At 58.3% G+C, this 57671-nt stretch carries 51 protein-coding genes; 35 read left to right on the forward strand and 16 right to left on the reverse strand.

Annotation, left to right across the window (positions count from 1 at the left end):
* The first annotated feature begins 493 nt into the window (after positions 1-493).
* Positions 494-922, forward strand: coding sequence for a metalloregulator ArsR/SmtB family transcription factor (locus tag F8N36_RS10440; RefSeq protein ID WP_291332753.1), 429 nt, complete (start codon positions 494-496; stop codon positions 920-922).
* A 16-nt stretch (positions 923-938) separates the two neighbouring features.
* Positions 939-3002 carry a heavy metal translocating P-type ATPase gene (locus F8N36_RS10445; protein ID WP_291332754.1) on the forward strand — a complete coding sequence of 688 codons (2064 nt, stop codon included), beginning with the start codon at positions 939-941 and terminating at the stop codon, positions 3000-3002.
* 85 nt (positions 3003-3087) lie between these two features.
* On the opposite strand, the gene F8N36_RS10450 is transcribed toward F8N36_RS10445, so the two are convergent.
* The 4 genes from F8N36_RS10450 to moaA all read right to left on the reverse strand — a co-directional run bounded on the left by F8N36_RS10450 (position 3088) and on the right by moaA (position 6352).
* Entirely contained in the window at positions 3088-3465 is a 378-nt protein-coding gene (locus F8N36_RS10450) for an ACT domain-containing protein (protein WP_291332755.1), read from the reverse strand.
* 69 nt (positions 3466-3534) lie between these two features.
* On the reverse strand, positions 3535-4536 hold the full coding sequence (ruvB, locus tag F8N36_RS10455) for a Holliday junction branch migration DNA helicase RuvB (protein WP_291332756.1): 1002 nt from the start codon (positions 4534-4536) through the stop codon (positions 3535-3537).
* Positions 4536-5147, reverse strand: a complete 612-nt coding sequence (ruvA, locus tag F8N36_RS10460) for a Holliday junction branch migration protein RuvA (RefSeq protein ID WP_291332757.1) — start codon at positions 5145-5147, stop codon at positions 4536-4538. The genes ruvB and ruvA overlap by 1 nt, the downstream gene beginning before the upstream one ends.
* A 125-nt stretch (positions 5148-5272) precedes the next feature.
* The gene (gene moaA / locus F8N36_RS10465) at positions 5273-6352 is read right to left on the reverse strand and encodes a GTP 3',8-cyclase MoaA (protein ID WP_291332758.1); all 1080 of its coding nucleotides are present in this window, start codon (positions 6350-6352) and stop codon (positions 5273-5275) included.
* Between moaA and F8N36_RS10470 the strand changes: the two genes are divergently transcribed.
* Complete coding sequence (locus F8N36_RS10470) at positions 6351-6629, forward strand: DUF5334 domain-containing protein (protein WP_291332759.1); 279 nt, start codon at positions 6351-6353, stop codon at positions 6627-6629. The two genes, moaA and F8N36_RS10470, sit on opposite strands and share 2 nt — an antisense overlap.
* Before the next feature lie 104 nt (positions 6630-6733).
* Here the strand turns inward: F8N36_RS10470 and F8N36_RS10475 are convergent, their stop codons facing one another.
* Complete coding sequence (locus F8N36_RS10475; RefSeq protein ID WP_291333073.1) at positions 6734-7336, reverse strand: hypothetical protein; 603 nt, start codon at positions 7334-7336, stop codon at positions 6734-6736.
* Positions 7337-7692: 356 nt separating this feature from the next.
* Between F8N36_RS10475 and F8N36_RS10480 the strand changes: the two genes are divergently transcribed.
* From F8N36_RS10480 to F8N36_RS10500, 5 genes are all read left to right on the forward strand, one after another.
* A complete protein-coding gene (locus F8N36_RS10480; RefSeq protein ID WP_291332760.1) occupies positions 7693-8067 on the forward strand; it encodes a hypothetical protein in 375 nt (124 codons plus the stop codon).
* Positions 8068-8075: 8 nt separating this feature from the next.
* The gene (gene miaB / locus F8N36_RS10485; protein ID WP_291332761.1) at positions 8076-9431 is read left to right on the forward strand and encodes a tRNA (N6-isopentenyl adenosine(37)-C2)-methylthiotransferase MiaB; all 1356 of its coding nucleotides are present in this window, start codon (positions 8076-8078) and stop codon (positions 9429-9431) included.
* Entirely contained in the window at positions 9425-10039 is a 615-nt protein-coding gene (locus F8N36_RS10490) for a bifunctional nuclease family protein (protein WP_291332762.1), read from the forward strand. Before miaB ends, F8N36_RS10490 begins: the two co-directional genes overlap by 7 nt.
* A gap of 285 nt (positions 10040-10324) precedes the next feature.
* On the forward strand, positions 10325-10723 hold the full coding sequence (locus F8N36_RS10495; RefSeq protein WP_291332763.1) for a hypothetical protein: 399 nt from the start codon (positions 10325-10327) through the stop codon (positions 10721-10723).
* Between the two features lie 281 nt (positions 10724-11004).
* Entirely contained in the window at positions 11005-12564 is a 1560-nt protein-coding gene (locus tag F8N36_RS10500) for a histidine kinase (protein WP_291332764.1), read from the forward strand.
* A gap of 143 nt (positions 12565-12707) precedes the next feature.
* On the opposite strand, the gene F8N36_RS10505 is transcribed toward F8N36_RS10500, so the two are convergent.
* Together F8N36_RS10505 and F8N36_RS10510 are read right to left on the reverse strand one after the other, a co-directional pair.
* Positions 12708-14114 (reverse strand): MATE family efflux transporter, encoded by a 1407-nt coding sequence (locus tag F8N36_RS10505; RefSeq protein WP_291332765.1) that lies wholly within the window; start codon positions 14112-14114, stop codon positions 12708-12710.
* 150 nt (positions 14115-14264) lie between these two features.
* On the reverse strand, positions 14265-15110 hold the full coding sequence (locus F8N36_RS10510; RefSeq protein WP_291332766.1) for a 1,4-dihydroxy-6-naphthoate synthase: 846 nt from the start codon (positions 15108-15110) through the stop codon (positions 14265-14267).
* An 84-nt stretch (positions 15111-15194) separates the two neighbouring features.
* Between F8N36_RS10510 and mqnE the strand changes: the two genes are divergently transcribed.
* The 7 genes from mqnE to F8N36_RS10545 all read left to right on the forward strand — a co-directional run bounded on the left by mqnE (position 15195) and on the right by F8N36_RS10545 (position 23215).
* Positions 15195-16334, forward strand: coding sequence for an aminofutalosine synthase MqnE (mqnE, locus tag F8N36_RS10515; protein WP_291332767.1), 1140 nt, complete (start codon positions 15195-15197; stop codon positions 16332-16334).
* A gap of 74 nt (positions 16335-16408) precedes the next feature.
* Positions 16409-17461 (forward strand): cyclic dehypoxanthinyl futalosine synthase, encoded by a 1053-nt coding sequence (mqnC, locus tag F8N36_RS10520; RefSeq protein WP_291333074.1) that lies wholly within the window; start codon positions 16409-16411, stop codon positions 17459-17461.
* Positions 17462-17611: 150 nt separating this feature from the next.
* Positions 17612-18427: a menaquinone biosynthesis protein gene (locus tag F8N36_RS10525; protein ID WP_291333075.1), complete on the forward strand. Its 816-nt coding sequence runs from the start codon at positions 17612-17614 to the stop codon at positions 18425-18427.
* 309 nt (positions 18428-18736) lie between these two features.
* Positions 18737-20284: a DASS family sodium-coupled anion symporter gene (locus F8N36_RS10530; RefSeq protein ID WP_291332768.1), complete on the forward strand. Its 1548-nt coding sequence runs from the start codon at positions 18737-18739 to the stop codon at positions 20282-20284.
* A gap of 30 nt (positions 20285-20314) precedes the next feature.
* Positions 20315-22087 carry an adenylyl-sulfate reductase subunit alpha gene (locus F8N36_RS10535; RefSeq protein WP_291332769.1) on the forward strand — a complete coding sequence of 591 codons (1773 nt, stop codon included), beginning with the start codon at positions 20315-20317 and terminating at the stop codon, positions 22085-22087.
* Positions 22088-22102: 15 nt separating this feature from the next.
* Complete coding sequence (locus F8N36_RS10540; protein ID WP_291332770.1) at positions 22103-22432, forward strand: ferredoxin family protein; 330 nt, start codon at positions 22103-22105, stop codon at positions 22430-22432.
* Positions 22433-22519: 87 nt separating this feature from the next.
* Positions 22520-23215, forward strand: coding sequence for a Crp/Fnr family transcriptional regulator (locus tag F8N36_RS10545; protein WP_291332771.1), 696 nt, complete (start codon positions 22520-22522; stop codon positions 23213-23215).
* Positions 23216-23517: 302 nt separating this feature from the next.
* Here F8N36_RS10545 and F8N36_RS10550 read toward each other — a convergent pair whose 3' ends face one another.
* Both F8N36_RS10550 and F8N36_RS10555 read right to left on the reverse strand, forming a co-directional pair.
* A complete protein-coding gene (locus F8N36_RS10550) occupies positions 23518-24357 on the reverse strand; it encodes a hypothetical protein (protein WP_291332772.1) in 840 nt (279 codons plus the stop codon).
* Between the two features lie 3 nt (positions 24358-24360).
* A complete protein-coding gene (locus F8N36_RS10555) occupies positions 24361-25152 on the reverse strand; it encodes a sirohydrochlorin cobaltochelatase (protein WP_291332773.1) in 792 nt (263 codons plus the stop codon).
* Between the two features lie 195 nt (positions 25153-25347).
* Between F8N36_RS10555 and rfbD the strand changes: the two genes are divergently transcribed.
* The 7 genes from rfbD to F8N36_RS10590 all read left to right on the forward strand — a co-directional run bounded on the left by rfbD (position 25348) and on the right by F8N36_RS10590 (position 34632).
* Positions 25348-26235 (forward strand): dTDP-4-dehydrorhamnose reductase, encoded by an 888-nt coding sequence (gene rfbD / locus F8N36_RS10560; protein WP_291332774.1) that lies wholly within the window; start codon positions 25348-25350, stop codon positions 26233-26235.
* The gene (locus tag F8N36_RS10565; RefSeq protein ID WP_291332775.1) at positions 26235-27392 is read left to right on the forward strand and encodes a DUF3179 domain-containing protein; all 1158 of its coding nucleotides are present in this window, start codon (positions 26235-26237) and stop codon (positions 27390-27392) included. Before rfbD ends, F8N36_RS10565 begins: the two co-directional genes overlap by 1 nt.
* A gap of 48 nt (positions 27393-27440) precedes the next feature.
* Positions 27441-28247, forward strand: coding sequence for an HD domain-containing protein (locus tag F8N36_RS10570; RefSeq protein WP_291332776.1), 807 nt, complete (start codon positions 27441-27443; stop codon positions 28245-28247).
* 8 nt (positions 28248-28255) lie between these two features.
* Positions 28256-28738 carry a hypothetical protein gene (locus tag F8N36_RS10575; RefSeq protein WP_291332777.1) on the forward strand — a complete coding sequence of 161 codons (483 nt, stop codon included), beginning with the start codon at positions 28256-28258 and terminating at the stop codon, positions 28736-28738.
* 192 nt (positions 28739-28930) lie between these two features.
* Complete coding sequence (gene dnaE, locus F8N36_RS10580) at positions 28931-32419, forward strand: DNA polymerase III subunit alpha (RefSeq protein WP_291332778.1); 3489 nt, start codon at positions 28931-28933, stop codon at positions 32417-32419.
* 6 nt (positions 32420-32425) lie between these two features.
* A complete protein-coding gene (locus F8N36_RS10585) occupies positions 32426-33601 on the forward strand; it encodes a metallophosphoesterase (RefSeq protein WP_291332779.1) in 1176 nt (391 codons plus the stop codon).
* Between the two features lie 80 nt (positions 33602-33681).
* Positions 33682-34632: a radical SAM protein gene (locus tag F8N36_RS10590; RefSeq protein ID WP_291332780.1), complete on the forward strand. Its 951-nt coding sequence runs from the start codon at positions 33682-33684 to the stop codon at positions 34630-34632.
* A 3-nt stretch (positions 34633-34635) separates the two neighbouring features.
* Here F8N36_RS10590 and F8N36_RS10595 read toward each other — a convergent pair whose 3' ends face one another.
* The gene (locus tag F8N36_RS10595) at positions 34636-35682 is read right to left on the reverse strand and encodes a DUF1848 domain-containing protein (RefSeq protein ID WP_291332781.1); all 1047 of its coding nucleotides are present in this window, start codon (positions 35680-35682) and stop codon (positions 34636-34638) included.
* 175 nt (positions 35683-35857) lie between these two features.
* Here F8N36_RS10595 and F8N36_RS10600 point away from each other — a divergent pair, with 175 nt between their 5' ends.
* From F8N36_RS10600 to F8N36_RS10645, 10 genes are all read left to right on the forward strand, one after another.
* A complete protein-coding gene (locus F8N36_RS10600; RefSeq protein WP_291332782.1) occupies positions 35858-36007 on the forward strand; it encodes a hypothetical protein in 150 nt (49 codons plus the stop codon).
* The gene (queD, locus tag F8N36_RS10605; protein ID WP_291332783.1) at positions 36004-36417 is read left to right on the forward strand and encodes a 6-carboxytetrahydropterin synthase QueD; all 414 of its coding nucleotides are present in this window, start codon (positions 36004-36006) and stop codon (positions 36415-36417) included. Before F8N36_RS10600 ends, queD begins: the two co-directional genes overlap by 4 nt.
* Positions 36418-36472: 55 nt before the next feature.
* Positions 36473-37342 (forward strand): WcbI family polysaccharide biosynthesis putative acetyltransferase, encoded by an 870-nt coding sequence (locus F8N36_RS10610; RefSeq protein ID WP_291332784.1) that lies wholly within the window; start codon positions 36473-36475, stop codon positions 37340-37342.
* A 132-nt stretch (positions 37343-37474) separates the two neighbouring features.
* Positions 37475-38098, forward strand: a complete 624-nt coding sequence (locus F8N36_RS10615) for a flavodoxin family protein (protein ID WP_291332785.1) — start codon at positions 37475-37477, stop codon at positions 38096-38098.
* Positions 38099-38853: 755 nt separating this feature from the next.
* Positions 38854-39699 carry a fumarate hydratase gene (locus F8N36_RS10620; protein WP_291332786.1) on the forward strand — a complete coding sequence of 282 codons (846 nt, stop codon included), beginning with the start codon at positions 38854-38856 and terminating at the stop codon, positions 39697-39699.
* Positions 39700-39708: 9 nt separating this feature from the next.
* On the forward strand, positions 39709-40272 hold the full coding sequence (locus F8N36_RS10625) for a Fe-S-containing hydro-lyase (protein WP_291332787.1): 564 nt from the start codon (positions 39709-39711) through the stop codon (positions 40270-40272).
* A gap of 95 nt (positions 40273-40367) precedes the next feature.
* On the forward strand, positions 40368-40997 hold the full coding sequence (locus F8N36_RS10630; protein ID WP_291332788.1) for a succinate dehydrogenase/fumarate reductase transmembrane subunit: 630 nt from the start codon (positions 40368-40370) through the stop codon (positions 40995-40997).
* A gap of 9 nt (positions 40998-41006) precedes the next feature.
* The gene (locus F8N36_RS10635; protein WP_291332789.1) at positions 41007-42863 is read left to right on the forward strand and encodes a fumarate reductase flavoprotein subunit; all 1857 of its coding nucleotides are present in this window, start codon (positions 41007-41009) and stop codon (positions 42861-42863) included.
* Positions 42864-42873: 10 nt separating this feature from the next.
* A complete protein-coding gene (locus F8N36_RS10640) occupies positions 42874-43656 on the forward strand; it encodes a fumarate reductase iron-sulfur subunit (protein ID WP_291332790.1) in 783 nt (260 codons plus the stop codon).
* 449 nt (positions 43657-44105) lie between these two features.
* Positions 44106-46019 carry a sensor domain-containing diguanylate cyclase gene (locus tag F8N36_RS10645; protein ID WP_291332791.1) on the forward strand — a complete coding sequence of 638 codons (1914 nt, stop codon included), beginning with the start codon at positions 44106-44108 and terminating at the stop codon, positions 46017-46019.
* Between the two features lie 135 nt (positions 46020-46154).
* On the opposite strand, the gene F8N36_RS10650 is transcribed toward F8N36_RS10645, so the two are convergent.
* The gene (locus F8N36_RS10650) at positions 46155-47042 is read right to left on the reverse strand and encodes a LysR family transcriptional regulator (protein ID WP_291332792.1); all 888 of its coding nucleotides are present in this window, start codon (positions 47040-47042) and stop codon (positions 46155-46157) included.
* A gap of 172 nt (positions 47043-47214) precedes the next feature.
* Here F8N36_RS10650 and F8N36_RS10655 point away from each other — a divergent pair, with 172 nt between their 5' ends.
* Positions 47215-47616, forward strand: coding sequence for a CidA/LrgA family protein (locus F8N36_RS10655; RefSeq protein WP_291332793.1), 402 nt, complete (start codon positions 47215-47217; stop codon positions 47614-47616).
* The gene (locus F8N36_RS10660) at positions 47604-48308 is read left to right on the forward strand and encodes an LrgB family protein (RefSeq protein WP_291332794.1); all 705 of its coding nucleotides are present in this window, start codon (positions 47604-47606) and stop codon (positions 48306-48308) included. The genes F8N36_RS10655 and F8N36_RS10660 overlap by 13 nt, the downstream gene beginning before the upstream one ends.
* Positions 48309-48375: 67 nt before the next feature.
* On the opposite strand, the gene F8N36_RS10665 is transcribed toward F8N36_RS10660, so the two are convergent.
* Positions 48376-52416 (reverse strand): transporter substrate-binding domain-containing protein, encoded by a 4041-nt coding sequence (locus tag F8N36_RS10665; RefSeq protein ID WP_291332795.1) that lies wholly within the window; start codon positions 52414-52416, stop codon positions 48376-48378.
* Between the two features lie 268 nt (positions 52417-52684).
* Between F8N36_RS10665 and rfaD the strand changes: the two genes are divergently transcribed.
* A complete protein-coding gene (gene rfaD, locus F8N36_RS10670) occupies positions 52685-53668 on the forward strand; it encodes an ADP-glyceromanno-heptose 6-epimerase (protein ID WP_291332796.1) in 984 nt (327 codons plus the stop codon).
* Between the two features lie 89 nt (positions 53669-53757).
* Here rfaD and rfbC read toward each other — a convergent pair whose 3' ends face one another.
* Genes rfbC through F8N36_RS10690 form a run of 4 tightly spaced genes read right to left on the reverse strand, consistent with a single transcriptional unit; the run spans position 53758 to position 57607 of the window.
* Entirely contained in the window at positions 53758-54306 is a 549-nt protein-coding gene (gene rfbC / locus F8N36_RS10675; RefSeq protein WP_291332797.1) for a dTDP-4-dehydrorhamnose 3,5-epimerase, read from the reverse strand.
* Positions 54297-55190, reverse strand: a complete 894-nt coding sequence (rfbA, locus tag F8N36_RS10680; RefSeq protein ID WP_291332798.1) for a glucose-1-phosphate thymidylyltransferase RfbA — start codon at positions 55188-55190, stop codon at positions 54297-54299. Before rfbA ends, rfbC begins: the two co-directional genes overlap by 10 nt.
* 13 nt (positions 55191-55203) lie before the next feature.
* Positions 55204-56283 carry a dTDP-glucose 4,6-dehydratase gene (rfbB, locus tag F8N36_RS10685; RefSeq protein ID WP_291332799.1) on the reverse strand — a complete coding sequence of 360 codons (1080 nt, stop codon included), beginning with the start codon at positions 56281-56283 and terminating at the stop codon, positions 55204-55206.
* A 13-nt stretch (positions 56284-56296) separates the two neighbouring features.
* Entirely contained in the window at positions 56297-57607 is a 1311-nt protein-coding gene (locus F8N36_RS10690; protein ID WP_291332800.1) for a nucleotide sugar dehydrogenase, read from the reverse strand.
* Positions 57608-57671 lie beyond the last annotated feature (64 nt).

Raw genomic sequence — 57671 nt, forward strand, 5'->3', positions numbered from 1 at the left:
AATCGCGAGGAGCGTTTATGCTCCCCTTTGCTTTTGAAGTCAACCACTTTTTTCCCGTTTCGCGAAACTTTTTGTTTCGCCGTGAGAAGCAGTCGTTTTCTTCAATCGCGAGGAGCGTTTATGCTCCCCCTCGCCTCACAAGTCAACCACTTTTTTGCATCCAGACCAAATCGCCCTGCGCAATGTGTCATTCCCGTGACGCGAGAAAAGCACTTTAAGCAAACACCCCTAGCGTGTCAACACAAAAACCAAAATTCATCAAATCTTCCCCGCAAAGCCCCAACAACCGCCAATTTCCGCACCCCACCCCACCCTTCCACCATAAAGCCACCCATCAATCAATAATGAAGCACCCACAGATGCCCCGAGGGCGAGCAGTATCCACAATATTTCGTTATCTGGCGAATTGTGCTTGACTTGCCACCGCACTCGCCTTACATTTCGCCATATAACGAATTGAAAAAGACATCCACCTTCCTGAGGGGTTTTGTTTATGCTCACATATGTCTCAATAATTCGGGCTCTTGGAGATGAAAACCGCCTGCGGATACTCATGGCGTTGCGCCAACGCCCTCTGTGCGTTTGCGAGATAACCACGCTTTTGGGCTTGGCAGCATCCACCACATCCAAGCATCTCTTTATATTGCGCCAGGCCAGACTGATCGAGAGCATCAAGAATGGACGCTGGGTTTACTACCGATTGCCCGCCAAACCAGTGGATTGCGTACGCGATGCGCTTGCGCTCACCATACGTGAGCTGGCCGGCTGCCCGCAGATATTGCAGGACGACGCTACCCTGCCTGGCATTTCACATAACACGAACATCCATGAATTTTTCAAGCAAAAGCATATTCCCGTACCTGCCGACCAACCGGACGGCAGCGAGGAAGAAGCGGCAGCACAGCACGGCAACCAGCCGTAATTTCAGGAGACTCTTAATGGATTCCACCAAGCTTGCTCCCTTGCAGGCCACAGCCTGCTGCGCTTCATGCGGCCCCGTACCCAGCAAAGGGCCATCTTGCGATCAAGACCACGGCTGCTCGTGTTGCACACCCACCCCAACCACTGACACTGCCGCAGATCAGGAATACAGCTGCGCCTGCTGCTCGAGCGATCACGACCACGAACACGGCCCGGAAGATCAAAGGCGCGAGCTGATTAAAATGGGCATCTCTGCCCTGCTGTTTGCCATCGGTATGGTTGCAGACGACAAGTTTGAAGCCTTCATGCCAAGCTGGCTCGTCATAGCCGTATTCTACGCCCTGCCATATATATTGTGTGGCTATGAGGTATTGCGCGTTGGCTTCAAGAGCATTTTGAAGGGCGACTTTTTTAATGAATTCACACTGATGGGCGGCGCGACCATAGCGGCCATAGCTCTGGGGCAACTGCCCGAGGCTGTAGGCGTGATGCTGTTTTACTGCGTGGGTGAATTTGTGCAGGAACGCGCCGCAGGGCGCTCGCGCCGCTCCATCAAAGCCCTGCTTGCGGCCCGGCCTAGTGTTGCCCATGAAATGCTGGCCGATGGCAGCACGCGCGACGTGGAACCGGAGGTTCTTGGCCCCGGCAGCCACATTCTAGTACGCCCAGGCGAAAAGATTCCTCTGGATGGAGCTGTGCTTGAAGGCGAATCACAGGTTGATACCTCGCCCCTTACAGGCGAATCCGTACCTCAGCGCATAGCCCCCGGCAGCCGCGTGTTGGCCGGAACCATCAATCTTAACGCTGCGTTACGTGTGGAAGTTACCACGGCTTTTGCCGATTCATCCATTGCACGCATACTTGAGATGGTGGAAAACGCCGTGGCCCGCAAGGCTCCCACGGAGCGTTTCATCACCCGCATGGCCCGCTGGTACACCCCGGCCGTAACCGGCATCGCCCTGCTGGTGGCAGTGCTGCCGCCACTGTTTGGGCTTGGCCCCTTCTCGCAGTGGATATACCGCGCCCTGGTGCTGCTGGTTATTTCGTGCCCTTGCGCCCTGCTCATATCCATTCCGCTTGGCTACTTTGGCGGCATCGGTGCAGCCTCGCGACGGGGCATACTTATCAAGGGCGGCGCTGTGCTCGACAGCCTGCGCGACATCCGCGTGGCGGCTCTGGACAAAACCGGAACCCTCACCGAAGGAGTGTTTGAAGTAAACGCCCTGCTGCCCGCCCCTGGCATTGCAGAGACAGACCTGCTGGCCGCAGCCGCTCTGGCAGAGAGCCGTTCAAATCACCCCATTGCGCGTTCCATCCTGCGTGCCGCGCACAACCATGGAATTATTACTGACGACGCATCCCTCACCAGTATGCAGGAAGTGCCCGGCATGGGCGTGGTAGCCGCCACAGCCGCAGCGGAGCTGTTGGCGGGCAACGCCGCCCTGCTGACAAGCCGTGGGCTTACCCCAATGGAGGTGAACCTCCCCGGTAGCGTGGTACACGTTGCAAGGGATGGCAAGGTGCTGGGCGCGCTGGTGGTGGCCGACCGCCTCAAGCCGCAGTCGCCGCAGGCCATTGAAGACCTGCGCCATCTTGGCGTGCAACAGATTGTCATGCTCACGGGCGACCGGGAAGAACAGGCCCGCCCCGTGGCCCAACAGCTCAAGCTTGATTCGCTGCGCGCAGGCCTGCTGCCCGAAGACAAGGCCGGAGCCCTCGAAGCCCTTGGCCCGGTAAAGAATACCATCTTTGTGGGCGACGGCATCAACGATGCCCCGGTGCTGGCAACAGCCGGCGTGGGCGTGGCCATGGGCGGCCTGGGCGCAGAGGCGGCCATTGAGACAGCCGACGTGGTGATTCTGGACGACAACCCCGCCCGCCTGCCAGAGCTTTTGCGCATAGCACGCCGCACCCGAACCATCGTGTGGCAAAACATTGTCATGGCGCTGGGCATCAAGGGGCTGTTCATGGCCCTTGGCATCGTGGGACTCTCCGGCCTGTGGGAAGCCGTATTTGCTGATGTGGGCGTGGCGCTGATGGCCGTGCTTAACGCTGCCCGCGCAGGCAAGATAGAAAACTAGCCAGGAACAGCGGGGGAAGGAGCACTGGCTTCTTCCCCCGCTGTTCTTTATATGGATACGATTGCTGCCGGACAAAACAGCCGGACTAACGCACCGGGTTCTCGATGCTGTAACCGCCCGCTTCAAGCGCTGTTTGGGCCAGATCAAGATTCTCGGCCTTTACAAGTATATAATCCGTATCAAAGGTGGAAACGGCAAAAATACTGATGCCCGCCTTTGCCAGCACTGTTGAAATACCCGCCATCACGCCGGTGAGGACAAAATCCATTTTTTCGGCCACTCGCAGGGCGCGCCAGCCGTCCTCTCGGGCAAGGGTGGCGTGGGGCACATCCACAGTCAGACACACCACCGAAATTTCGGCATCTGTCTTGCCCACAAAGAGCCACGGAATGTTAAAATTGACGGCACGCAGGTTCTCGACCTTGCAAACGCTGAACTTTCCTTCAATTATTTGTAGCCGCATGCTTACTCCGTCTGTTTATGCCGTCAAGTTATCCCGTGCAGGGAAGTTTGGGCCGGAACGAGCATACACCTAAGAAAGCAGCATTTTCAAGTGCCGGTAAGCCAGAGCCGTTGCCATGCGCCCCCGTGGAGTGCGTTTCAAAAAACCGCACTGTATGAGATAGGGCTCGTAAATATCCTCAATGGTACGCACTTCTTCCGAGCAGGCCACCGCCAGGGTTTTGATGCCCACTGGCCCGCCGTCGTAATGCTTGATGAGCACTTCCAGCAGCTTGCGGTCCATCTGGTCAAGACCCAGCTCATCCACATCCATGCGCTTCAGCGCAGCCGAGGCCTGGTCGCCAGTCACCATGCCGTCGCCGTGCACCAGCGCAAAGTCGCGCACACGGCGCAACAGCCGGTTGGCAATACGGGGCGTGCCGCGTGAACGACGGCCAATTTCCGCCGCGCCGTCGGTGGTCACCTCCACCCCAAGAATGCGCGCCGTGCGCTGCACCACGCGGGCCAGATCGTCGGGCGTGTAGTATTCAAGCCGCGCCACAATACCAAACCGGTCGCGCAGCGGCGAAGATATCAAGCCCATGCGAGTGGTGGCCCCCACAAGGGTAAAGGGCTCAAGATCAATCTTGACCGTGCGCGCCGCAGGCCCCTGCCCGATCACAAGATCAAGCTTGAAGTCTTCCATGGCTGGGTACAGCACTTCTTCCACGGCAATGGGCATGCGGTGGATTTCATCCACAAAAAGGATGTCGTGCCGGTTGAGATTGGTGAGGATGGCGGCAAGATCGCCGCTACGCTCAAGTACCGGCCCCGATGTGCACACAAGGTTGACGCCCAGCTCGGATGCCATGATCTGTGCCAGAGTGGTTTTTCCAAGACCGGGGTTGCCGTAAAAAAGGGTGTGATCGAGGGCCTTGCCTCGCTCTCGCGCTGCGCCAAGGTACACGCGCAGGTTGGCGCGCAACTCGTCCTGCCCGATAAAATCGTCAAGGCTGCGGGGGCGAACACTTTCGTCGATGCCCGTGCCGCAGTCTGTGGCGCAGGCAAAGTCCTGACTGGTGGAATCAGACATCAGGCCTTACCTCTGGCGAGCGCCTTGAGGGAGGCGCGCAGTGCACCGGTAACGTCAAGATCCGGCTCTTCGTGCAGCAGTTTTTTAACCAGCGGGGCGCACTCGTCCGGCTCGTAGCCAAGGTTGCCAAGGCCGTCGAGCACATCACGAAACACCGAACCGGGCCTCGTGCCAGAGCTCAGCACCGCAGCCTGCGGCACATCCTCGACCTTGAGCTTGTATTTGAGCTCCAGAAAAACGTGCTCGGCGGTTTTTTTGCCAATGCCCGAAACGCGGGTGAGGGCCAGCACGTCGTCTTCCAGCACCACACGGCGCAGGTCGTCGGGCCTGAAAATGGAAAGAATGCCCAAAGCAGTGCGCGCGCCTACCTTGGAGATGGAAACCAGCACCTCAAAGGTCTGTCGCTCTTCAAACGTGGCAAAGCCAAAAAGTTCCAGCGCGTCTTCACGCACGGCAAGACTTGTGTACAGAGCCAGGGGCTCCCCCCTGCCGGGCAGGGCGGCCAGCGTATGGGCAGGCAGGGCCACTTCGTAGCCCACGCCACCCTCGGTAACGATCAGGCAGGCATTGCCCCATATTTCGGCCAGTCGGCCTTCAAGATAGGCGATCATGGATTCCTTGCGAAAAGTAAAGGTTGCTAGCCCCAAAAGCATAAACTGCCCGGAAGCATAGACTGAAAGGCGGAGGGTTTCAAATGGCGCTTGCCATGCTACTCCCGGCAGGATTTTACAGAGGGCTAGCCGCCAATACCCACCATGTGCTTGTCGGCCACGGCTGCACCCTTTTTGCGGGCCTTGAGCAGATCGGCGCCAATGGGCTTGCCGGCGCAGGCCATACGCACAACGCGGGCCAGTTGGGCGTCGTCAAAGCGGGGGCTGCGCAGAATGCCGCGCAGGTGATACTCTCTGTCGTCAAAAAGACAGGTGCGCAGGTTGCCGTCGCTGGTGAGGCGCAACCTGTTGCACGTGCCGCAGAAGTGACACGAAACAGCGGTAATGAACCCCAGCCGCCCCTTGCCGCCGCGCACGGCAAACATTTTGGCGGGGCCAGCCTCTGCGCTGCTGTCCTGCACAGGGTCAAGCTGCACGCGGCGCTCGGCCTCTGCCCGTATGTCTTCCGCCGACCAGAAGGTTTCCGGCCCCCAGAGCGTGCCGCTGCCCATGGGCATAAATTCGATAAAGCGCAGGTCCACGGGCATGGTGCGCACGGCATGGACAAAATCGTCCATCTGCCCGTCGTTGACCCCGCGCATGGCTACGGCATTAATCTTTACGCGAATGCCCGCCCGCAGCAGGCCGTCCAGCGAAGACAGCACCGCGGCCAGCATGTCGCGCCCGGTGACCCTGGCAAAGGTGTCGCGGTCAAAACTGTCGAGCGAAAGGTTTACGGCGCTCACACCCACCGAGCGCAGCAGGGGAATGTGCGGCTCAAGCAGGGTTCCGTTGGTGGTAAGGCGCAGATCAAGAGAGGGGTAACGCGAATGCAGCTGGTGCAAGAGTTCTTCACAGCCCTTGCGGGCAAAGGGTTCACCGCCGGTCAGCCGCACCTTTGAAACGCCCAGCGAGGCCATCATACCCACAAGGCGCACCATTTCCTCATACCGCAGCACCTTGGGGTGGGGTATGAACTTCTGGTTTATTTCGCTACGGCAGTAGGCGCAGCGCAGGTTGCAGCGATCTGTGACTGAAAGACGCAGGTAGCGTACTACGCGGCCATGCGCGTCACACAGCGGGCCGGAGCTTTCAACTGCCCGTAATTCATTGCCCGAAGCCGTACAGTTGCCAAGAGGGGCAAATGGATTTACACATGTTTGCATGAAACACCTGCTATTCGGAGCCGCCCTGCTGGGCTGCCTTTGCATGACCATACCCGCTCTGGCCTGGGACGGTTTTGATGCCGATTCCGCCGACCTTGTAGAAGTCATCCCCGACCGTGCTCCCTCCAAGGGCGACACAGTGGATGTGCGCAACTACGACAAGGATGCCACAGAAACCTGCCTGGTAGAATCTGTTGTCCGCAATGCCCGCACAGTGGAGCTTGTGGTACGTACGCCAGCCGGAGTAGCCCGCACCCTTGTAATGGAAGGCCGCTAGCGGCGCTGCAAAAAGCCTTTTTTCTGCCGCTGCCTGTGCCCGCACCCGCGGCCTGCAAGCAAAGACAGCTGCGGCCTTTTAACCGCAGCCGTCCAGGCAAACTTCTAGTTCTCGTCCGATCCTGCCTCGTGGCCCGGCAAAAGAATGCTGGGGCTCTCGGCCTGTCCCTGCCCCTTTGGGCACTGGGCCTGCAAATGGCAGATCTCGCAGCCGCCCTTGAAGGGATAGTGGGTAACCACGGCATAGCGGCGCGTGAGCGTTCCGAACACCTCGCGGTATTCGATACCCAGAGAAGCCAGCGCTTCGCGCAGGGTTTCGGTGGGGCGCGGTGAAGGCGCACAGCCCGCTTCTTCCACCTGCGGCAGGGCTTCCTGCACGGCGGCCATGCACATGAACTGGGCAAGGTTGTTGATCATGAAACCGTCAGAGGCAGATTTGCCCCAGGCTTCGTCAACCTGATTTTCCACTGTTTCCGGCAGCCATACCACCAGATACGAAATTTTTCCCGCCACAATCTCGCTCACGTTCAACTGCGGCAGCCACTCGCCCCATAGGCCCACAAGGCGCTCAAGAACAGCACCGCCGAGGCGTGTTTCCTTGCTCATGGACATGAAGGCTTCAAGATCAAAATAGGGCTGCATTTCATGCTGCCGGATTTCATACGCTTTGCTGCTTGCCTCGCTCACTTGCTCTCCTTGGGTGCTCATTGCCTGATTTGCCCATGCGCTGCCGCGCCTGGCCGTGCTTATGAGCCGCACCTGATATTCTATCCATGCAATGGGCATCGTCAAGGGCATGTTTGCCGCGACAAGGCTGGTACATGACCGCCAGAACGGGGCCGCATGAGCATTTTACGCGCTACAGACCGTTTTTGAACCTTTTTATGCCGCCTTGCTCCGGGGTTAGGCCGTGCCGTATTACGCCGCCTTCTGCGATCACACAGCCGCCTTTACTTGGCAGGGGCTCTTTTTTATCATATGCAATTGCCGCACAACTGATGTAGCTGCAAACGGGGCCTCAGCCTGCGGTCTGGCCCCGATACCACACACCACAAGGATGCCGCATGAACAAGCCCAGTGACCACCCCGCAAAGATCCGCTATAAATATCAGATGGATGAAAGCGCAAGACTGCAAACAGCCCACGGTGTTTGGGGCGGTATAAACCCGCAGGGCGAGATTGAAATGAATTTTTATCACGAAAGTGACGCCCTGCCCGCTTTTTCTGAGCAACTGGTGGCCCCCGACGGCTCCATCGGCCACGAGATGACCCCCGGCGACATGGACGCGCGCGAAGTAAACCGCTGCATCCACAGCCGCATACTGCTCAACTACCACACGGCCCGCGCCGTGCTCGACTGGCTTGAAGACCGCGTGGCCGCCCTTGAAGAAGAAAGCGCGTCAGGCATGTACGACGCAGACCTGGACATAGAGCAGTAACAACCATCATGATTGAAAAGACGTACCATATCATCACTTTTGGCTGTCAGATGAACGTGCACGACTCCCACTGGCTGGGGCGTGCCCTTGGCGCTCGCGGTTTTTTTGAAGCGCCGCTCGAAGACGCACAGGTGGTGGTGGTCAATACCTGTTCCGTGCGCGAAAAGCCGGAACAGAAGGTTATGAGCACACTTGGCCGCATCCGCCAGGTTACGGGCGGCAACCCCGCCGTACTGGTGTGCGTGGCCGGTTGCGTGGCCCAGCAACTGGGCGAGAGCATTTTTGAAAAAGAAAGCCAGGTGCGCCTTGTGGCGGGCAGCGACGGCATTGGCAATGCTCCGCAGGCCATCGAGCGTCTGCTCGAAAACCCCGCCCAGCGTCTCTCTCTGCTCGACTTCACCAGCCAGTACGTGGAGCGCGAGGCCACAACCGAACCCGGCGTGGTCAGCGGTGCCGTGGCCTATGCCAACATCATGCAGGGGTGCGACAATTTTTGCGCCTACTGCATAGTGCCCTTTACCCGTGGCCGCCAGAAATCGCGCAGCAGCACTGCAATCATTGATGAATGCAAGGTACTGCTCGACAATGGCGCGCGGGAGATCACCCTGCTGGGGCAGAACGTCAACGCCTTTGGGCAGGACAAAAGCGGCGACGGCACAAGCTTTGCCGCCCTGCTGCACAAAGTGGCCGCCCTGCCGGGTCTTGAACGCCTGCGCTACGTCACCCCGCACCCCAAGGATATGGGGCCGGAAGACATAGCCGCCTTTGCGGAACTGCCTCAGCTGTGCCCCCGCCTGCACCTGCCCATGCAGGCCGGTTCAGATGCGGTGCTGGCCCGCATGAAACGTCGCTACGACAGCGCGGCCTTTCTTGACCTTGTGGAACGTCTGCGCGCGGCGCGGCCCGATCTGGCCCTTTCCACAGATCTTATAGTGGGCTTTCCCGGCGAAACAGAACAGGATTTTCAGGACACATTGAGCATGATGCGCGCCAGCAACTTCATGTCCAGTTTTTCCTTCTGCTATTCCGACAGGCCGGGCACGCGGGCATCGCTGTTTCCCGACAAGATTCCCGCCGAGGTCGCACAGGACAGGTTGCTCCGCCTTCAGGCACTTCAGGACGAGCTGGGCGCGCGCTGGTTGCAGCAGCGGGTTGACGACGAAACAACCCTGCTTATTGAAAACCGCAGCCCCAAGGAAGGTCAGGGGCCGGAACCCAGCTGGCAGGGGCGCGACCCCTACGGCGCGCCTGTGCACGTGGAACTGCCCGCTCAGGCAGACCACACGGGCCGTCTGGTTCGGGTGCGCGTCAGCCAGGCCAAAAAACACAGCCTCATGGCCCAACGACTGGGGGAACCATGGTAGAAATGCGCGTTTTCGGCCTCACCATCGACCCGCAAAGCAAAACGCCCATCGTGGTGCTGCGCGAGGCCAGCGGCGACGCCGTGCTGCCCGTATGGGTCGGCGCCATGGAGGCCATGGCCATTTCGCTGGTACTCAACAACGAAAGCCTGCCCCGCCCGCTCACGCATGATCTTTTTCTCATGACGCTCAAAGCCTTCAAGGCCGAGCTGCGGCGCGTGGAAATCAACGACCTGCGAGAAGGCACATACTATGCCGTGCTGGTACTCTCTGGCCCGGATGGCAGAACCCGCATAGACTGCCGCCCCTCGGACGCCATTGCCCTTGCCATGCGCGCCGCTGCTCCCATTCTGGTGGAGGAGGAAGTGCTGCGTCTCTCGGCCGAAGAGCAGCAAAAAGTCGAACAGGGTACGGCTGTTGAAGTAAGTACTCCCGTGCCCGACGCGGCCACGGACATGGTGCGCCGCGCGGGAGCCCGCAAGGAAGCCGACATGCTGAGCGGAGCGCTGATGCGCAACGGCGAGCTGCCTACATCGCTTTCTGCCGATGAAGAAACCCGATATCGCGACTTGCTGCGCTCTCTTGACCCTGTTTCGCGGCGCAAAATGTAGCCCTGCGCAACACCCTGTTTTTATTGCAGGCGGCTGTTTCTGGCCGCTGCCATCATACTTTTGGCTGCACCTCGCCGCCAGTCCGCTTTTTTTGCCGCCATTTTTCCCGCCGGGCCTTGCGCCAGCAGGGTTGCGGGCCAAGTCTACAAATAATCTAAATTTTTTTGCCCGCCGCAACAAACCGAAAGTACAGATAAAATTTTCGATCTCGCGCCAATGGCGGCTTTCAGCGCCCTAAAGATATACTGCCCGGCTCCGATATGAGCAGCAATGGGGAAATGAACCATGCTGCACTATCGTCTATTCAAAGAAATCAACGATCTTTTCGCCTCTGGTCGAGACGAACAGGCCCGCCGTCTGCTCATGGAAGTGCAGTCGCGCAGTATCGCCCTGCACGACGAGGTAAACCTGCTGCAGACCCGGCTTAAGACGCTTGAGGAAGCCATGAGGCTTTCGTGCAACCTGTTCCGGCGCAACGGTCTGTACTGGCTCAAGGCGCAAGACATAAACCTGGGGCCCTTCTGCCCGCACTGCTACGACCACGAGGGCGGGCTTATCCGCCTTGAGCGCAGCAAGGGCACACTCCACTGCCCCTACTGCCACACGGTTATTACCCCCCCTACGCACTTTGAGGGCGCCAGCGACGACACACCTCGCGCCCGCATCATTCCCTTTGCCAACTAGCGCAAGCCTCTGGCAAGGGGGCTTGCCTATTCCTGCAACCAACCCTCGGATAAACAATATTATTTTTTAAAATATGCAGGTTACAACAGCATTGTAACCGTGATTTCATAAATTTTACACCGCAGTTTTCTTGCGCATGCCTCCGGCAGGGGATATAGTCTTTTTACGGAAGACCCCGCCCGCCACACTGCACCAGCGGGCTTCAACAGGTCTGTCTGGCAAGGACTCGCATGACCCGCCCACGTCAGATACATGTTCTGCTCCTCAGCGAAAGCGAATCTATGGCCGCTCTCGATCGGCGCGCCCTGCGCGAGGTGGGAGCAGACCGCATAGAAGGCCTTACCTCTGGCGTTGCGGCAGCCCGTATACTGGCTGGTCTGGACGAAGCCCCTCCCTCTTTTCAGCCCGACGTTGTAGTTTGCTCGCAGCGGCTTTCAGACATGGAAGGCGAACAGTTTTGCGCCATCATGCGCCTGCACCCCATGCTGCTCGACATGCCCGTGCTGCTCATACTGCCGCACGACAGCGAAGTGGAACAACTTCGTACCCTTGGCTGCGGAGCCAGCGCCCTGCTTGCGCGCCCCTACTCCATAGACCAGCTCAAGGCACATCTCGATTTTCTCGTTGCCACACGTCCCTCACTGGACGATCTGGACAAGGCGGGGCAGCTTACTACCACCAGAGCTTTTGACGATGCCCTGGCCACCTACGGCATTCTGCTCAAACCCATACGCCAACCCGAAGACTACTTTCGCGTAGGCATGCAATGCCTTGAACAGCGCAAATGGAACAGCGCCATCAACGCCTTCCAGCGGGCCATGCGCGGCGCGCTTATTCAGGGCAAGGCCGAACTTGGCATGGCCGCAGCGTGGAAGGGCAAGGGTGATATGGCGCGCTACCGGCATTACCTTTCACAGGCCGCAGCCACCTTTGTGCGCGCCCGCCAGTGGAACCGGGCGCGGGCCGTATACGGGCGCATGCTGCAGGAAGACCCCAACGCACGCAGCCCCTTTTTGTCAGAGGCTCTGCAGCAGATGCGCCAGGGCAACTACGATCAGGCCGCAGGCATTCTTGCCCAGGGCTACGAAATTACACCACGCCAGCAGATTACCGAGCGCATGGCCCAGATATGCCTTGCAGCCGACACCTCAGCCGAAATGCTTGCGAGCATGGAGACCTGCCTTGAGCAGGCACTGGGAGCAGACGCCCGGGCTCTGAGCGAAGAAATACGCACCACGCTTGATGGTCTGGCTGTGGAGGCCGAAACCAAAAAGCTTGAAGATGCGGTAGAACGCCAGTGGCGGGCAGGCAGAAACGCGCGTTCGCGCGAAGAAGCAGACAGCACGGCGACCGATGCGCCCGAGGATTCATTGTCCCAGCTTGCCACGCCTCCCGCTTCCGCCGCTGGTCAGCAAGCAGGTGCGGGTACGGCACGTGTGCCGCGCTCGGGTGCGCGCCAGCGTGGGCAGGTGGGCATTGCCCTGGCCGAAGATGAATATGACGACCCGCCCTCGCAGCAGGGCGTTGCCGCCCGGTCTGGAACGCTGCGCGCAGGGCAGGGGGCAACTGCGCCGGTCATATCCCTGTGGGGCGAACAGGACGGCACGGCTCCCGCGCAGTCTGGCGCTTCTGCCGGGCAATCAAATGGCGTTGCCGGTCAGTCTGACCGCAACGACGAGGGTGGCTCGCAAAAGATCACCCCGGCGGGCACACCCATTCCGCCCCTGCTTGATCCGCTTGCCCGGGGCAAGAGTGCAAGCGGCCCCTTTGGCGGCAAGAGCAGCCTCAGCGACATGATGTCCATCGTCAAATTTACCTGGAAGCAGGCCTTCCGCAAATAGCGCAAGCGCCCCCTTCTGGCACTGCCGCATGGCGGCAAGTACAATAAGCCCGGGCCTTTTTTACACAGGAAGCATGCGCCAATGGCACGCGACCGGTGTAAAAAAGGCCCTTTAATTTTGCCCGCAGGCAAAAGGTACTTTGCCTAGCGCTTTACGCGCAAGAGCATGTCGTCGGGTGCGAGGGAATGCAGATGCCGCACCCGCAGCAAGTAGCATACCGCTCCAAATCCCAGCGCCACAATGTAGGCCACCCAAAAGCCCGCCGCCCCCATGGAAGGAATCAGCAGATTCGTGCGCGCCAGCGCAAAGCCAAGGGGCAGACCGATAATCCAGTAGGCCGCAAAACAGATGACGGAAATGATGCGCGTGTCGTTGTGCCCGCGCAGAATTCCTATGCCCGTCACCTGCAGGCCGTCCACAATCTGGTAAGCCGCCTGATACAGCAAAAGCTGCACGGCCAGCGCTGCCACGGCGGCGTCTTCCGTATAAATGGCCACAATACCATTGCGGCACAGCACCGTAAGCAGGGCGATGAGCAGGGCAAAAACAACGCTCAGGCTCAGGGCCGTGCGGGCAACAGTTTTGGCGCGTTCGGCCTGTCCCGCACCAAGGCAGCGGCCCACACGTATGGTAGCCGTCATGCTGATGGAAAGCGGGACCATAAACACCAGAGCGCCAAAATTGAGCGCGATCTGGTGACCGGCCACCATCACCGTACCCAGCGGGGCCAGCAATATGGCGCTGAGAGCAAAAAGCGACACTTCAAAAAACAGGGCCAGCGCCCCAGGCAGACCAATACGCAGCACCCGCAGCACCAGCGCGCCGTCAAACCGTGGGCCGCACGCGCTGCCGCCCCGGAACAAGGGGGCAAACAGCGGCCCAAGGCTTTTGTACTGCGGGTCGCGCCGTAAATAGTACAGCATGCACAGGCCCATAAACCAGAAGCTGATGGCCGAGGCCACACCGCAGCCCACGCCACCCAGTTCTGGCAAGCCGAACTTGCCGTAAATGAACACATAGTTGCAGGGCACATTGAGCGCCAGCCCAAGCAACCCGATAACCATGGCCGGACGCGTGCGGGCAAAGCCTTCAAGAAAGCTGCGCAGATTCACAAAAAAGAGAAAACCCGGCAAACCCCACATGATGGCGCGCAGGTACCCCCCTGCCATTTCGGCCAGCTCTGGCTCAAGGCCGAAAACCTCCAAATGGAATGATACTGCGTAATAAAAACTTACCAGCACGATGCTCAGGCCCAGGGTAAGCCACAGACCCTGACGCAACAGATGCGCCGCGCGGTCAGCCCGCCCGGAACCCACAAGCTGTGCGCTCAAGGGTGAGAGCGCCAGCAGGCAGCCTATGCCCAGCAGGGCCACAGGAGCCCATATGGAACCGGCAACCGCAACGGCAGCCAGAGCCTGGGCGCTGTACAACCCGCTCATGGCCGTATCGGCAAAGGTCATGCCCGTCTGCGAAAGCTGGGCTATGAAGATGGGCAGACCCACCGAATAAAACCGGCGGGCCTCGGAAAGCGAAAAATATTTTGCAAACATAACTCTCTCACAGGTGGTCCATGGCGCGGCAGGGCCAGCGCCAGAGCAGCCCGGTCAAACCGGGGTAAAACTTGTTTCGTCCGCGCCGCAACGCGCGAAACCGGAAGTAAAAAGGGTTATGAAGGATAAGGGTGGGTTTTGCCCCAGCTGCTAACGCAGAAACAGCCCTTCGGAAGGCAGGGTTTTACCCATGATTGCCGCTGCACGGCCCACCAGGGTTTCAATGGCCGCACGGCCAGAGGGACCAAGATCAAGACTGAAGTCGGTCACAAAGGTCTTGATGTGGGCGCTGGTGACGCTTTCGTCCATCTCCTGCGCGTGGGCGCGTATGAATTCGCGCGAATCATTTGGGTGTGCATTGGCGTAGGCCAAACTGGCCGTAATGGTGTTCTGCACGCGCCGGGCGAGGGCTATCGGCAGATCGCGCCTTACGGCAATGGCCCCCAGCGGCAGGGGCAACGAAAATTCGGCCTCCCACCACTGGCCCAGATCAAGCAGCTTTACAAGGCCCTGCCGGGAATAGGTAAAGCGCCCCTCATGGATAATCAGTCCAAGATCGGCCTCGCCGTTTGTGACGGCAGCCATCACGTCGCTGAACAGCATCTCCTTGCGCGGCCCCTGAAAACCGCCGTGCAGGGTCAGCAACAGGTTGGCCGTGGTCATCAGGCCGGGCACGGCCACCGTGGCGTTGCGCCAGTCTTCGGGCTTCAAATTTTTGCGGGCCACCACAAGGGGGCCGCAGCCCCAGCCCAGCGCCGCGCCAGAAGACAGCAGGGCATAATCCTGCATTATCTCTGTGGTTGCGCCAAGCGACATCTTGGTTACGTCCAGAGCCTTTTGCCGCGCAAGAGTGTTCAGTTCTTCCACATCGGCCATGTGCGGCTTGAAAGGAGCGGGAATCGGCACAAGCCCGTGCAGCATGGCGTGGAAGATATAAGTATCGTTGGGACAGGGCGAAAGACCAAAAGACAGGTTTTGCGGCGGCAAGGCAGACATTTTTTCCTCACATTGACAGCGTGCGGCGGCGGGGCTTAATCTGCGAGCGGCATTTTGCCCCCAATCCATGCACAGGATTCAAATATGCTCGACGCAACATACTACGCCGCACTGGGCCTTTCGTCTATCCGCGAAAAGGTGCTCTCCGGGGAGCGGCTTTCGCCCGAAGACGGGCTTACCCTGTTCAATTGCCCCGACATTACCGCAGTGGGCGCGCTGGCCCTGCACGTGCGCTGCCGCCTGCACGGGCACAAGGCCTTTTATGTGGTCAACCGACAGATCAACTACACCAACGTGTGCGTCAACGGTTGCACATTTTGCGCCTTTCGCCGCGATACAGAGGACGAACCGGGCGCATTCGCCATGAGCCTCGACGACGTGCTCACGCGCCTGCGCGCGGCGGACGCAACGCCCCTGCATCTCGACGAGCTGCACATTGTTGGCGGCTGCCACCCCACCCGGCCCCTGGCCTGGTTTGAAGAAATGATCCGCGCGGTGCGGGCCTTTAACCCCAACCTGCCGGTCAAGGCATTTACCGCCGTTGAAATCGAGCACTTTGCCCGCCTTGAGGGCATCAGCACCCTTGAGGTGCTCAAGCGCCTGCAGAATGCTGGCCTCGTGATGATGCCCGGCGGCGGCGCGGAAATTTTTGACGAGCAGATACGCCCGCAAATCTGCCCCCACAAGGCAGATGCCAAGGCATGGCTGCGCATTCAGGGCGAGGCCCACAGCCTTGGCATTGCCACCAACTGCACCATGCTGTTTGGGCATATCGAAACGTACGAGCACCGCATCGACCACCTCTGCCGCCTGCGCGAGCAGCAGGACAAGAGCGGCGGCTTTACCTGTTTCATTCCCCTGCCCTTCCTCACCGAGCACAGCCGCCTGAAGCTGCCGGAAGACAAGGTTGGCCCCCAGCGCGGGCTTGACCAGCTGCGCACGGTGGCTGTTTCGCGCCTCATGCTCGACAACATTCCCCATCTCAAGGCCTACTGGATCATGATGGCCCCCAAATTGGCTCCCGTTGCCCTGTGGTACGGTGCCGACGACCTGGATGGAACCATCATTGAAGAACGCATCGGCCACATGGCTGGCGCGCAGTCTGCCCAGGGCATGACCATTGAGGAGCTGGAGCACCTAATACGCGAATCGGGCTTTACCCCTGTGCGGCGCAACGCCACCTTCAACACCCTGAACGACGACCCCTCGGAGGCGCGCCAGTGAGTACGTTTTTTCCCGCGCACAGCCCCTTTGACGAACAGAGCGCAGAATTTGAAGACGTGCGTAAAGCCGTAGCCATGGCTGCCAGCGGCCAGCGCCTGGACCGCGCCGCCGCCGAGGCCCTGTACTACAAGGCTAGCCTGCACACACTTGCCCAGTTGGCCCACGCCATGCGTCTGCGCATGCACCCCGACCCCATCGTGACCTACGTGGGCGACCGCAACATCAACTATTCCAACGTGTGCGTGTGCGCCTGCCGCTTCTGCGCCTTTTTCCGCGCGCCCGATCAGGAAGGCGGCTATGTGATCAGCCGTGAAGAAATGGCAGAAAAAATCGAGGAGACCCTGGCCCTCGGCGGCACGCAGGTGTTGCTGCAGGGTGGGCACCACCCCGATCTGCCACTGGAATGGTACGAAGACCTGCTGCGCTGGATGCACGACACCTGGCCCCAGCTGCACATCCACGCTTTTTCGCCGCCAGAAATCTTTTTCTGGTCCGAAAAATTCGGTCTTTCCGTGCCGGAAGTGCTGCGCCGCCTGAAAAAAGCTGGCCTGCAATCCCTGCCTGGCGGTGGAGCGGAAATTCTGCATACTGGCGTACGCGCCCAGGTTTCGCCCAACAAATGCACCGCCGAACAGTGGCTTGGCGTTATGGAAGAAGCTCACAAACTGGGCCTGCGCACCACCGCCACTATGATGTTTGGGCACGAGGAAACCCCTGCCCACCGGCTCGACCACCTCTTTGCCGTACGCGAAGTGCAGGACCGCACCCAAGGCTTTACAGCCTTTATTCCGTGGACCTTCCAGCCTGCGCACACACGCATCGACGTCGACCCGCTGCCCGCGCCCGCCTATCTGCGCCTGCTGGCCGTCTCGCGTCTGGTGCTCGACAATATCGCCAACATCCAGGCCTCGTGGGTGACCATGGGACCGCAGGTGGCCCAGCTGGCCCTGTTCTACGGTGCCAACGACTTCGGCTCGCTGATGATCGAAGAAAACGTGGTGGCAGCCGCCGGGGTTTCCTTCCGCATGGACCGTAAGGACATCCACAAGGTCATCCGCACGGCGGGCTTCACCCCTGTGCAGCGCACCATGAACTACACGCCAGTGGTTCCCCAGCCTGAAGTGTAACAATTCATTTCCACTGTCTGTTCCATGTTTCCGGGGGTTCGCCCCCGGAAACACATTTTTGCCGCACATCAAGCCTGTCCATCGGCTTCGCCCCTGGCAAAAGGTGACTGCCCCGTGACCACGCAAGTAAAAAATCCCCCCGTTCTGCGCATGGGCCGCATTGGCTATCTCAACGTACTGCCCATCTATCACCCGCTTGAAGCGGGTATTCTACCCCACGATTACGAGCTGGTTTCCGGCCCGCCCGCGCTGCTCAACACCATGATGGCGCGTGGTGAACTGCATGTTTCTTCGTGCTCGTGCTTTGAATACGCTAGCCGCCCAGAGCGCTACCAGCTCATAGAAGACCTTTCCATCGGCTCACGCGGGCCGGTCATGAGCGTGCTGCTGCTCTCGCGTGTGCCTTTTGACCAGCTTGAAGGACAGGAAATCCTAATCAGCGGTGAAACCCACACATCGGTTGCCCTGCTGCGTCTTATCATGCGTGACAGGTTCAAGCTCAATGTCAGCTATTCCACCGGGCAGGTTACCCCTGCCCTGCGCGGTGAAAAACCGCCTGTGGCCTTTCTGGCCATTGGCGACGAAGCCCTGCGCCTGCGCAACCACCCCGATTATCCTTACCGCCTTGACCTCGCCGAGGCTTGGCGCGACTGGACAGGTCTGCCCTTTATTTTTGGTCTGTGGGTGGTCAGCCGCGCCGCCGCAGAAGCAAAGCTGTTTACCAGCGACCCCGGCGCACTACTGCGGCAGGGACGCGACTGGGGCCTCAAACACATGGACGTGATTCTCGACCTCACGGCCCACGGTTGCCCTCTTTCGCGCGATGAGCTGGCCTTTTACTACAGCAAGGGCCTTGTCTACACTCTGGGCGAGGAAGAACAGCGCGGCTTGAGCCTTTTTTATCAGATGCTGGCCGATGCGGGCATGATCGCCACGGCTCCGGCTCTGGAATTCTTCAAGCTGTAATTGTTCGCTTCGCTCATTTTTTCATCTGAAAAAATTTGCCGCCAGGCAAAAAAATTATCGCGCGCGGAGCAGCCCGAACCCAGAGGTCGGGCTGCTCTTTTTTGCCTCATCTACATAGCAATTCAGTATGTTGTTAGCGCAAGTACGCCGCATTCTGAGCTGAGAACAGGCCGCAGATTGCCCGCAAAGCAACAGCCGGGCCAAGAATTTTCGCCAAATTATCATCCAGCAGATGGAATGGAAGCCAGTACTGCCCTAGTGTCAGTGCCCACGCGCGTACTGAACACTCTTTTATCGTGGGGTAGGTATATGACTCAGGTTCCTTCCGCCGCAGGGCGGTCTTTTTCGGGCTATCTTTGTGAAAATATTCGTAATAGGGGCAAAAACCCCGTGCGCGCCTTCACCGGTTTTGCCCTTGCATGGCTTGCGTTCTTTGTACTGTGGACAGTGATTCCCCCTTTTGAAGGCCTTACCCACAACGGAATGGCAGTTCTGGGCATTGTGGTATGGGCCAGCATCATGTGGGTGAGCGAAGCCATGCCCGCAGGCGTGACCGGTATTTCCATTCCCACCATGCTGCTGATCACCCAGGCCCTGCCCTGGAACAACGGCAAGCCGCCCATGGCGATCATCTTTGCCGGGTTCACCGACCACGTTATCTGGCTGTGCCTGTTTGCCTTTATGGTTGCTGCGGTCATGCAGCTCATCGGCCTTGACCGCCGCATTGCGCTGGGCATTCTGGCCCGCTTCAGGGCTTCTTCCGTATGCCGGGTTATCTGGGGCATGTTCTTTGTAAACATTGTGCTGGGATTTCTGGTTCCGGCGGCCAACGCCCGCGCCGCCACCCTGCTGCCCGTGGTGCAGGGCATCTGCAACCTTCTGGGTGACACACCTGAAGAGCGCGCCGCCAAAAAGGCCCTTGTCATCCAGTCGCTGGTTTACGGCTCCATGATCTGCGGCATGTTCATCATGACAGCCCACCTGCCCAACATGATCCTGGTGGGTATTTTTGAAAAGAACGGCTACACCAACGTCAACTTCCTCAACTGGATGCTGCTGCAGTTTCCGTATCTTGGCATGTTTGTGCTGACCAACTGGTGGACGCGCTACTACTTCAAGACCAACTGCGTTTCCATTGCGGGCGGCTCTGCCACCATCGAAAGAAGCTACAAGGAACTTGGCCCCATGAGCATGGCCGAGAAAACCCTTCTGGGCATTTTTCTGCTGGTCGGTTTCATGTTTGTGACGGGCAAGGGCAGCTTTATCTATGAACTGCACCGGCAGCCCCTGGGGGTTATCGGCCTGGTGGGCATGATGGTGCTGTTTGCGCCCGGCATGATGCCCTGCACGTGGAAGGCCGTGCAGCAAAAAACCATCTGGGGCACATTTTTGCTGTTGGGTGGCGCCATGACCATGACCACCGCCATGACCCAGGCCGGTGTGGCGCAGTGGCTTGCCGACCACATCCACAGCATGGTTGTGGGCATGAACTGGTGGCAGACCCTGCTGACCATGATGGTGGGCACCCACATCATCCGCCTGGGCATGCTTTCCAACGTGGCTGCCGTGGCCATGCTGGCCCCCGTGGTATTCGCCATGGCTCCCAAGCTTGGTCTGCACCCCGTGGCCTTTACCATGCTGGTGTGCGACACCGACACCTTTGCCTACCTGCTGCCCACGCAGATCACCGCCGCTGTCATTGCCCACAGCACCGAAACCTTCTCTTCCTCTGACTACGCCAAAGTAGGCTCTGTGGCTGTGCTTATCGCCATTGCCTACGGCGTATGCGTCATGGCCCCCTGGTATGCCCTGCTTGGCATGCCCGTGTGGAATCCCGCCGCGCCCTGGCCTTTTTAATCGCTCCAACCCTTTGCCCGAGAGGACATTATGGCACGCATAAAAACAACCCATGCGGTCGATTTTCGGCCAACCAGCCTGAACGACATTGAAACCGTTGAGGTAACCGCCGACCTGCTGATCATCGGCGGCGGCAACGCGGGCTGCTTTGTGGCGACCGAGGCCGCAAAACTTAATCCCGCTGCCAGGATCGTTATTGTGGAAAAGGCCGACATCATGCGCTCTGGCGCGTGTTCTGCCGGCATGGACGCCATCAACACCTACATTCCGGCAGGCAAGACGCCCGAAGACCTCGTGCGTTGGAGCCGTTCGCAGGTGGGCGGCGGCCCTCTGCGCGAAGATCTGTCCCTTTCCAACGCCCGTGAGCTCAACGAATGCGTTGAAGACCTCGAGCGCTGGGGCCTGCCCATTCTCAGGGATGAACAGGGCAACATCCGCTACCGTGGCAAGTGGGATATTTCCATCCACGGCGAGCAGCTCAAGCCCATCATGGCCGAAAAAGCCCTTGAAACCGGCGCAGATGTGTACAACCGCGTGGCCGCTACGGGTCTTTTGGCACACAATGGCCGCTGCACCGGCGCTACCGGCTTTGGCGTGCGTGACGGCAAGTTTTACGTGTTCCGCGCCCAGGCCACAGTGGTGAGCACCGGCGGCGCTGGCACACTGTACAAATCGTACACCGCCGACTCTACCGACAGCGGCTCGCAAATCTGGATGTGTCCCTACTGCGTTGGTTCCGGCTATGCCATGGGCCTGCGCCAGGGCGCGGAACTCACCAGCCTTGAGCAGCGCTGGGTCGCCACGCGTACCAAGGATTTTTGCGGCCCTGTGGATACCATCTCTGTGGGCTACGGCGCGCCCATCATCAACTCGCTGGGCGAACGCGTCATGAGCCGCTACGCCGGCCTTGGCGGTGATGCGGCCCCGCGCTACATCCGCGCCAACGCTCCCATGGAAGAATGGCTGGCCGGTCGCGGTCCCTGCTTCTGCGACACCACCAACATGACGCCCGAAAAAACCAAGGCCATGATGGAAGACTACCTCAACGAACGTCCTTCCTTCGTGCTCTTTCTTGCCAGCCGTGGTCAGGACCCTTCCAAGGAACCCATCGAAATCTTCGGTTCAGACCCCTACATCATGGGCGGTCACACCGGCGGCGGCTACTGGGTGGACATGGAACGCATGACAACCCTGCCCGGCCTGTTTGCAGCTGGTGAAACAGCTGGCGGCAACCCCAACAAGTTTGTGGGCGGCTGCTGCGCCGAGGGCAAGCTGGCCGCGCGCGGCGCTCTGGCATACATGGCCGTGGCCGAAGCCCCCGTGCTCGATGCTGGCCAGGTCGCACAGGAAAAGGAACGGGTGTACGCCCCCCTGCTCACGCGAGGTGAAGAAGGCGTGAGCCCCATAGAAATGAAGGAACGCCTGCAAAGGCTCATGGACGAATACGCAGGTGGTTCCAGCCAGTTTTATCGCGCCAACGAGCAGCAGCTTGATTACGCCCTGCGGCACATCAAGATTCTGCAAGACCAGTTCAAGTACCTGCGCGCCACTGACCTGCACGACCTCATGCAGGCCAACGAAACCATGGACCGCGTGGACGTGGCCGAGGCCGTGGTGCACCACCTCAAGGCCCGCAAGGAAACCCGCTGGGCTGGCTGGCAGACCCGTTCCGACTACCCGCAACGCGACGACGAAAACTTTGACTGCTTTGTGGAATCGCGCCGCGACCCGGCGACAGGAGAAATGACAACCTTTACCCGTCCCTACGAGCAGCTGCTGCCCGGCGACAGGTACAAGCCATAAGTCAGGAGAACGACAATGCCGCCAAAAATCGACACGCACAAATGCAACGGCTGCAACGGGCGCGAAGAAACCCATTGCGAAGAAGTTTGCCCCGGCGATCTCATGGCCCTGAACCCCACCACCGGCAAGGCATACCTGCGGGCCGCCCGCGACTGCTGGGACTGCATGTCCTGCATCAAGGCCTGCCCGGCGGGTGCGCTTGAAATCAAGATGCCCTACCAGTTGGGCTACTTCAAGGCGACGCTGCGCCCCATCATGGGCTCCAACTTCATTATCTGGAAGTGCCGCGACATCAACGGTCAGGAACAGACCTACCGCTATGTGAACCGGCTGGACAAGGCCTGATAGCACAGAGTATCTTGTAAAAAGACGCCCGCGTCCCGCCGTATCTGCACGGCTGGGCGCGGGCGCTCCACACAGGGAAGGATATTCATGGACACATTCTGGCATCTGGAAAAGGAAGACTTTTTCAAGGGCATCGACGAGGCCAAGAGCGCCTTTTTAAAAAATGCCCAGCGCCTTGAATTGCCCAAGAACGAAATGGTCTTTCTTGAAGGCGACGCCGGAGATTTATGTTTTTACATAGAATCTGGCCTCATACGCATTTATTGTATGGACCGCACAGGCAAGGAAATGACCTTTTCACTGCGTATGAAGGGCGAAATTTTTGGCATTTCAGAAGTGTTGAACAACTCGCCCCGCAAGGCCTGCGCGCAGACCGCCAGCGCCTCTGTACTCTACGCCATAAACCGGCAGGATTTTGAAACCATGCTGCAGGAGCACTACCCCCTTGCACGTAGCGTTATCACCCTGCTTGGACGCAGACTGCGCCAGATGGGCGACCTTGTGCGCCGCCAGAACAGCGACGTGGCAAACCGCCTTGCCAGCCTGCTCATTTCGCTGGCCTACGACACCCTGCGCACCACCGAGGGCTGGAACAAACCCTGCGAAATTCCGCTCAACATACCGCAAGAGCAGTTGGCCTCCATGGTTGGCTCTACCCAGCCCACTGTCAGCGCCACCTTGCAGCAGTTTCGCAATGCTGGTCTGATTGTGGCATCGGGCAGGCGCATAGTGCTGCTCAACCCCATCGAGATGATCTACCGCCTCGACCACAACCTGCTCTAGCTGCCCGCGCGCGACCTGCGCCTTTTCGCTGTCTGCTTAAAAAATTCTGTCGCTGCCCCAATAATCTTGCAGCTTATAGCCTGCGCAACACTGGGGTGATAGATATTACGAGCGGGACCCCAGCACGCAGCGGGCGTGACCAGGACATCCTGTTTTTCCCAACTCCATTCCAGTTTCAGCCTGCAACGGATTTTGCCGTCCGTGCGCGGCAACAACAAAGCCCGCTCCAGAGAGCGGGCTTTTTACTTTTGTAGGTTCAGTAGACCAGCGGTATTCTGGCTGGCAGCCTGACGGGCAAAAAATTATTCCATGGCCTTCAGGATGCTGCTGGCAGAGACGGACGAAAGCACGTTGCCGTCAACAACCACGGCGGGCAGGTTCTTGATGCCAAAGTACTGGGCAACCTGTTGGGTCTGATACAGATTCACGTTGCCCGCATTGTAGCAGTATTTGCCCACAGCCAGTTCCTCGGCGGGGTTCACCGGCGGGCGCAGCTTGCTCATGTAGCTGTAGTGAATGGGAAAGTCTGAAGACTCCGCAGTAGCGTCGTATTCGTTGTTAAAGGCCACCACGCGGCCCTTTTTCTTTTGGGCGGCCTTGACCTCGTTCCAACGCGAGAGCGCATAGGTCATATACGGCATGGCCTGCCCAGGGCGGGAATACGCGATCCAGATGCCCATGCCCATGAGGTCGGTTCCGTAATACTCCCTGCTGTTGGCAAAAACCGCCACCTTACACTGCTGGGGCGAAACGGAGCGGCTGGCTTCTGCCACCGCCTGCCACACTTTTTCGCTCTGCGGCGAGGCAAAGTCGAGCAGCACCAGCACCTCGTGCGGTGCCTTGGGGTCGCCAAAAAACACGGGGTAAATTTCCTGCTTCCACTGGGGCCGGTAAGCGGCTTCGCCCTCGATGGAGGTTGCCCGGCCACCTATTTTTTGCAGCATGGCCTGGCCTTCGGCATCATTGGTGCGCAGATTTGGCAACGATGTGCGCAGGTAGGGGTTAAATGCGTTGGCCTTGGCATTCTGCACACCAGCGGCAAGGTTCACCTTTTCCTTGGGGCCGGTATCGCCCGTGCTCATGCCGCCGCAACCACCCAGCAACAGTCCAGAAACAAGTACAGCCGCCAAAAATCCACGCATACGTCACCTCTTCTCCCAGCCTGCGGCAAGGGATTGAACGGCATCTTCAAGATGCCGCAGCCATATTTCAGCCACACCGGCGTATTCCGCCGTCCCCATAAGTACGGGCAGGCATTGATGGCCATGGGCCACAATGCGACTGCGCCAGCTGTGCCCGTTCTCGCCCGCCATGTCCTCCAGAGCATGGCGGCCCACCACCGACAAAAGCGGCATAAGCCATACCCGGCGTGAAGCGAGACTGGGCAAAATACTTTCGAGCGTTACTGCTCCATTCATGGCACCCACATGCACGCGGCTGTCGAGCTTGTGCACGGCATCGGAAAGATCCACATAGCGGGCTACCGCTTCGTGCTCTGCCCCATGCCCCATGAACACCACGTCTTCGTCTGCGGCGCGCTCTACGGGCAAATGCCGCACCAGCGCCTGCGCGGTTACGTGCACGTCGTCCGCCGAGGCCAGCAGGGGGGTGCCCACACGGCAGAGCAGGTGCTCGTGCTCGGCGGCTTCTTCAACCGCGGCGCGCACCTCGCCGTGTTCCTGACCGGGAATGGTCTGCAAGGGCTGCACGGCCACGGCTTCAAAATGTTCCAGCCCCAGACGGCACACGGCCTTGAATACAGAATCGCTCTTCTGGCGGGCCTGCGCCATACGCTCGCGCAGCAGCACGGACGTGTAGGCCCAGCGCACCGTAACCCCCGGATAACGCTGGCGTACAAGCGCATCAAACCCCTTGAGGGCATTTTGTCCCTGCGGGCTGCTTGCGCCAAAGGCTACCAGAAGAATTGCGTGTTTCATTGGGTCTTTTTGTACGTCACTTGCGTCGTAGAGGCAAGAAGGCCGCGTCAGTTGCGCATGCCCAAGCTTGTTCCTATGAAATTGATGTTGACCTGCCTCTACTGTATTGACCCCGGCCGCTATGCGGGGATAATGTGCCAGAGAATGCCCAATACATCGTCAGTATTGTGCTGACAGGCAAACCTTGGGGGTCACATGGCAAAAGCTCTGGTACTTGGTGGGGCAACCGGCCTTCTAGGTCAGGCCCTGACACGAGTGCTCAAAGCCCGTGAGTGGGAAGTAGTCACTCTGGGCCGCGATAACGGCAACCTGCTGGACATGACCTTTCTGCAGACTGCCATTGCAGACGCGCAGGCCGACGTGGTGTTTAACACCGTGGCCTGGACAGCGGTGGACGATGCCGAAGACCACAAAGACGAAGCCTGCCAGCTCAACAGGGCGCTGCCCGCAGCCATTGCGCGTTGTCTCAAGGCGCAGGGCACGGGCTTTCTGGTGCATTACAGCACAGATTTCATCTTTTCCGGCACGGGCGAAACACCGCATAAGGAAACAGACTCTCCACAGCCTGCCTCGGTCTATGCCCGCACCAAGCTTGAGGGCGAAAAAGCCGTTATGGAAATTTTGCCGGAACGTTCGTGCATTGTGCGCACCGCATGGCTTTTTGGCCCTGGCCGCAAAAATTTTGTGGATACCATAATCGCAGCCTGCCAGCGCCGCGATGCAATAAATGTGGTACACGACCAGACTGGTTCGCCCACTTACACCATTGACCTTGCGCACTGGAGCCTCGCCCTGGCCGAAAAAAGGGCCACGGGCATCTGGCATGCTGTCAACAGCGGTCAGGCTAGCTGGTGTGATCTGGCCTGTGAATCGGTTTCGCTGGCCGGGGCCTCGTGCCGCGTTGTACCCATTGATTCGTCAGAATGGCCGCAAAAGGCCCGCAGGCCTGTTTTTTCGGTGCTCGACAACAGCAAGCTGTCAGAATTTTTGGGCAAACCCCTGCGCCCCTGGCCCCAGGCCCTGCGCGACTATATTTTTAGCGAATACCTGCCCGCCCACACAGGCAAAGGCGCTGCCCAGTGATGCCGGCAGGCCGCATATCCCCGGCAGGGCGCTGGCCTGACCGGTTTACGGGCCCGCTTGTGCTTGCGCTTGTGCTGTGCTCCCTGTGGACGCTGTGCCCAGGGCTCGACGCACAGGCAAGACCGCGCAGCCTGCAACAGCTGGCGGCCATCAACGGCAAGCTTATCGAAACAGGCGTCAAATACGGTTCCATCCCCTCCCTGTACCGCCCGCGCTACGATCTCATTCAGGATGCCAACCTGAGCCTCAGCGACGACGAAATCGTCTTTGTGGTCATGCTGCCGGGCGGGGCGCGCATTTACCCGCAACGCATCATGGTCTGGCATCAGGTTGTCAACGAAATCGTCAATGACAAGGCCTATGCCATCACCTACTGCCCCACTACGGGCACGCTTATGGCCTACGATGCATCCCTGGGCGGCCTGAACCTTATTTTTGATACAGAAGGCCGCCTGTACGACGGCAACAGCGTTCTTATCGACCGCAATTCTGGCAGCCTGTGGCTGCAGGAAACCGGCATGGCCTTTGACGGCCCCCTGCTGGGCCGGGGCCTGCCCATGGTGACCGTGTACTGGACAACCTGGGGCGCGGCAAAACGCACGTTTCCCCATGCATCCGTGCTCGCCAAACCAGGTGGCAACAAGCCCTATGGGCGCGACCCCTACGGCAACTATCAGCGCAAGGGCACCTATTACGATAACGACCGTCTCATCTACCCTGTAGAGCGGACAGACCGGCGCTTTCCCAGCAAAACCCCCATGTACTGCGTTGAATACGAGGGCTATCTGCTGGCGCTGGATATCAGCTACATCAGACGAAAAGGCGCTGTGAATTTTTTTGTGGGGCCGCACGCCCTGCTGGCCGTTTTTGACCGGGGGCTGGACGTGGTGCGCCTGTTCAACCGCCAGATCTGGGCCGAACCTTTTCTGTTTGTGCAGCAAAACGGCAAGCTCATGGATCTGACCACCCGCAGCATATGGGACCCGGCCACGGGCGCTGCGCTCGACGGCAACATGAAGGGCGCGTCCATGCCGCAGTTCTACGGCGCCTACTCCATGTGGTTTGCCTGGTACAGCATCAACCCCGAGACTCTGGTTATTCCCGGCCCCGGCGAAGTACCGGAAAAGCTGCTTTCGCCTGCTCCTCCGGGGCAGTAGGGGCAGAGCCGTTTGCATTGCCCGTAACCTGGGCGTATCTGTTTATCCATGAACAGCGCAGCTTCCCCTTTTTTTGTAGACATATCTTCCCATCTGGCATGGTTCAGGTCTTACGCCGCCCAAAAAACGGCAGAAGAAACGGGCGACAGATCGCCCATGGACCTGAAGGTCCAGCACACCATGAAGGTGCTGGAAAACGCCCGCTGTATTGTTGAAGGCGAAAAGTTTGATGCCCCCACGACCCGGCTGTGTCTGCTGGCGGCTCTGTACCACGACGTAGGGCGGTTTGAGCAGTATCTGCGTTACCACACGTTCAGGGACAGGGAATCGTGCAACCACGGGCAAATGGGCGTACGCATCATGAAAGCACAAGGCTGCCTTGAGCACGAAAGCCCTGAAACCCGCAAACTGGTCATGGCCGCGGTGGGCATGCACAACCGTTTTGCCCTGCCCGCCCACACGCCCCCAACGGTGGCTCTGGTCACCAATGTTGTGCGCGACGCGGACAAGCTGGACATTCTGCGCATCATGGACGAGCACCTGAGCGGCCCTGACTCGTATAACCCCACAGTGGTACTGCAACAGCCCGACGACCCGACCGTCGTCAGCGAGGCGGTTGTGCGCGCAGTGTTCGAGCACCGGGTGGCGGCCTACGCTGCGCTTCGCTGCGTCAACGATTTTCGCCTGCTGCTGGGCACATGGTTTTTTGACCTGCACTTTGCCACGTGCCGCCGCAGGTTTCTGCAGGACGGATATGTTCACAACCTGTTGCGCCACATGCCAGATACGGTTCAGCAGGCAGCTGCCCGCAACTACCTGCTGGCCCTTCTGGAAGAAGCGGAAAAAGACGCCTGAAAAATCCGATGAGCGACCAATCCCGCACCCTTTGTCCTTGCCCGGCCCTTTTTCCGCAGGCTGCCCTCGCACGCCGGGTGCCTTGGCCACTGCAGTACGCCAGCGCGCCTCTCAACCCGGGCATGTTTGAGCTTGGAGCGGCCCGCAACACCCCCCTACCCTGCGTGCGTCTTGGCTTTGCCCTATGGTATCTGCCAGCAGATCAGGCTCAAAGCCTGCTGCGGCTGGCCCTTGAAGCAGCACAACTGGTGCTGGTGGCCGATTTTAAAATGGCAGAGCGCAACCTTGAGCTGCCCGCCACCTTTGCGGCATGGGGCCTCATGGCACTGACAAAAACACGGCGGGGTACAGAAGCGGGCCAAACAGCCCCCCCAAATTCCATGCAAAAGGGCGGCATTGAGGGGCTCGTGCATCAAAGCAAAGCCTTGGTGCGCGAGCGCCGCCCCATTTTTGCCGGGGCCGCTGCCCTGCTGCTCCTGCAACGTCCCTAGGCTGGCGGCAAGCCTCTGCGGAGCGGTTTTGCCAAGGCAGCTCGTGCGGTTCAGCCTCTTGTCTCCCCCTCGTCTTGAAGCCCCACAAGCCCTGTGCTATAAGCTGCGCTGGCGCAACAGCACATTCGCTGATTCCCGTCTGTCAGGCATTTGCGCCCGTTCAGCCCCGCCTTTCCGCTTTTTGGAGTTTCCATGTCCGATTTTGTCCATTTGCATTGCCACACAGAATACAGCCTGCTCGACGGCGCCATCCGCATCAAGGATCTGTGCGCCCGCGCCAAGGACTTTGGCATGCCCGCCTGCGCCATCACCGACCACGGCAACCTGTTTGGCGCCGCTTATTTTTTTCAGGGCTGCAAGGATTATGGCGTTAAGCCCATCTTTGGCTGCGAGGTGTATGTCTGCCACGACCACAAGGACAAAAGCACTGATTCGCCCTTGGCCCGCCGCCGCAATCACCTGATATTGCTTGCACAGAACATAACCGGCTACCACAACCTGGTTAAGCTGGTGACACATGGATATCTTGAAGGTTTTTACTACAAGCCGCGTGTGGACAAGCCCCTGCTGCGCAAATATTCCGAAGGCCTCATCTGCCTTTCTGCCTGCATTGCGGGCGAAATTCCGCGTGCCATTCTCGCCGACGACATGGACAAGGCCCTGAACCTCACGCGGGAATACGCCGATATCTACCCAGACCGCTTTTACCTTGAACTGCAGTCAAATGGCCTGCCCGAGCAGACCAAGGCCAACAACGCCCTGCTCGAACTGGCGGAAACTACAGGCGTGCCGCTGGTTGCCACCAACGACTGCCACTACCTCACCGCCGAAGACGCCGAAGCCCACGAGGTGCTGCTCTGCATCCAGACGCAGACCACCATGGACGACCCCAAGCGCATGCGCTTTGGCACCAACGAGCTGTTTTACAAATCCATCGAAGAGATGGAAAAGCCCTTTGCCCATGTGCCCGAGGCCCTTGCCAACACGGTGCGCATTGCCGAGCAGTGCAATGTGGAACTGGATTTTGGGCACCACTACTTTCCCGTATACAACCTGCCGGAAGGGGCCAGCCTTGATTCCGAATTCCGGCGGCTGGCTGAAGAAGGCCTTGAAAAGCGGCTTGAAAAGCACCCCGACAGGGAAACCCTGGACGCCCAGCTCTACCGTGACCGCTTGCAGTACGAACTGCGCGTTATCCTTGAAATGGGCTTTCCCGGTTACTTTCTCATCGTGCAGGAGTTTATCAACTGGGCAAAGAACCACAGCGTGCCGGTGGGGCCGGGCCGTGGTTCCGCCGCCGGTTCTCTGGTGGCGTGGGCCCTGCGCATCACCAACCTCGACCCCATTCCGTACAATCTGCTGTTTGAACGCTTCCTGAACAGCGAGCGTGTCTCCCTGCCCGATATCGACGTGGACTTTTGCGAACGTCGCCGTGGCGAGGTCATCAAACACATGGTGGAAACCTACGGCGAGGGCTCTGTTGCGCAGATCACCACCTTTGGCACCATGAAGGCCAAGGGTGTGGTGCGCGACGTGGGCCGCGCCCTGGGTATGAGTTTTGCGGAGACAGACCGCATCGCCAAGCTGGTTCCCGCCGACCTCAAGATGACCATCAAAAAGGCGCTGGAGGCAGAACCGGAGCTGGAGAACATTTATCACTCCGACCCCAAGGTAAAGCACCTGCTCGACACGGCCCGCCGCCTCGAAGGGCTGGCCCGCCACGCCTCTACCCACGCCGCCGGTCTTGTGGTTTCAGACAAGCCCATGGAGGAATACCTGCCTCTGTATCAGGGCAAGCGCGGCGAACTTGTGACCCAGTTTGACGGCCCCATGACCGAAAAAGCCGGGTTGGTGAAGTTCGACTTTCTGGGTCTGAAAACCATGACCCTGATTCAGGACACGCTCGACAACATCACCCTGCAAGGCAACGAACCGCCAGACCTCGACAACCTGCCGCTTACCGACACCGAAACCTACGAACTCTACGCCCGTGGTGATACGGACGGCGTATTTCAGGTGGAAAGTTCTGGCATGCGGCAGTACCTGCGCATGCTCAAGCCCTCATGCTTTGAAGACGTCATCGCCATGCTTGCCCTGTACCGCCCCGGCCCGCTGGGTTCGGGCATGGTCGACGAATTCATCAAACGCAAACACGGGCAGGTTCCTGTTGTGTACCCGCACCAGTCGCTCACCGACTGCCTGCGCGATACCTACGGCGTTATCGTCTATCAGGAACAGGTCATGCAGATCGCCCAGATCATCGCCAGCTACACGCTGGGCGGTGCCGACCTGTTGCGCCGCGCCATGGGCAAGAAAAAAGCCGAGGCCATGGCCAAGGAACGCGTCAACTTTGTTACCGGCGCGGAAAAGAACGGCATCGACAAGGACAAGGCCAACGAAATTTTCGACTTGATGGAAAAATTCGCCGAATACGGCTTCAACAAGTCGCACTCAGCCGCCTACGCCCTTATTTCGTACTACACGGCCTATCTCAAGGTGCACTACAAGGTCGAATTCATGGCCGCCCTGCTCACCTCTGAAATGGGCAACCAGGACAAGCTGCTCAAGTACGTTTCGTGCTGCAAGGACATGGACATCAACGTGGTGCAGGCCTCGGTAAACCAGAGCCAGAGGGAGTTTACGGCCCACGGTGGTCAGGTGGTCTTTGGCCTTGGCGGCATCAAGAACGTGGGCGATGAAGCCATTCGCGAAATTGTGGAGGCCCGCGCCGAGGGCGGCGAATTTGCCTCGCTCTTTGACATGTGCTGCCGGGTCAACCTGCGCAAGGTCACCAAGCGCGTGCTTGAATCGCTGGTCAAGGGCGGCGCGTGCGACTGCTTTGGTGTGCCCCGCGCGGCCCTGCTGGCGGCCATTGAAGTGGTTGTTGCCCGTGCGCAGAAAAAGGCCAAGGACAAATCTTCCAATCAGGTTTCGCTGCTCTCCATGGCCCCGGCCGTAGAAAGCGCGCCCCAGCCCGGCATCGGGTTCGACTGCCCCGAGGCATCACTGCCCGAAATGGCCGACGACGACAAACTGCGGGCAGAAAAGGAAGCTCTGGGCTTCTTTTTGACCAGCCACCCGTTGCAGCCCTTTGTGCGCGAGATACGCCGCCTTGGCCTCACCACGCTCGAAGACGCGCGAGAGATGTTTCCCGGTGCGGAAATACGCTGCGCGGCCCTTGTGGTCAGCGTCAAGGAGGTGCTCACCAAGTCCAAGGGCGAACGCATGGCCTTTGTGGGCATTGAAGACCTCACCGGCCACGCAGAAGTGACGTTTTTTCCCCGATCCTACGCCGAATGCCGCGATCTGCTGCGCTCGGAACAGCCCATCTGCCTTGTGGCGCGACTCGACAGCCAGACAGACAACGCCGACAACGGCGACATGGACGATGACGCCGAGGAAGGCCCGCGCGAAATCAAGCTGCTGGGGCAGAGCGTGCGCTCGCTGGCCGATGCCTGCGGCCTGAGCGATACCCCCGTGTGTGTACAGATACCCACGCACCGACTTGGGCGTGAAGACATGCTGGCCCTGCGCAACCTGCTCGAGCAGTTTCCCGGCCCGGTTGAGGCCCATGCTCAGGTTCTTCTGGACGGGCACGTATGCCTGCTGCACCTCGACAACACTCTGAAAGTACGCCCCGGGCCAGATCTGGACAAAGCTCTTGCCGCCTGGGCTTCATAAAAACATATGTTCCGATTTTTTCTGGTAACAGGCATTGGCCTGGCCATCATCAACGGCTGGATATCCTGGTGGCTCTGGAGAGCCCTTTCGGGCACGGGCTGGCTGCGTTTTTTGCTCTGCGGTCTGGTGCTTGCGCTGGGCGCGGCATTTCCGCTGCTCTACAAGGGGCACGGTGATACGCTGGCCCACGTGTGGCTGCTGCGCGCCGGGGCATTCTGGATGGGCGTGGCCTTCTATGTCTTTGTTCTGGTCGTACTTGCCGACATATACGGCCTTGGCGCGCGCCTGTTCGGCACTGCGCAGCCTGTAACACCTCGCTGGGGGGCAGTACTGCTGGTGCTGGGCCTGCCCCTGCTGCTGGGCGTGGGCAGCTGGTTTAACGCAGCCTTTCCTGCCTTGAAGCAGTACGACATAACGGTGCGCGCGCAGGCTCCCCTGCCGGATTCCCTGACCCGCAGGCCCCTGAAATTCGGCGTTATCACCGACATGCATCTGGGCCGCCTCATCACTGCCGGGCGTCTGGCCAGAGCCGTGGAGCTGCTGGCCCCGGAACAGCCCGACGCCATCTTTTATGTAGGCGATATTATTGACGACCACATTAAGCTTGATGCAGAGGCCACCGCCGCCGCCCTGGCTCTGGCCCAACCACCTCTGGGGCACTGGGCCGTACCGGGCAATCACGAATATATTTCTGGTTCCATTGATAAAAGCATGGAATTTCTGCGCCGCGTGGGCATGCAGGTGCTGCGCGACCAATGGGCCGTGGTGGACGAAAATTTTGTGCTGGCAGGTCGTGACGATCTGAGCAAACCGGGCTTTACCGGCATGCAGCGCGCCAGTCTGACCGACATGCTGGCCGATCTGCCAGAGCAGTATCGCCACCTGCCCCTCATTGTTCTTGACCATCAGCCAGCCACTCTGGATGAGGCACGTGAGGCCGGGGCCGTGCTGGAACTTTCAGGGCATTCCCATTACGGTCAGCTGTGGCCCTTCAACTTTGTGGTGGAACGCAGGTATATAAACCCGCTGGGCCTGCTGACCATGGGCAGCTTCCACTCCATTGTCAGTGCGGGTACGGGAACCTGGGGGCCACCCCTGCGCACCTCGAGCCGCGCGCAGGTGCTGCTGGTGACCGTGCACTTTACACCAGAAGAAACCGCACCTGAAAATAACGTCCAGTAGCCACAGGCAACGTACGCACTGCCGGATGCCTGATGCCAGCCGTCAAAAACACCGGACGCCGCGAAGCGCAAGGAGGCCCCGTGTTATTTTGCACCAAGCTCGTCCGGGACCTGGTTTTTGAAGAACGGGCCCTGCAGCCCTGCTGCAATACACACAACATAGCCGTGCCCAGCTTTCCCTTTGCTGGCGGCGAGGTGGACATGGCGGCCTACACTCGCCATATCGGCGCTGTCGCCCAGGAAATCCAGCGCCAGAACCCGCAGGTCTGCGCGGGCTGCCCCGACCTTGTACCCCTTTCGCAGTCTGTGCATGTGCCGGAACTGCAATTTTCGGTGATTTCGCTGAACCACCACAGACATGTCTGCAACTGCCGCTGCGTCTACTGTGACCTGTGGAAACCCGGCCATCACCCACGCCCCTTTGCCATTCTGCCAGCCCTGCGAAGCCTGCACGATCAGGGCGCGCTAAAAAAGAACTGCGCCATAAGCTGGGGCGGCGGTGAATCAACCCTCTTGCCCGACTTTGAAACCACCGGGCGCTGGCTGCGCGCCCACGGCTATTTCCAGCAGGTGCACACCAATGCGCTACGGCACTCTGACTGGATTGACCATCTGCTCTCAAGCGGCGCAGGCCGGGTCAACATCAGCCTTGATTCGGGCAATGCCGCCACCTATGCCCGCGTCAAGGGTGGTGACTGGTGGGACAAGGTGCTCGCCTCCACAGAAAAATACTTTGCCGCGGCCATCACTCCCAGACAGGTTGACCTCAAGTACATAGTTTTTGAAGCGAACAACAAAATCGAAGAATTAGACCAGTTTTTTCAGGTCTGCCAGCATGTTGGCGCGGCGAAAGTGCAGCTTTCCTTCAATTTTATTGAAGTTGTCAACGACAAGGTCAGCGAGCATTCCATTGCCGCGGCTGCGTATTTTGTACACCGGGCTGAGAAACTGGGCCTTGTGTGCGAGCTGTTTTTTGTGGATGCCCCGATACGCGAGCGCATGGACGCGGCGCGACGCAAGCTTTTTGGCTAGGAGTCAAGGTTCGCCAACAATGCTTTCGCCCGCGGGGTCGTGCAGCCCAAAATTGCGGGCCGCAGTAGCGGGAGAGGTGTTGGCGTAACAGTATACGCAGCCGTGGGGGCAGGTATCGTACTGGCCCACATCCTTGCAGGGCACGCACAGGCATACGGCCCGCTGTCCAGGGTCACGCGGGTACTCATGCATTGTGCTGGCAACATCCGCCCCCGAGGGCTTCGCCAGCGGCAGGCCCAACTGGCGGGGCTGCGCAAGGCCAAACAGCCGCAGGATATCCGGGTGCCGGTTGGTCAGCTTGAGGATAAGTTCGGGATCGGTGCAGCTGTTATGTCTGATGCCAAAGGCCGACAGATCGCCCTTTTCGCCGCAGGTGCAGGGCTCCACCTCCATCTCGGCAGCCAGCCGGGCCACGCCTGCGGCAACAGCCTGCATTTCGGCCTGCGTAAAATCACGCCAGCCAAGGCCAGCCCTGCGCATGTTTTCGCGCACCTTGCGGTAGTCTGCTATGTCGGCAAAGCTGAACACGAGCTTGCGGGTACAGCCCTTGAGAGCTTGGCCTATGCGGCCCATGCGCTCTAGCAATACCTCACAGGCATTGGGGTTTTGGGCCAAGGCACCTGCAAGCATGAGCGGGTCAAAGCGCCACACCACCCGTTCCGGCCCTGCCACATCGGCAAATCTCCTGAAGGTATCAATGCGATTTGCCAGTGACGGCAAATTGGGCTCCCAGCCTTCAGCCTCATAATCGTTGAGCGTAAATTCCAGATACCAGGCAAGACCCCGCGCCTCCACCTGCGGCAACAGGGGCAACAGCGGCAGCGGATTTTTGCTCCAGAAGACAACCACGCGCAGGTGGTCAAAGGCAACATACTGGGGCCGTCCGTTAAAAGGGTTGACCCATCGGGCATAGCCCTCGCGCAGGCGGTTCATGAACCACCGGGCGTAAAAGGCCGGAATGTCCGTTGCCCTGCTGGCCGCGATAATCTCTGGCGCAATGGCACTCACTGGGCCTTCTGCGGCATTGATCTGCACTGTTCTCCACTTCATGGAGCGAGTGTTTCAGGGCGGTCGTGCTTCGTCAACTGCCCCAAGCGCGGCGGCAAAGCCCGCGCCCACGTCCCGGCAAGGCGTTTTGACATATCCTGCGCAATTGTTATTCTTACCCTGCAAGCACGTTCAGACAACCTGCAACAAGTGGATTTTCATGTCTTTTTTCTCATGGATGCAAAGCATCTTCACGCCGCCCTCCACAGGCGACCCTGATCTGGATGATATGCGTCCAGGCTTTGAGTGGAATCAGAACGCCCGCATAGTGCTGGCCATCATTGTTGTCATTCTTTCGGCCTTTGTGGTCTTCTGGATACTGTCATGACAAAAGGCGCTTTTTGGCGGCTGACCGTGCGCGACGATTTTTCAGCCGGTCACGCCCTGCGGCATTATGAAGGCAAGTGCGAACGCATGCACGGCCACAACTTTGCAGTTGAACTCACCGTGCAGGGACAGCGCCTGACCCGTGACACGGAAATGCTGCTCGACTTTAAAACGCTGAAAACCAGCCTCAAAACCGTGCTCGATACTCTTGACCACAGACTGCTCAACGAAACGCCGCCCTTTGACGTCATAAACCCCTCGTCCGAGAATCTGGCGCGGCACATCTGGCGCGGCATGGCCGAGCTACTGGCAACGCACACCGACCCGCAGGCCCGCGAAGTGCGGCTGTACAGTGTTACGGTTTCTGAAAAAGGTGCCCAAAGCGCCACCTATATGGAAGTGGACGACTGACCGGGCGCGGCCCCCAGCTGAGCCAAGGCAACCCCCACCAAACGGACCCCCACGCATGGCCCAGGCTCTGTGTCTCTTGCACGCCAACTGTCAGGGCGACGCGCTGCGCCCCCTGCTTGAAAATTCTCCGGCCTTTGCCAGCCGCTTTCGCATCCGCCAGTATGTGAACTACACGCGGCAGAGCATTGCCGCGCAGGATATAGAGCACTGCGACCTTTTTCTGTACCAGCGGCTTGCACCCAGGTGGGGCGACCTCTCCACCGAGCAGATGCTGCCGCGCCTGCCCCAGCATTGCCAGGCCATTGAAATTCCCAATCTTTTTTTCAAGGGCTACTGGCCCCACTGGTCGCGCGACGAGCACATCAATTTTGCCGACAGCCTGCTTGAAACCCTGCTTGAAAAGGTAAGCCCACACGAGGCCCTCACCCTCTACCTGCGGGGCTCTGCCGCTCTGCTGGGCGATGCCGCAACGCTCAACCGCCTAGCCGAGGAATCGCTGGGCCGCGAAGAAGCCAAGGAGAGCGACGCGCCCATCAAGTGTGCGCCCCTGCTGCGCGAACGCTGGCGTGAAGAGCAGATGTTCATAACCGTCAACCACCCGGGCCGCGAGCTTGTGTGCCACATGGCCGACAGACTGCTGCACCTGCTGGGCCTCGGGGGCTTGTCCCGGTCCACGCGCGCTGGATTTGTTCACCCGCTGGAAGATTTCTGGCTGCCTGTGCACCCTGCGGTGGGGGGCAGCCTTGGCCTGCCCTTTGCCAGTGCCGAAAAACGCTGGCCCATCTATCATCTGCAGCTCACGCACCGCGAGTACACCATGTGCTACATGGCCTGCCGGGCCAATAATGTAGGAGATTTTTTGACATTTCTTAAAAACCTTTCGCCCGATGCCCTGCACGCCGCAACGGCAGCCGTAGGCGGCTAGCGGCCTCTTTATGCAGGCAGCGGCCTGAGCACCGGGCAAACCCAGCCACGCCACACACGGCGGCAGCGGCAGACAGGCCGCCTCCGCTCACTCAGCGGGCTGCGGCCAGACCGCGCCCAAAAGGAGACATTCATGAAAGTTCTGATGATCAACGGCAGCCCGCATCCCAAGGGCTGCACCTTTACCGCGCTGTCCACCGTGGCTGCGCAGCTTGAAAAAAACGGCGTTGAAACCCAGATGCTCCAGCTGGGCGTAAAGCCCATCCAGTGCTGTATTGCCTGCGGCAAGTGCAAGGATACCGGCCATTGCGTATTTAATGCCGACCACGTCAACGAAGCCATTGACCTGCTGCGCGCAGCAGACGGTTTTGTTGTGGGTTCGCCGGTCTATTACGCAGGGCCCAACGGCGGCATCACTTCGTTTCTTGACCGCATGTTCTTTTTCAAATCCATCCATTATGCCTTCAAACCCGCTGCCGCCGTGGTGAGCTGTCGCCGTGGCGGGGCCAGCGCCTCTTTTGACAGGCTGAACAAGTACTTTACCATTGCGCGCATGCCTGTGGTTTCTTCGCAGTACTGGAACGCCGTGCACGGCAACACCCCGGAAGAAGTCATGCAGGACAAGGAAGGTCTGCAGATCATGCGCACCCTGGGCGACAACATGGCCTGGCTGCTCAAGTGCATTGCCGCTGGCAAGGCCGCTGGCGTGGCAACTCCCACGCCCGAAGCCTGGGAACCCACCAACTTTATCCGTTAGCGGCCCTTTTGGCGGGGCTGCCGCCAAAAGCAGCAGCTCACCCACACAGAGCTGCCCGAAAGTATACTTTCGGGCAGCTTTTTTGTATCCAGCGGGCGAAAATATCTTGCTTTTTTCACACGCGACGCATCGACAGGCTAGGGCGCGCGTACACTGCCGGGCATATGCAACTCTGCGGCAAAACTGCGCAACAGGTTTTAACGAGCGGCAGTTATATTTCTGCGGACCACCCCTGTCAGCCCGGGGCAAACGCATTTGCGCGAATATCATCAATCAGTATATCGGTTTCTAATAACGCTAATTTGACACATTTCGTACAGTATAACATAAATATTTACTGCACTATCCAATTCATAAATAACTATTACACGCACAATATGAATGTTTGTGATTTTTTTTACATAGCTTTCACCACATGCATCCAAGCTTCAATCGACGACACATCCATTGAACCACTACAAAGATTGATCAACCATTCAATAATATATTGTTGCCAGCAACTTACACATCTGGCATGGTTCCCACAATTATTTTCATTTGCATGCCCTGTGCATCTGCCAGCAATACAAATGGACGTGCGGCAGACGGCTGACACTCGCCCAACATTCGACAAGGCCGCATGCTGACGGATCAATACATTAATGTTTACTGGTCTTTATAAGCAATCTAGCACATCATGTGCGGGCTGAATATTTCGCGCGTCTGGCAGGCCCAGCCCCAGATAGCAGCAATAATTGCAGTATAAAGAGGATGCCATGAAGGAAATCAATGTTGAGGACATAGCCTGCGCGGTTGCCGATTTGGCCGTGCGCGCCTGTTGCCGCCTGCCGCAGGACATGGTGGACGGCATGCGCAAGGCGCATGAGGCCGAACCCTCGCCCGTGGGCAAAAACATTCTTGAGCAGCTGCTCGAAAACGCAGCCATTGCCGCCAACGACAGCATCCCCATCTGTCAGGATACCGGTCTTGCCGTCATTTTTGCCGATGTGGGTCAGGACGTGCGCATTGTGGGCGGAGCCTTTGAAGACGCCGTTAACGAAGGCGTGCGCCGCGGTTATGTGGATGGCTACCTGCGCAAATCGTGCGTGGCCGAGCCGCTTTTTGAACGCAAAAACACGCGCGACAACACACCCGCCGTCATCCACACCCGCCTTGTGCCGGGCGATTCACTGCGGTTGCGGCTGGCCCCCAAGGGAGCTGGTTCTGAAAACAAGAGCGTGGTCAAAATGCTGGTGCCCGCCGACGGCATTGAAGGCGTGCGCAAGGTTGTGCTGGATGCCGTGCTGGCCGCTGGCCCCAATTCCTGCCCGCCCATGGTCGTCGGCGTTGGCCTTGGCGGAACCATGGAAATGGCCGCCATCTGCGCCAAGCGTGCCGCCGCGCGCGACCTTGAAAGCCATAATCATGACCCGCGCTACGCTGCCTTTGAAGAAGAACTGCTTGAGCTGATCAACAAGACCGGCATCGGCCCCCAGGGCCTTGGCGGGCTGACTACGGCGCTCAAGGTGCATGTGGAATGGGCCCCCACCCACATTGCCTCGCTGCCTGTGGCCGTGAACATCAACTGCCACGCGGCGCGTCACGCCGAAGTTACGCTGTAGGAGACCGCCATGTCTGAAACCCAGATGAAAAAAATCCGCGCTCCTTTTGACGAAGCCACCGCGCGATCGCTGCGCGCTGGCGACAGAGTGCTTATTTCGGGCACCATTCTTGCCGCGCGCGATGCGGCCCACAAACGCCTTGTGGAAACCCTGGACAGGGGCGAACCCCTGCCCGTGGATCTGAATGGCGCAGTTGTGTACTACGTTGGCCCCAGCCCTGCCAAACCTGGTGAAGTGATCGGTGCAGCTGGCCCCACCACGTCTGGCCGCATGGATGCCTACACCCCCCGCCTGCTTGACCAGGGCCTCAAGGGAATGATTGGCAAGGGCTACCGCAAGCCAGAGGTGGTTGAAGCCATGAAGAAACACGGCGTGCCCTACCTTGCCGCCGTGGGTGGTGCGGGGGCGCTCATTGCCCGCAGCATCAAGAAATATACGGTGCTGACCTACGAAGACCTTGGGCCGGAAGCCGTGGCCGCCATGGAAGTGGAAGATTTTCCTGCCATTGTGGTCATCGACAGCACTGGCGACAACTACTACGAAACCGGGCAGGCGCCGTACAGACGATCCTGACCTTCAATATGGCCTGTTTGCATGCCGAGTGCTGAAAAGGGCGCGGCCTTGTCGCGCCGTTTTATAATGCCTGACATCTTTATGAAGGAGTTGGTATGGCCTTAAGCAGATCCCCTGTCGATGACCGAACCCGCCTTGATTTCTGGCAAGCGGCTTCTGGCGCGGTGCTGGCGCTTTTTGTGTGCGTGCATCTGGTGCTTGAAGGAACGGTTGTTCTCAGCCCCGCACTGACCAACGGCATAGCCTGGCTACTTGAAGTGACCATGCTGGCGCAGGTGGCGACCCCCGTCATCATGCTGCTGATTCTGTTCCACTTCTACATCGCTGCCCGCAAAATGCCCTTCCGCGCCAATGAGCTGGGCGTTTTTGTGCAGCACAGCAAAGGCCTCAGGGAGCTGGATACATGGCTGTGGCTGGTGCAAATTTTTACGGCCATTATCATTCTTGCGGGCGCATTCTACCATGTGTACAGCGTCATGACCGACCTGCCCATCAATGTGGCGGGCAGCACCAAGCGCCTGCACTCTGGCTGGCTGGCCTTCTACGTGTTCTTTCTGCCGTGCGTCATTCTGCACACGGGCATCGGCGTGTACCGCCTGGCCGTCAAATTCGGCTTTTGCGTCAAGGCCACCCGCCCCGCATGGCGCAAGTGGACCTGGATTGTCATGGGCTGTTATCTTCTGCTCGGCGCGGCTGCACTGACCCGCGTGTGGTTTCTGGGATAGGGGGTGCGTATGCGAGTTTTTGAAAGTGATGTTCTTTGCATAGGCGCCGGCCTGGCCGGGGAACGCGTGGCTGTGGAAGCGGCTCAGGCCGGGTTCAGGGTTATCTGTCTTTCGCTGGTGCCGCCCAAGCGCTCGCACTCGTCTGCCGCCATGGGCGGCATGCAGGCGGCCCTTGGCAACTCCATCATGGGCGAGGGCGACTGCCCCGAGGTGCATTTTAACGACACAGTTAAAGGCTCTGACTGGGGCTGCGACCAGGAAGTGGCCCGCCTCTTTGCCGAAACCGGCCCCATCGCCATGCGTGAAATGGCCTGGATGGGTGTGCCCTGGAGCCGCGTTGTGCCCGGAGAGCATACCTACTACAAGGGCGGCAAACCTTTTCAGGCTACGGAAAAAACCGAGAACGAAGGGCTGATCCACTCCCGCGCCTTTGGCGGCACGGCCAAGTGGCGCACCTGCTATACTTCGGACGGTACCGGCCACGCCGTGCTGTTCACCCTCGACAACCGCCTGCTGCAGCTGGGCGTTGACGTGCACGACCGCATGCAGGCCGAAGCCCTCATTCACGATGGGCAGCGCTGCATGGGCTGTGTGGCGCGCGACCTGCGCACCGGCGAGCTGGTGGGCTATTTTGCCAAGGCCACGCTGATCGCCACGGGCGGCTATGGCCGCATTTACCGAGCCACCACCAACGCCATCATCTGCGACGGCGGCGGCCAGATCACCGCCCTTGAAACCGGTGTCGTGCCTCTTGGCAACATGGAGGCCGTGCAGTTTCACCCCACGGGCACAGTGCCAACCGACATTCTGGTTACAGAAGGCTGCCGTGGCGACGGCGGCACCCTGCTGGACGTGAATGAATACCGCTTCATGCCCGACTATGAACCCGAAAAGGCCGAGCTTGCCTCGCGCGACGTGGTTTCGCGCCGCATGACCGAACACATGCGCAAGGGTCTTGGCGTGCAGAGCCCCTACGGCGAACACCTCTGGCTCGATATCCGCCATCTGGGCGAAAAGCACATCACCACGAACCTGCGGGAAGTGTACGACATCTCCACGCATTTTCTGGGCGTCAACCCCATCCACCAGCTTATCCCCGTGCGGCCCACGCACCACTACAGCATGGGCGGCGTGCGCATCAACAAGGACGGGCATGCCTACGGGCTTCAGGGCCTGTTCTCTGCCGGTGAAGCGGCCTGCTGGGACATGCACGGCTTCAACCGCCTTGGCGGCAACTCGCTGGCAGAAACCATCGTTTCTGGCCGCATCGTGGGCGCCAAGCTTGTGGAATTCCTGCAGGGGTACGAAACCGTGTTCTCCACCCAGGCCATGAAAGAAGCAGCCACCAAGATCAAGGACCGCATTGCCGCCCTCATGCGCGGTACGGGCGACGACTGCTACACCCTGCGTAATGCCATGCAGGATATCATGATGGAACATGTGGGTATCTTCCGTAACGGCAAGGATCTGGAAGCGGGCGTTGCCAAGCTTCAGGAACTGCTGGAACGCACCAAGAACATGCGTCTGGCCAGCGGCAACATACCCGGCCCCAATGCCGAGCTCTCCATGGCGCTGCGCGTACCCGGCATGCTCAAGCTGGCCCTGTGCACGGCCTACGGCGCGCTTATGCGCACCGAAAGCCGCGGTGCGCATGCCCGCGAAGACTACCCCGAACGCAACGATAAGGAATGGCTCAACCGTACCCTGGCCTACTGGAAGGAGGGCGACACCCTGCCCACCCTCAAGTACGAACCGGCAACGCCCTTCTACATTCTGCCCCCCGGTGACCGTGGATATGGCGGCGGCAAAATCATCCAGGCCGACATCAGCTCTGAAAAAATAGTGCCGTACGCGCAACAGGGGTAAGGAGAGCCACATGGGACGCAATCTGACATTCGAGATATTCCGCTATAATCCGCTGGACCCGCTCTCGCAGCCCCATATGCAGACCTTCCAGCTTGAAGAGCACAACAGCATGACGCTGTTTATCGCCCTCAACATGATTCGCGAAACGCAGGACGCCTCGCTGCAGTTTGACTTTTGCTGCCGCGCCGGTATCTGCGGTTCGTGCGGCATGGTCATCAACGGCCGCCCCGGCCTTGCCTGCCATACGCAGACAAGCGACCTGCCGAGCCACATCACCCTGCATCCGCTGCCGGTGTTCAAGCTTCTTGGTGACCTGTCGGTAGATACGGGCACATGGTTTCGCAATGTGGGAACCAAGATCGAATCGTGGATTCACACCACCAAGGAATTCGACCCCACCGCGCAGGAAGACCGCATGAGCAACGATCTGGCCACCCAGATTTTCGAGCTCGACCGCTGCATTGAATGCGGCTGCTGCGTGGCAGCCTGCGGCACGGCCCGCATGCGCGAAGACTTTATTGGCGCTACCGCCATCAACCGCATGGCGCGCTTCTACATTGACCCGCGCGACAACCGCACGCCCGCTGACTACTATGAGCTTATCGGCGACGACAACGGCGTGTTTGGCTGCATGGGCCTGCTTGCCTGCGACAACGTGTGCCCCAAGCAGTTGCCCCTCCAGGACCAGCTGGGCATCATGCGCCGCATGGTAACCATGGAGTCCGTGCGTGGCATTTTGCCTGAATTTATCAGAAACAAAATGCAGGGTTGCGGCTGCGGCTGCTCCAAGTAGACATACGCCAGCCTGCTCCACAAGGGCAGTATGGCCCGCAACAGCAAACAGAAATAACCGGCCGGTTCGTGCCTCAACGGGCACGGGCTGGCCGGTTTCACTTACCCTCAGCCGGGCACAGCACCAGTTTCCGGCACGTTATTCCCACCTATCTCCTTGGCTTCTGTTCTGCATTACGATATGGTAGAAGCGCTTATAGATTACGCGCTGGCTGCATACGCAAAACCACATACAGCAGTCCCCGACCAACAAAATGCGCAGCGCCCGAGGCAGAGCACAAAACGCGATTTTTTAATCTCCGCAGGGCGTTACAATTGCCTTTGCAATAAATGCGTTAACACACCGTCGCCAACACGGTACCGTGCGCATTGCTTGCGGGCATTTTTTGTGATGGCAGCGCAACTTTACGCGGCCAGTGCAAAAGATGCTTTTACTCTTCAGGATCTTTCATGCACAAGAACTACGCTTTCAGAACGAATTTTTTCATCTGCCTGATTATCATCATTGGCTTTTCCGTCACCTCGGTGATCAGCTACCGCTCCAACATGGATACGCTGAAGAAAGAGGCTGAAAGCGTAACCCGCCTTGCATCTGAAGGCATGATGTACCAGATTGACGCTATCTTCGCTCAATCCATACACATTTCGCAGACAATGGCGCACGACAGTTTTTTGATCAATTTCCTCTCGCAGGAAAAAGAAAACCTCAAAAATCCCTCCTACACGCAAAACATCAAAGAATATCTGTCTGCCTACAAAAAAAAGTACAATTATGACTCTGTCTTTCTTGTCTCCATGCAAACAGACAGATACTACAACTTTACTGGTGTGGACAGAATCGTTAATCACTCTGCACCTGAAAATAAATGGGTGCGTGAATTTATTGCTGCCAACAACGAATTTTCACTCAATATCGACAACGACAAGGCCGATCACGACACTATTACAGTTTTTGTAAACTGCGGTGTTCGCAATAAAAATAACGAAATAGTCGGAATTGTTGGTGTTGGCTTTAAGGTAAATACCGTACAGGCCATGCTTACCAAGTACGAGCAGCAGTTTGCGGTACAAACCTACCTGATGAATGAGCATGGCAAGGTGCAGATTTCTTCCGCCGGGCATGGGGCCACCTCCGATGCCTTTGCCCAGCAGACCTTTGCCGCCGTTAAAAACACGCTGAAGAAAAACAATTCCGACTGCTCGGATATCTGGTATTCCGCCAATGGGGCCAACGGCTATGCCGTTACCCGCTATCTGCCTGCGCCCAACATGTATCTGGTTACAGACAAAAATACGTCTGAAATCATCAAGCAGATAAGAACAAAATACTACACTGGCGCTGTAATCGTTTTATTTACCACACTCATTGTCATAATCATTGTAACAACAATCATACGCAGATACAAAAACAAGATTGTATCCATCACAATTTCAGAGGAACTGAAGTACCATACCATATTACAGAATGCCACTTCCCAGATATACGACAGCATTATTGAATTTGACATTACAAATGATATTGCCTGTGGCGAGGGAACAAAAAAGTTTTTGCAGCAGCTTGATCTCAAACCTGGCACTTCATATAGCGCAATGCTGCAGGCCATTGTATCCAAACATATTCATCCAGATCATGCTGCACTGTTCATGGATACATTCAGCCCGGATGCCGTGCGCAGGGCTCTGGAAGAAAACCGCAACAAGCTGAGCTGCGACTTTCTGTACGCCACGGACAAGGGCAAATATGTATGGCTTCGTGAAACCGGCTATGTGTTGCGCTGGGCAGAAAACGATTCAATCCACATAGTTATTTGCCGCCAGAATATTGATAAAGAAAAAAAGCTTGAGCTCAGCCTGCAGGAAATGGCGCAAAAAGACGGCCTGACCGGTCTCTACAACAAGATGACCACGCATGACCTGATTGAAAAACGTCTTGCCAGGCACGAATGCGACCGCGGCCTTCTTGCCATGATCATGCTCGACATAGACAACTTCAAGGAACTCAACGATTCGTTGGGCCATGTGGCGGGCGACAGGATCATTCAGGAATTTGCGCAGAGCATACGCGCGGGCTTTGCTGCAGATGACATTGTGGGCCGAGTTGGCGGTGATGAATTTGTGGTACTGACCCTGCAGCAGGACGAGGAAGCCCTGCGCAAGAAGGCCGATGATCTTTGCCGCACCATACACAGCGCTTCATTTGGCGGTGATGCCCACCATCTGGCCGCAAGTATTGGCGTCGTCATTTTCCCACGGCATGGCAAAACATTTGGCGATCTTTACGCCAGAGCAGATGCCGCCCTGTACCGTGCCAAGCAGAACGGCAAAAATACCTTTGTCATTTTTGACAAAACCTTTGCTGCCTAGCACCACCCGCATTAGATAAGTCAGCCGGGCCCCCCCCGGCTGACCATCCCCGCGTCCACGACTGCTGGGGTACATGGCTGCTGGCGAACATAACTGTTGCATCCACGCCTGTCGCATACCGCTGCACGGGGGCACTCAAGGCGCAGGCTGATCTGCGGATTTTAACTCGCAACGTTTGAGGCAGCGACAAACCGCCGCCACGTTGGCCGAGGCCATACCCTTGCGCCACACAAGCTCGGTAACGGCGTTGCACACCGGGTGTTCAAGAGCGTGTACCGAGAGCATGCCATTGGTACGGCACAGCTCCAGCACCGAGGCAGGCACAACCCCCACCCCCATGCCGGCAATCACGCCCCCCACAATGGCGTGGTACGATGCCAGCTCCACAATATGTTGCGGCTCCCAACCATAAGCCCGAAACCAGTTCACCAGCCTGTTTCTGTAGGCACAGCCGCCCTGAAAAGCGAGCACCGCCTTGCGGCCGATGTCGTCGGGCGTATGGATGGGCGCATGCCCGCTGGTGGCTATGAGCACCAGCCGTTCTTCAAACGCCGCCACCCGTTCAAGGCGATCATCGTGCGGCGCATCAACCACAAACACCGCGTCCAGCCTGTTTTCCAGCACATCCACATACAGCGAACTGCTGGTGCCTATTACAAGTTCCAGCTCCACACTGGGGTATTCCGCGTGCAGGCGGGCCAGTATTTCGGGCAGCCGCGCGGCTGCCGCACTTTCAAGCGCGCCTATGCGCAACCTGCCGCCCGGCTCCATGCCCTTTACGCACAGCTCGGCCTCATCCATCAGCGAGCAGATTTTACGGGCATAGGTATAGAGCGTTTGCCCCCTGGCTGTGGGCAGCAGGCGCTTTTTTTCGCGCAAGAAGAGCTGCACGCCCAGATCTTCTTCCATCTGCATGATGCGCGCGGTAATGCCCGAGGGCACACGGTGCAAAATTTTGGCTGCATGGCTGATGCTGCCCGAATCCATCACGGCCATGAATGTACGCAGGTCTGAGACTTCCATTTATTCACCATTTGTGACTGATTTCTTCATTTTTATTCATTTGCCATGACATCTAGCATCTCCTAACGTATGCCGCAAGCCACCCGCCACCGCGGTAGGAAAAACCCTCACTCAACAAATTTCTACCAGTGGTGGAGGGTGGCGGCTGACAACCCGAACCTCAGGACATCCCATGCGTACCACCTGGAAACTGCTTTGGCAGACAGCTGTTTTAACGGCCATATTTTTGAGCTGTGACCAGATTACCCGTCTCACGGGTATTCCCATTCCCGGCAATGTGCTGGGCATTGTAGTGCTGTTCTTTTTGCTACTCACGGGCATTATAAAGGAAAGCCACATCAGCCTGGCTGCGGAATTTTTGCTGCGCCACCTGGTATTCTTTTTTGTGCCCATCGCGGTGGGCCTGATGCAGTGGGGCGGCGTTTTTTATGACTACGGCTGGGTGCTGGCAGCGGCCATTGTGGGTAGCACGGCCCTGCCGCTCGTGATCGTGGGCTTTATGGCAAGAGGCCTGCGCCGCTGCACCGACAAAAAGGAAGCTCTGGACAAGGAGGAAGCGCCATGCAGATCGTAAGCACATTTCTTTGCGTGGTGGGTACGGTGCTGGCCTATGCCCTGGTGCGCAGCCTGTACCTGCGCTACAAGCACCCGCTGATCAACATCGTGGCGGGCAGCGCGGCAATCATTATTGCCGTGCTGCTGCTCTGCAACATACCCTACGCCACCTACGAGCCCGCGCGACAGGTCATGACCCTGCTTATTGGTCCGGCCACTGTGGCTCTTGCCCTGCCACTGTATCGCTACCGCCATCTGCTGCTGCGCACGGCTCTGCCCATACTTGCCAGTGTGTGCACCGGGGCCTTTGCAGCCATGGTTTCGGCTGGGGCGCTGGCCCGGTTGGGCGGTCTGCCGCAAGACGTGGTGATTTCCATCATACCCAAGGGCGTGTCCATACCCTTTGCAGTGGAGGTAGCCTCCATGTATGGCGGCATTCCTTCGCTCACGGCAGCCTTTGTGGTGGCCACAGGCACACTTGGTTCGCTCTTCGGTCTGTGGGGGCTCAACGTGATCCGCATCAGAGACCCCTTTGCGCGGGGCCTGACCATGGGAACCATCTCGCACGCGCAGGGAACAGCTGTGGCCCTGCAGGAAGGTGAGGAACAGGGGGCCATGGGCGGACTTGCCATGATTTTGGCGGGAATTTGTACTGCGATACTGGCCCCAGTGGCCGTGTGGATTGTGATGCGGCTGCCGCTACTGCCGTAAACCAGCCTTGCCGCGGCGGTTGGGGGATGGCAGTTGCCGCCCCCAACCGCTTTAAATCTGCACCACACTAGCTCTGCTGATTCTGCGTACTCGCGCGGAACTTGCCCAGCTTTTCCTCGCGCCATTCCAGCCACTGGGTAGCCACTTCAATAAGCCGGTATGGATCAATGGGCTTTGCCAGATGGTCGTTCATACCAGCTGCAAGACTTTTTTCCCTGTCACCCACCATACTGTCTGCAGTAAGGGCAATAATGGGCGTGCGGTCATAGCGGCTATTTTCCCGCAGCCGGCCGGCGGCCTCAATGCCATCCATTTCGGGCATATGAATGTCCATGAATATCATTGCATATTCCGCCTGCTCGGCCATGCTTAAAGCGGCAAGGCCAGAATCCACTATATCCACGACAAAGCCCGATGATTCCAGCAGTTCCTTGGCCACAAGCTGGTTCACCTCGTTGTCTTCGGCCAACAGTGCCCTGCTGCCTTTGAAGCGTGAAGGAATGCGCAGATCCTGCGGCAGGCCAGAGGGGTCATCATCCACAGCCCGTTGCCCAAACACATCCAGAATGGCGTTATGCAGCAGCGAGGGGCTCACAGGTTTGATAAGAAAATGGCTGATACCTTCGGCCTGAGCTTCTTCCATGATTTCTTCACGCCCGTAGGCCGTAACCATAATCACGGTAGGAATGTACGGCAGTTCGCGGCAGCCCCGCAGCAGGCGCACCACCTGAATGCCGTTGTTGCCCGGCATTTTCCAGTCCATCAAAACCAGATCGTAGGGATCGCCGCTCTCTGCCGCGCGCACCAGTTCCTCGAGGGCTGCATCGCCGCAGTCGGCCATGCCCGCGCGCAGATTCATGTCTTCCAGTTCCTGGCGCAGAATCTCGCGACTTGAGAAGGAATCGTCCACCACCAGCACTCGGCGATCTTGCAGGTTCTTGAGCGGCAGAGAAGTCCTGCGCACCTGATCTTCCTGCATGTCCAGATTGACCGTGAAGGTAAACGTGCTGCCCTTGCCAATTTCGCTTTCGGCACTGATTTCGCCGCCCATGAGCTCCACAATACGCTTGCTGATGGAGAGCCCAAGCCCGGTTCCGCCAAAGCGGCGGGTAGTGGAAGAATCCCCCTGGGTAAATTCCAGGAACAGCTTGTCGAGCTGTTCCTGCCCCATGCCGATACCCGTATCGGTAACGGTAAAACGCAGGCAGGCACTCTGTTCTTTCTGCTCTTCCATGGCAACGCGCACCACAACCTCACCCATGGGTGTAAACTTGATGGCATTGCCCACAAGGTTGGTCAAAACCTGCCCGAGACGCAGAGGGTCTCCAATGAAGAACAGGGGAACATCTCTGTCGATGCGCAGCAGGAGCTCGATATTTCTGCCCCCGGGCTTGGTGGTATCAAGGCTGGACAGACCCAGAAGCACTTCTTCCAGATTGAAGTCCAGATATTCCATGTCCATGCGACCAGCTTCGATCTTTGAAAAATCGAGGATGTCGTCAATGATCCGCAACAGAGATTTTGCAGAACTATCGATATTTTTCAGATAGTTGCGCTGTGTAGCGGTTAGCTTTGTGCGCAGGGTAAGATGGGTCAGGCCCACTACGGCGTTCATGGGCGTGCGTATTTCGTGGCTCATGTTGGCCAGGAATTCACTCTTGGCCTTACTGGCCTGCTCCGCGGCCTTCTGGCTTTCAACCAGATCGGTAATATCACGACAATCTTCAATAATACCAAGTAATTCACCATCTGGCGAAAGAAATGGCGTTGCCACCATGTCGCAGTAGACCACACTGCCATCTTTTCTCAGGCGTTTCTGCCTGCTGGTAGCTCGTGCCGCACCGTCAAGAATGCGCTTGCCCACGCAATCCGCATCGCACATGTCACTGCGGGCATGCTCGCCGCACCAGTGTCCTATCATCTCTTCGCGCGTGTACCCAAAACTGCTTTCAAAGGTTTTGTTGACTTCTTTGACCACAAGGTTGCAGTCAATAACCCGCATGGCACTGCCTGCGGCGTTGAATATCTGGTACATTTCCATCTGGACGCGTCTTAAGGCCTGCTCTGCCACCCGGCGCTCGGTGATATCCGTACCCATGTACACAAGTCCGCTCACGGAGCCGTCCGGATTAAAGAGCGGAGCCCGCACTACTTCCAGGGTGTGCTTTTCGCCAGCAGCATCATTGCGGACTTCTTCCGTTCGCTGCACCTGACCGGTGCTGAGCACCAGCCTGTCCTGCTGAATACCGGATTCTGCCTGTTCTGGCGGGAAAAAATCGGATATGCTCTTGCCAACAACGTCCTCTTCCCGGTTGCCCGTGAACGTTTCAAAATACTTGTTGGCCATGATGTAGCGGGCGTCTGCATCTTTGAGCATCATGAGGCTCGGCAGGTTATCTACAATGCTGCGCAGTTGCTGCTTGCGTTGCCACAGGGCATAAGCGTTGGCCCTTGCTTCCTCAAGCGCCTTCTGGCGCGCTTCTGATTCGCGCGCCAGTTTGCGGTTCCATATCAGGATGACACTTATCAGGCTGCCCAAAAAAAACGCAACGACACTGGCAATCTGGGCAACAAACGCCCAATCCGTGGAACGCTCGATGCGCAGGTTTGCCCACCTGTTGGAAACGGCGGTTATCTGGTCCTGAGGGACGTTATCAAGCCCCTTGTTCAGGATATCCACAAGAATGGGCCAGTCAGAACGCACTGCGATGCGCATGGGGTACTGCAGTTGCGGCAGTAGCCCTACCCGCAGATCCCGCAGGTTCTTGTTGACCACCAGATATTCCACCGAGAGGGCGAGCCCGACCAGGGCGTCCAGCTGCCCGTTCTGTACAGCGGCAAGCCCGACATCCTGATTGGGAACAGTGACAATCTTTGAATGTGGCAGCTGCGCGCGCAGATAATCGGCAAGGCCCGCATGGTCGTGCACACCAACGCTTTTGCCAGCAAGATCGCCCGATGTAGTTACCATACGCTCGCTATCAAGCGTGACCACCGCTAGCGGCAGCTGCATGACAGGGTTGGTAAACAGCCAGGGGCCGTCTGCAGCTGGCGTACCCTCAAGAAATGGCTCGACATCGGCCTGATGGGCACTGGAGGTATCGTTAAGCACTGAGGCTGCAACCGGTTGCATGGAAATATTCAGATACCTCCCCGCCAGCTGCAATATATTCAGCCCAAGACCATTTAATGCCCCTTCGCTGTCAACAAATTCAATTGGATGCCAGTCATCTTCAATGGCCACCCGCACGCTTGGGTGGTTTGCGATCCAGCTGCGTTCGGTGGGGGTGAGCACCAGAGGACGGGACACATTGCCCCACACCCTGTGGGCGGGATTTCTGATCCAGCGTTCTTCAAGGGCCATCATTTCGGCACGGCTGATGCGACTGAGCCCTTCGTCCAGGAGCTGGGCCAGATCGTCACGGTTGCGCAATACCGCGGGGTGCAGGTTGCGCACAAAAAGCGGCATCGCCTGAGGCATAAAAAAGCTGTTGAGGCCCATTTTGTCTATCACGCCATAGGCGGAGGGGAAGTTACTCGCAAGCCCCACCGCCTCACCGCGTACAACGGACAAAAACAGTTCACTGCCGTTTTTTACAACCAGCAGGCGCACATTGGGAAAGTGCTCGCGCATGTATTCTTCCTGCAGCGAGCCCTCGAGCACGGAAACAACAGAATCGCCCAGCTGGCTTGGATCGATAATTTTTTTGCCTGCAGCCACTGCGAGCAGCACCCCGCCCATGCCGGGCGAAACCGCAGGCCCGAACTTGGCCCAGCGAGCCCGCTCTGGCGTAATATACATGCTGAAATGGATATCGGCCTTGCCAGCGCGCAGAATATCCAGCGATTCCTGCCAGTCGGCCATTACAAATTTAACCGGGCGTCCAACCTTTTCGCCCCACAGCCGCCACATGTCTACCATGAACCCTACGGGTTCTCCCGCTTTTGAGGTAAAAGAGAGCGGCTCGTTGTCTTTCATGCAGACAATTGTAATGGAATTTGCCGAATCGACAGGTAAAACAGCACCAGGGGCGCAAACCCCCTGCCGCACGAAAGCGAGGGTCAGACCAAGCAGACAGCAGGACATGATGCGGAGTAATCTGAGCATGGAAGCCTCGTGCGGTCTTTTATAGAAATGATACCTAATTTATTATAGCAGCAAAGCCATTATTGCAATCATACAACTCCATACAATCAGCACAGACATAATGCCCGATGCGCCCGAGACCTCATCCAAATCGCTCGGGCCCGACATGAACGCCGCGGGTACTTTGACGCGGGCGGGTCTGTGAGGATATGCTGGCTAATGGCTACGGATAATAACCAGTTTTGCCACTGCTCCACGCGGGGCGCATACACTGCATGGTGAGGTTTATATGTACATCGTTACCGGAGGCGCGGGCTTTATTGGAAGCGCCATGCTCTGGCGCCTGAACCGTGCGGGTATTACTGACATCATGGTTGTCGACAACCTTGGCTCTTCAGAAAAATGGAAGAACCTCGTCAACCGGCGCTATACACGTTATGTGCACCGCGACCAGTTCATGAACATGCTGCGCGCAAACGCACTGGGCGGTCCGGTCGAGGCAGTACTGCACTTCGGGGCATGCTCTGCCACCACGCAAACAGACGCAGATTTTCTGATGGCGAACAACACGGCATTTACCGTTGAGCTGTGCCGCTTTGCCCTCGAACACGAGGCCCGGTTTATCAATGCCAGTTCTGCCTCCACCTACGGCAATGGCTCGCAGGGATTTTCAGACAGCCCCGAAAAAACACATCTGCTCAAGCCGCTGAACATGTACGGCTATTCCAAGCACCTGTTTGACCTGTGGATTCTGGACAACAAGTTGCAAAACAGCGTGGCCAGCCTCAAGTTTTTTAATGTCTACGGGCCGAATGAATACCACAAGGGTGATATGCGTAGCGTTGTCTGCAAGGCTTATGAAGAAATTACTGCCACAGGAAAGCTGCGACTATTCAAGTCTTGCAGCCCCGATTTTGCTGATGGCGAGCAGATGCGTGATTTTGTCTATGTAAAAGACTGCGTGGAACTTATTTTCTGGATGCTTGAGAACCCGCACATCAACGGTATCCTTAATGTGGGCACAGGCAAGGCGCAAACCTGGAACAACCTGGCACGCGCACTTTTTACAGCCATGGGCAAAACGCCGCACATCGACTACGTGGACATGCCGGAAAAATTAAAGGGAAAATACCAGAATTTCACTCAGGCTGATATGAGCTGGATGCAGGAAAAGCATTGTCCCTGGGCCTTCACCACCCTGGAGCAGGGAATTGCCGACTATGTGAACAATTATCTGAGTCAGGAAGATCCTCACTTAGAGATGCTCGCCTGAGAGAAGCAAGACAAGACGGCTGGCTGCGGCAGGAATAAACCGCGTGGAATGAGAGCTGGCGGGCATGGTTTTGCCCACCAGCAAAAATATTATCGTGCCCTGTTGAGCCCTATGGCCTCGGCCCACGAAGGCGCGGTGCTGTCCTTGGCCGAAAGAAGGGGCTCGGCAAGGGGCCAGTCAATGCCAATGGTGGGGTCATTCCAGCGAATGGCCGCCTCGTCTTCCGGACAATAGTAGTCTGTGCATTTGTAGTGAAAATGGGCAACATCACTTGTTACAACAAAACCATGCGCCAGCCCGGGTGCAATCCACATCTGCCACTGGTTTTGTTGCGAAAGCTCAACCCCAAACCACTTTCCAAACGTGGGGGATCCGGGGCGGATATCTACGGCGACATCAAAAACACTGCCTAACGAAACATATACCAGTTTGCCCTGCGGGCGAGTTTTTTGGTAATGCAAACCGCGCAGAGTCCCCTTGGCAGACATGGAGTGGTTGTCCTGCACAAAGGGCAGCTGTATGCCCGCAGCCTCGTAGCGTTGCTGCTGCCAGGTTTCAACAAAATACCCACGGGTGTCTCCCCAAAGCTTGGGTTTGATCAACAGAACATCTTCGATGGATGTTTGAACTATTTCCACTGTCCCAGCCCCGCATCCACAAGTTCAATAAGATACTGTCCATAGCCTGTCTTGGCCATGGGTTTTGCCAGTGCGCGCACGTCTTCCGCCGTAATGTAGCCGTTTCGCCAGGCAATTTCTTCCAGGCAGGCCACCTTGAGGCCCTGACGTTTTTCCACAGCCTGCACGAATGCCCCGGCATCCATGAGAGAATCGTGTGTGCCGGTATCAAGCCAGGCAATGCCGCGTCCCATGAGCTCCACATGCAGATCGCCCTGTTTGAGGTAGGCGTTGTTGACGTCTGTAATTTCCAGCTCTCCCCGAGCAGAAGGGCGCACGGCTCGGGCGATGTCAAGCACCTTGCTGTCGTAAAAATACAGGCCGGTGACTGCAAAATTTGATTTGGGCTGGGCGGGCTTTTCTTCAATACTCACCACGCGCCGCGCTTCGTCAAACTCCACAACGCCATAGCGTTCAGGGTCGCGCACATGGTAGCCAAAAATGGTGGCCCCGCTCGCTCTTTCCATGGCTTCATGTGTAAGTTCGGGCAGACCGTGACCAAAAAACACGTTATCGCCCAGCACAAGGCAGGTGTTGTGCCCCGCAATATGATGCTCTGCCAGCAAAAAAGCCTGGGCCAACCCCTCGGGACGGGGCTGCTCCACATAGCTGAACTGGCAACCAAGTTGGGCACCGTCATGCAGCAGGGCCTTGTAAAGCGGCAGGTGCTCGGGTGTGGAAATAAGGCAGATATCGCGAATACCCGCCATCATTAGGATGGACAACGGGTAATAGATCATGGGTTTGTCGTAGATGGGCATGAGCTGTTTGCTCACGCTCAGGGTCAGGGGATACAGACGTGAACCCGATCCACCCGCCAGAATTATGCCCTTCCAGCCGCTCATGCCGCCCCCCTTTTCAGTTGCCCCCACCAGGGCCGCGCTGTGCGTAGTTGACCGCAATCCATTCCCTGTATGCACCGCTACGCACATTTTCTGTCCAGGCAGTATTTTCAAGATACCAGCGTACGGTATCCTGCAAGCCAGACTCAAAATTGTGGGCGGGCTTCCAGCCAAGCTCGGTCTCAATGCGGGTGCTGTCTATGGCATAGCGAAAATCGTGCCCCGGCCTGTCTGCCACAAAGGAGACAAGACCGGCATAGGGGCCAGCCACAGAGGGGGCCAGATTGTCGAGTATACCGCAAACAGCCTGCACAACCTCAAGGTTTGTTTTTTCCGCATGACCGCCAATGTTGTAGCAGCGGCCAACATTGCCAGCCTCAAGCACGCGGGCAATGGCTGCGCAGTGGTCTTCCACATGCAGCCAGTCGCGTATATTGGCCCCCTTGCCATACACTGGCAGGGGCTTGCGATCGAGGGCATTGCAGATCATCAGCGGAATGAGCTTTTCGGGAAACTGACGCGGCCCGTAATTGTTGGAACAGTTGGTCAGCAGCACCGGCAGGCCGTATGTTTCGTGAAAGGCGCGCACCAGATGGTCGCTGGCTGCCTTTGAGGCCGAGTATGGACTGTTGGGGCTGTAAGGGGTTGTCTCTGTAAAGGCTGGGTCGCCGGGCTGCAATGAGCCGTATACTTCATCTGTGGAAACATGCAGAAAGCGAAAGGCCTGCGCCTGTTCTGCGGGCAATGCGCCCCACCACTGGGCTACCACGCGAAGCAGGGTGGCTGTTCCCAGCACATTGGTGCGCACAAACGCTTCGGGGTCCACAATGGAACGATCCACGTGGCTCTCTGCAGCAAAGTTGACGATGGCGTCGGGCTGATGGCTTTGCAGCAGCCAGTTCACCAACTCGGCATTGCCAATATCGCCGCGCACAAAGGTATAGCCGGAATCGCCCTGTAAGGGCGCCAGATTGGCGGGGTTGCCCGCATAGGTCAACCTGTCGAGATTGACCACGCGCACACCCCGCCGCCTGGCTTCAAGCACATAGCAGGAGCCTATAAAACCCGAACCGCCTGTAACCAGATGACAGGGCATGTGCTCTCCCGAATTAAAGCCTCCAGAGATCAAAGCCTGCATCAAGCATTTCCTGCTTGTCCCAGAATCCTTTGATATCCATCAATAAAATCTTGCCGTCCACAAACATGGAGCGGATAACTTCAGGGCTGAGCTGGCGGAAACTTTCGTGCGACACGGCCAGAATGAGCACATCAAGATTGTTGAGTTCACTCATGGGCAACAGCTGCTGCCCATACTCGTGCATGGCTTCAGCCGCATCGGCTTCGGGGTCGTGCACAAGGGCCGTGATGCCGTATTCCTTGAGTTCGGCAATAATATCCACCACGCGGGTATTGCGGATATCCGGCACGTTTTCCTTGAAGGTAAAGCCCAGCAGGCCCACGCGCGCGCCCTTGACGTGTTTGTCGGCATTGATCAGGCGCTTGACGCACACCTCGGCCACATACTTGCCCATGCCGTCGTTGATGCGACGACCTGCAAGGATGACCTCGGGGTGGCAACCGATCTCTTCGGCCTTGTAGGTCAGATAGTAGGGGTCAACGCCAATGCAGTGGCCGCCCACCAGACCGGGCCTGAAGGGCAGGAAGTTCCACTTGCTGCCTGCGGCTTCCAGCACCTCAAGGGTGTCGATGCCCAGACGGTTGAAAATAAGGGCCAGCTCGTTCATCAGGGCGATGTTGATGTCGCGCTGGGTATTTTCGATAACCTTGGCGGCCTCGGCAACCTTGATGCACGATGCCCTGTGGATGCCCGCCGTAACAACTGCGCCATATACCTTGACCAGCAGATCGGCAGTAGCTTCGTCCGAGCCGGAAACGACCTTGCGGATGGTTTCAAGCCTGTGGACCTTGTCGCCGGGGTTGATGCGTTCCGGCGAGTAGCCCACGGTAAACTCGGCGGGGAAATTCATGCCCGATTCTTTCACCAGCAAGGGAATGCACTCGTCTTCTGTCACGCCGGGGTACACAGTAGATTCGTAGCACACCACGCAGCCCTTGGGCATGTGACGTCCCACGGTGCGGCTTGCGCCGATCACGGGCGTGAGGTCGGGGGTGCGGTGGCTGTCCACGGGAGTGGGCACGGCCACAATGATGACCCCGGCCTTGCCCAGCTCGGTGGCGTCGCTGCTAAAGCGCGCAGTGCTGGCGGCAAGGGAGGCATCGTCCACTTCATTGGTGGAATCGTGCCCCTTGTTGAGGGCCTCCACACGCACCGTGTTGATGTCAAACCCGATCACGTCAAAATGGTGGGAAAGCGCCACGGCAAGGGGCAAGCCCACATAGCCCAGGCCAACAACAGCCACGGAAGATTTTTTGTCCCGCAGGTCTTCAAATGAAACCATGTGATTATCCTTCGTATTACAAACTTTCCCTAAGGGAAGTTTTCTACACAAGCAACGAATGATG

Source organism: Desulfovibrio sp. (assembly GCF_009712225.1).
Lineage (GTDB): Bacteria > Desulfobacterota > Desulfovibrionia > Desulfovibrionales > Desulfovibrionaceae > Desulfovibrio.

What these genes read in the sequence shown, in the direction of transcription:
- rfbA (WP_291332798.1), bottom strand. Translation starts at nt 55,190, where the DNA reads ATGAGCGGCTGGAAGGGCATAATTCTGGCGGGTGGATCGGGTTCACGT.
- moaA (WP_291332758.1), bottom strand. Translation starts at nt 6,352, where the DNA reads ATGCAAACATGTGTAAATCCATTTGCCCCTCTTGGCAACTGTACGGCT.
- F8N36_RS10690 (WP_291332800.1), bottom strand. Translation starts at nt 57,607, where the DNA reads ATGGTTTCATTTGAAGACCTGCGGGACAAAAAATCTTCCGTGGCTGTT.
- F8N36_RS10640 (WP_291332790.1), top strand. Translation starts at nt 42,874, where the DNA reads ATGGGACGCAATCTGACATTCGAGATATTCCGCTATAATCCGCTGGAC.
- F8N36_RS10475 (WP_291333073.1), bottom strand. Translation starts at nt 7,336, where the DNA reads ATGAGCACCCAAGGAGAGCAAGTGAGCGAGGCAAGCAGCAAAGCGTAT.
- F8N36_RS10645 (WP_291332791.1), top strand. Translation starts at nt 44,106, where the DNA reads ATGCACAAGAACTACGCTTTCAGAACGAATTTTTTCATCTGCCTGATT.
- F8N36_RS10600 (WP_291332782.1), top strand. Translation starts at nt 35,858, where the DNA reads ATGCAAAGCATCTTCACGCCGCCCTCCACAGGCGACCCTGATCTGGAT.
- rfbB (WP_291332799.1), bottom strand. Translation starts at nt 56,283, where the DNA reads ATGCCCTGTCATCTGGTTACAGGCGGTTCGGGTTTTATAGGCTCCTGC.
- F8N36_RS10480 (WP_291332760.1), top strand. Translation starts at nt 7,693, where the DNA reads ATGAACAAGCCCAGTGACCACCCCGCAAAGATCCGCTATAAATATCAG.
- F8N36_RS10625 (WP_291332787.1), top strand. Translation starts at nt 39,709, where the DNA reads ATGTCTGAAACCCAGATGAAAAAAATCCGCGCTCCTTTTGACGAAGCC.
- F8N36_RS10470 (WP_291332759.1), top strand. Translation starts at nt 6,351, where the DNA reads ATGAAACACCTGCTATTCGGAGCCGCCCTGCTGGGCTGCCTTTGCATG.
- F8N36_RS10530 (WP_291332768.1), top strand. Translation starts at nt 18,737, where the DNA reads ATGACTCAGGTTCCTTCCGCCGCAGGGCGGTCTTTTTCGGGCTATCTT.
- F8N36_RS10545 (WP_291332771.1), top strand. Translation starts at nt 22,520, where the DNA reads ATGGACACATTCTGGCATCTGGAAAAGGAAGACTTTTTCAAGGGCATC.
- F8N36_RS10565 (WP_291332775.1), top strand. Translation starts at nt 26,235, where the DNA reads ATGCCGGCAGGCCGCATATCCCCGGCAGGGCGCTGGCCTGACCGGTTT.
- F8N36_RS10525 (WP_291333075.1), top strand. Translation starts at nt 17,612, where the DNA reads ATGGGCCGCATTGGCTATCTCAACGTACTGCCCATCTATCACCCGCTT.
- F8N36_RS10665 (WP_291332795.1), bottom strand. Translation starts at nt 52,416, where the DNA reads ATGCTCAGATTACTCCGCATCATGTCCTGCTGTCTGCTTGGTCTGACC.
- F8N36_RS10575 (WP_291332777.1), top strand. Translation starts at nt 28,256, where the DNA reads ATGAGCGACCAATCCCGCACCCTTTGTCCTTGCCCGGCCCTTTTTCCG.
- F8N36_RS10445 (WP_291332754.1), top strand. Translation starts at nt 939, where the DNA reads ATGGATTCCACCAAGCTTGCTCCCTTGCAGGCCACAGCCTGCTGCGCT.
- ruvA (WP_291332757.1), bottom strand. Translation starts at nt 5,147, where the DNA reads ATGATCGCCTATCTTGAAGGCCGACTGGCCGAAATATGGGGCAATGCC.
- F8N36_RS10630 (WP_291332788.1), top strand. Translation starts at nt 40,368, where the DNA reads ATGGCCTTAAGCAGATCCCCTGTCGATGACCGAACCCGCCTTGATTTC.
- ruvB (WP_291332756.1), bottom strand. Translation starts at nt 4,536, where the DNA reads ATGTCTGATTCCACCAGTCAGGACTTTGCCTGCGCCACAGACTGCGGC.
- F8N36_RS10615 (WP_291332785.1), top strand. Translation starts at nt 37,475, where the DNA reads ATGAAAGTTCTGATGATCAACGGCAGCCCGCATCCCAAGGGCTGCACC.
- rfbD (WP_291332774.1), top strand. Translation starts at nt 25,348, where the DNA reads ATGGCAAAAGCTCTGGTACTTGGTGGGGCAACCGGCCTTCTAGGTCAG.
- F8N36_RS10595 (WP_291332781.1), bottom strand. Translation starts at nt 35,682, where the DNA reads ATGAAGTGGAGAACAGTGCAGATCAATGCCGCAGAAGGCCCAGTGAGT.
- mqnE (WP_291332767.1), top strand. Translation starts at nt 15,195, where the DNA reads ATGCTCGACGCAACATACTACGCCGCACTGGGCCTTTCGTCTATCCGC.
- F8N36_RS10495 (WP_291332763.1), top strand. Translation starts at nt 10,325, where the DNA reads ATGCTGCACTATCGTCTATTCAAAGAAATCAACGATCTTTTCGCCTCT.
- F8N36_RS10490 (WP_291332762.1), top strand. Translation starts at nt 9,425, where the DNA reads ATGGTAGAAATGCGCGTTTTCGGCCTCACCATCGACCCGCAAAGCAAA.
- F8N36_RS10660 (WP_291332794.1), top strand. Translation starts at nt 47,604, where the DNA reads ATGCAGATCGTAAGCACATTTCTTTGCGTGGTGGGTACGGTGCTGGCC.
- miaB (WP_291332761.1), top strand. Translation starts at nt 8,076, where the DNA reads ATGATTGAAAAGACGTACCATATCATCACTTTTGGCTGTCAGATGAAC.
- F8N36_RS10620 (WP_291332786.1), top strand. Translation starts at nt 38,854, where the DNA reads ATGAAGGAAATCAATGTTGAGGACATAGCCTGCGCGGTTGCCGATTTG.
- F8N36_RS10540 (WP_291332770.1), top strand. Translation starts at nt 22,103, where the DNA reads ATGCCGCCAAAAATCGACACGCACAAATGCAACGGCTGCAACGGGCGC.
- F8N36_RS10650 (WP_291332792.1), bottom strand. Translation starts at nt 47,042, where the DNA reads ATGGAAGTCTCAGACCTGCGTACATTCATGGCCGTGATGGATTCGGGC.
- F8N36_RS10535 (WP_291332769.1), top strand. Translation starts at nt 20,315, where the DNA reads ATGGCACGCATAAAAACAACCCATGCGGTCGATTTTCGGCCAACCAGC.
- F8N36_RS10510 (WP_291332766.1), bottom strand. Translation starts at nt 15,110, where the DNA reads ATGTCTGCCTTGCCGCCGCAAAACCTGTCTTTTGGTCTTTCGCCCTGT.
- mqnC (WP_291333074.1), top strand. Translation starts at nt 16,409, where the DNA reads ATGGCTGCCAGCGGCCAGCGCCTGGACCGCGCCGCCGCCGAGGCCCTG.
- F8N36_RS10505 (WP_291332765.1), bottom strand. Translation starts at nt 14,114, where the DNA reads ATGTTTGCAAAATATTTTTCGCTTTCCGAGGCCCGCCGGTTTTATTCG.
- F8N36_RS10440 (WP_291332753.1), top strand. Translation starts at nt 494, where the DNA reads ATGCTCACATATGTCTCAATAATTCGGGCTCTTGGAGATGAAAACCGC.
- F8N36_RS10450 (WP_291332755.1), bottom strand. Translation starts at nt 3,465, where the DNA reads ATGCGGCTACAAATAATTGAAGGAAAGTTCAGCGTTTGCAAGGTCGAG.
- dnaE (WP_291332778.1), top strand. Translation starts at nt 28,931, where the DNA reads ATGTCCGATTTTGTCCATTTGCATTGCCACACAGAATACAGCCTGCTC.
- queD (WP_291332783.1), top strand. Translation starts at nt 36,004, where the DNA reads ATGACAAAAGGCGCTTTTTGGCGGCTGACCGTGCGCGACGATTTTTCA.
- F8N36_RS10555 (WP_291332773.1), bottom strand. Translation starts at nt 25,152, where the DNA reads ATGAAACACGCAATTCTTCTGGTAGCCTTTGGCGCAAGCAGCCCGCAG.
- F8N36_RS10500 (WP_291332764.1), top strand. Translation starts at nt 11,005, where the DNA reads ATGGCCGCTCTCGATCGGCGCGCCCTGCGCGAGGTGGGAGCAGACCGC.
- F8N36_RS10655 (WP_291332793.1), top strand. Translation starts at nt 47,215, where the DNA reads ATGCGTACCACCTGGAAACTGCTTTGGCAGACAGCTGTTTTAACGGCC.
- rfaD (WP_291332796.1), top strand. Translation starts at nt 52,685, where the DNA reads ATGTACATCGTTACCGGAGGCGCGGGCTTTATTGGAAGCGCCATGCTC.
- F8N36_RS10635 (WP_291332789.1), top strand. Translation starts at nt 41,007, where the DNA reads ATGCGAGTTTTTGAAAGTGATGTTCTTTGCATAGGCGCCGGCCTGGCC.
- F8N36_RS10585 (WP_291332779.1), top strand. Translation starts at nt 32,426, where the DNA reads ATGTTCCGATTTTTTCTGGTAACAGGCATTGGCCTGGCCATCATCAAC.
- F8N36_RS10570 (WP_291332776.1), top strand. Translation starts at nt 27,441, where the DNA reads ATGAACAGCGCAGCTTCCCCTTTTTTTGTAGACATATCTTCCCATCTG.
- F8N36_RS10550 (WP_291332772.1), bottom strand. Translation starts at nt 24,357, where the DNA reads ATGCGTGGATTTTTGGCGGCTGTACTTGTTTCTGGACTGTTGCTGGGT.
- F8N36_RS10610 (WP_291332784.1), top strand. Translation starts at nt 36,473, where the DNA reads ATGGCCCAGGCTCTGTGTCTCTTGCACGCCAACTGTCAGGGCGACGCG.